Here is a 56,522-nt window from a genome sequence, read left to right on the forward strand (position 1 = left end):
ATCAGCGGGCTCAAATTGAGCGCCAGCAGCACATCGTCCAGCTCACCGCTCATCGCCGCCTGGCTGGCCGCCACCTCGAAGCCTTTGATGGTATAAATCAGCCCCAGCACTTTCTCATCGAAATGCGCGATGCGCGGCGTCGGCGTTGCCCCTTCGCGCCCCAACGTACAGGTCATTTCCACCGCCCAGTCCGCGGGGATGTTATCAATATGGCCATGATGCGGAATGTTAACGTAGTGCTCGGCCTGCTTGTCATTGTAGATGGCGTTAATCACCTCGCAGGCCGCATCGGAATAATATGCGCCGCCGCGCAGCTCCAGCTCTTTCGGCTTCACATTCAGATCCGGATTTTTGTACAGCTCAAACAGCTGTTTTTCCACCTTCTGCACCACCTGGGCACGAGCGCCGCCCTTATAGTACTCACCCATTTCAATCGCCAGCATCTCTTTTGGCTTAAAGTAGTACAGCAGATAGGAGCATGGGATCAGGCGCAGCGAACGGATTAGCCCTTCGCTGAACGGCAAATCAAAGATATTTTTCACCGAGTTGGCGCTCAGGCTGCCGGAGGCGACGCCGTCCAGCAGCTCATCAAAGCGCGACTCGCCGTTCACCAGCACATCGCGGACGAACACCAGGTGATTGAGGCCAAACAGATCGATATGCAGTTCATCTTCCGCGGTCAGCTGCAGCACATCGGTAATAAACATTTTCATACCGATCGGAATATTGCACACGCCGATAAAGCGCTTAAAGTCCGTGTGGCGGTACACCGCTTCGGTGACCATTCCCGCCGGGTTGGTAAAGTTGATGATCCAGGCATCCGGGCAGATCTCCTGTACATCCTTGACGATATCAAAAATGACTGGAATGGTACGCAGGCCCTTAAACAGGCCGCCGGCGCCGTTGGTCTCCTGGCCGAGATAGCCGTGGCTGAGCGGAATACGCTCGTCTTTCTCGCGCGCCTTCAGCTGGCCCACCCGCAGCTGCGTGGTCACGAAGTCGGCGCCTTCCAGCGCCGCGCGGCGGTCCAGCGTTTTGTAGACCTGCATCGGCACGCCGGCTTTTTCGACCATCCGCTGGCACAGCGCGTGGATAATATCGAGCTTCTCCTGGCCTTCCGCCACATCCACCAGCCACAATTCCGTTACCGGCAGTTCATGATAGCGCTTGAGAAACCCTTCCAGTAACTCCGGGGTATAGCTGCTGCCGCCGCCAATAGTGACAACTTTTAATTTCTGGCTCATTATCTTCTCCCTCGTGGCGCCACGAATTGCACGTAGCCCACTCTCCGTATTAATACGGACAGTTAACTTGAATAGGTCCTGACGCGGAATAATCCGCTCCGGGTTAATTAATACTGGTCAGTTTTTTACGATAATTGCTTGGCGTAAATGAGGTCAGTTTCTTGAATGTTTTAATAAACAGACTTGGGCTACTGTACCCCGACTCGTAGGCAATATCGGTCACTGAATAATTGGTAATTTCCAGCTGCTTCTTGGCGAAATTGATGCGAATATCATTAATTATCTGCATCGGCGTTTTACCATAATAGCGTTGGGTCGCCCGGGTTAAATACTCCTGGGTTTTCCCGGAGAGTTCGACCATCTGCTCCAGCGCCCCTTCGCCAAATTTAAGTTTATCGTGCATATCCTCGACGGTATTTTTCAGCCACTGCGGAATAACATCCTGTGCCGGCTCTTCGCGGTAATGCCGTAAACGGTTAATGGTATAAAACGACACCAGTTCAATAAATTCGTCAAATTCAGTTTCGCGAAAATTCAGCGAAGCGATAACCGACTCGATATAGCTGAGAAAGGTACTTTTGACAGCGTAGACCTGCGAGGCCACCAGGCCAAACGGCAACAGCGGCAAATAGTGTTTCTCGAAGAAACGCTTACTGATGCCGACGTTAAGAATGCGCGTCGCGCCAAAGGCGTAAAAACTTTGGTGGTGCGACCCCATCGGGATAAAGACAAAATCCCCGCGCTCCAGCAGCACCCGTTTGCCATTGATCTCCTGATAATAGCGGCCGGTTAAAACGATGGTGTACTCGTAATAATCATGCTGGTGAAGCCCGCTTACGCTTTCCGTTTTGTTATAGATGACCACATGAAAGTTTTTCCCGTTAAACAGCTGCTGTTCCCGCGCGGTACTGATCTCTGTGGTCATCATCTTTGGCTGCCTCATCGTGTTGATGGCCTATTGTACCTTCTCATGCAGCTCAATCAATTCGGCAACCAGCTCACGGGCCAGCATTGAGGTCATCAGATGATCCTGCGCATGAACCAGTACCAGACTGACCTTCATTTTGCCTTCGCCTTCATCGCTTTCAATCAGCTGAGTCTGCACGCGATGCGCTTCGCTCAGCGCCATGCGCGACTGTTCCATCATGTTTTTTGCGGCGGCGAAATCCCCCTGCTTGGCCTGCTTCAGCGCGGCATAGGCCAGGCTACGGGCCTGCCCGGAGTTGATAATCAGCCCCATCACCACCTCTTCGAGGTCGTTTTCAGGGGTCTCTACCGCTTCGATATTATCCAGATCAAACATAGTATTCCCTCGTTTCTCAGACGGTACGGGAAGCCTCCCGTACCGCTCGACATCAGAATTTCAGTGCGTTAGCAATATCTTCTTCGCTCTCTTCCTGCTCGATGGTGCTCTGCGCTTTGTTCGAAATCACCACGAACGGCATGTAGACCAGCGTGGCGACCCCGAGGTTGAACAGCGCGACAAACAGCGCAGCGACGCTGCCGTTACTGTTAAAGAAGGCGCCGAGACCGGTAGGCATGGTCCACGGAGCCAGGTTAGTGACCGGTGGAATAATCCCCATGCTATAGGCCGCCAGGGTAATGGCCGCCAGAATCGGTTGAACCAGCACAAACGGTATGAACATCACCGGATTCATGATGATCGGCAGGCCGAACAGAATCGGTTCGTTAATCTGGAAGATACCTGACGGCAGCGCCAGTTTTGCCACCTGACGATGGTCAGCGCGGCGTGAGGCAATAAAGATGGCGATAATCAGGCCTAAAGTCGCACCGGAACCGCCCAGCAGAATGTAGGAGTCGAGCATCGGCTTGGCCCAGAAGTGGAACTGTTTGCCTGCCTCAATCGCCGCATCGACAGAACCGTACTGGTTGTACAGCGCGATGTTTTCCAGCGCCCACGGGGTCATAATCCCGTTGTCCAGCGCGGTCAAAGCCAGCGAACCGTGGACCCCGAAGAACCACAGCAGGGAGTTGAAAATGACGTAGGCCCAACCCACCACGCTCCCCATCGCCGCCAGCGGCGTCGAAATCGAGTCCATGATGATCTGATGGAAGTTGCTGCCATAGGAGGAGAGGATCCACGAGATAATCCCGAACACCGAGAGGATCAGGAACCCAGGAATCAGCGCCGAGAAGGAGCGGGATACCGATGAAGGCACGCTATCTGGTAAAGTAATCACCCAGTTGCGGCGAATAACGAAAGTAAACAGCTCTGCGACGACCAGACCAATGATCATCCCGGAGATAATATTTTGCCCGCCCAGCCAGTTGGCGCCTACCGCATAGGCCTCACCGACGCTGTACGGCGTCACGGTCATAAATGCCGCCACCGATAATAACCCTGCCGCCAGCGGATCGACCTTACGTTCTTCAGCCAGCGCCATCCCGATAAAGAATGGCGCCATCAACGACATAATGCCTAACGTGCCGTTATAAACATTACCGCCGATGGCTTTAAAGCTATTTAAGGTTTCAATGGTTGAGCCATCCAGGCGAACGCCCATTGAATAGAAGAAAGAACCTTCACCAAAACTCAGAAATACGTTGTTGATTAATACGAACATGGCCCCCGCGAGGGTCAGCGGCATTAATTTAATAAAGCCGTTTTTAATCGCATTGATGTGCGGTTGCTTTCCTATTTTAACAGCAAAAGGAAGGAGTACCTTTTCAAGCGAGTCAATCACTTTACTCATAGCAAATACCCTTTAAAGCCGTAATTGAATAATTACGGCATGATGTATGAAATTACTCTTTGACGGGAAAATAAACTCTCACCCTGTGCTAACCGGCAATATGATAATGCCGCAGCATGTTACCATTTCACCGGAAACCCAAAAGGCTAGCGAGTTTTAAAATTAAATTATTGTGCAGCAGCTTTCTTAATGGCCGCAACGGCCGCTTTCAGGACACCTAAACCATCGACTTTGCCATACAGCACAGAGTCGATCACTTCCACCGGCTTATTTGACAGCAGCCGTTGAATTTCCGGGAGCATATATGCGATTTGCGGGCCTAATAATACGACATCCGCCTGCGGCCCTTTCTCTCCGGCAAGCGTTTCCGGAAAGGCTTCGATGATGACCGGTACTGCATATTTTTCTGCCTGCGCACGCATTTTCGACACCAGCAGTGAAGTAGACATTCCAGCCGAGCAAAACAAGTAAATGTGTTTCTTTTCCATGAGCGCTTCCTCAATGTGTAAGACCTGGCGGCCTCAGCATCGTCTTATGCCTGACAACCGGGTAAGACGTGTCATCATTCGATGAGTATTGTTTATGCGTTGAGTATACGGCATCGTTCAGGCGCTGGATAATTCCTGGCGAGGCAAAATTGTCTCTCATTGACCTCGCGTTTTGACTACCTTCACATTTCACTCAAATAATTCGCGCAATTAAATAAGCGTCTGTGGACATAAAAAAGCCCGACCTGACGTCGGGCTTTCGTAGAGCTCAGTATGATGTGCTACTTGCTGTTACGCGGGTCGGTGTCGTATTCCGCACAGGTCTGATAGCCGGAGTTCATCACGTGGCCAGTATCGTCAAGCGCCACAAAGTAGGTCTCCATTTTACCATCTCGTTGACCCAGGATGTAGGTCTGACAGGTTCCGCGCGCGTGGATCATGGTTACTTCAGAAGCCGGCTTACCCGCGATCTGCAGGACCTGATCCCGCGACATGCCTTTTTTGACATCTTTCACCACCGGCTGTGTAAACTGATCAGCGGTACGATCGTAAGCCGTACAGCCAGCCAGCATGGTTAAAACTGCCGCTGCGCCCAAAAATCCTGCTAAGTTCTTGTTCATATTCCGTCCTCTTTTATTCGGCGTGTTAGTAAGCCTGGAATAAATACCGTTATTTATCAAGCTGAAGGTACAAATGGCCTAAATTTAAGATCTTTCTAATAAAAAAATCCTATGTCATTGATTGCCTTCTTTTGCACCAGTCAAATCTGTGATCCTTGTCGTTTTACCGTCAAAGAGGTAGTTTTAACCCTTAATAGCAGCCAAACAGATTCACTTCCCGGAGGGCGCGATGACGCTACAACAAGAGATTATTCAGGCGCTGGGCGTACAGCCCCAGATTGATGCTGAGGGTGAAATTCGCCGCAGCGTGGATTTTTTAAAGTCGTATTTGCAGACCTACCCTTTTATTAAGTCACTGGTACTCGGGATCAGCGGCGGCCAGGATTCCACTCTGACCGGAAAGCTCTGTCAGCAGGCCATTAATGAACTGCGCGCAGAAACCGGCGATCAAAGTTTGCAGTTTATTGCCGTACGCCTGCCGTATGGTGTCCAGGCGGATGAACAGGACTGCCAGGACGCCATCGCCTTCATCCAGCCGGACCGGGTGCTGACGGTGAATATTAAAGGCGCCGTGCTGGCCAGCGAGCAGGCATTACGTGAAGCAGGCATTGAACTGAGCGACTTCGTTCGCGGCAATGAGAAAGCCCGTGAGCGCATGAAGGCACAGTACAGCATTGCCGGGATGACCAAAGGCGTAGTGGTCGGTACCGACCATGCCGCGGAAGCGGTCACCGGTTTCTTTACCAAGTACGGCGATGGTGGCACCGATATCAACCCGATCTTCCGCCTCAATAAACGCCAGGGCAAGCAGCTGCTGGCGCTGCTTGGCTGCCCGGAGCATCTGTATAAGAAGCTGCCGACCGCCGACCTGGAAGACGATCGTCCATCCCTGCCGGATGAAGTCGCCCTCGGAGTAACCTACGAGAATATTGATGACTATCTGGAAGGCAAAACGCTGGACGAGAAAATCGCCAGCACTATCGAAGGCTGGTATCTGAAAACCGAGCATAAGCGCCGCCCGCCGATTACCGTCTTCGACGACTTCTGGAAAAAATAACTTCTCCCTGCTTTCCCCAACCCCGGCCGCTGCCGGGGTTATTTTTTGCCCTTTTCGCTCCCGGCCCGGCTTGCTATACTGGATAAATAAACAGCACCAGGAGCCTTTGTGGTCAGAAAGCAATCCGCCCCGCGTCTGGAGTTTGAAGCGGCGGCTATCTATGAATATCCCGAACATCTGCGCCCCTGGCTGGAGGCGTTACCCAGGCTGCCGGGCGTCTACCTGTTTCACGGCGAGAGCGAAACCCTCCCACTGTATATCGGCAAAAGCGTGAACATCCGCAGCCGGGTGCTCTCACACCTGCGTACGCCGGATGAAGCGGCGATGCTGCGCCAGGCGCGAAGCATCAGCTGGCAACGAACCGCCGGGGAGCTGGGGGCGCTGCTGCTGGAGGCGCAGCTTATCAAAGAGCGGCAACCGTTATTCAATAAGCGGCTGCGGCGCAATAAACAGCTGTGCTCGTTACAGCTCGACGCGCTCCGCCCGCAGGTGGTGTATGCCCGCGAGGTGGACTTCTCCCGTCAGAATCATCTGTATGGCCTGTTTGCCAACCGCCGGGCGGCGCTGCAGGCGTTAAAAACGCTCGCTGACGAACATCGTCTGTGCTACGGACTGCTGGGACTGGAGGCGCTTAGCCGCGGCCGGGCCTGCTTTCGTTCGGCATTAGGGCGCTGCGCCGGCGCCTGCTGCGGCAAGGAAAGTCTTGCCGCACATCACGAGAGGCTGCAGGCGCAGATGGCCAAAATGCAGGTGGTGTGCTGGCCGTGGCCCGGCCCCGTCGCGCTGGAAGAAACGGGCCCCGATCTCACCCAGTATCACGTCATTCATAACTGGCTGTGGCTGGGCGCGGTGGATACGCTGGCGCAGGCCCAGGCCTTAACGCGCCTGCCGGCCGGCTTTGACCATGATGGCTATAAAATTCTCTGCAAACCGCTATTGAGCGGCCGTTTTACGCTGCATCCGCTGGCGCCATCCGGTTGTTAGCACAAAAAAAACCGCCGATCCTGCCCAATGCCTGTCGGCGTATGTTGGGCAAGACCGGCGGTCTTCATTCCGTGCGCTGAATTACTCAGCAGATGCAGGCATTTTACCTTCCGGCGCTTTGCGGTCTGTCAGATGCTTCTCAAAATTGGCATTGAACTGTTTTTTCTGTTCCGGCGTCAGAATGTTGTAAATCTTGTTCTGGGTCTCGATCCGCGCAAGCGCCATCTCTTTATGCTGCGCTTCCATCTTATCGATTTGCGCTTCCGCCTTCGCTTTATCGAAGGTATCGCTGGCGATCAGCTCATGCATCGCACGGCGTTCGTCAAGGGACGGACGTTTCATGTTGGCGCGCTGGCTTTTCATGATGTCACGGATCTGCTGTTTCTGCGCATCGGTCAGATTCAGCCCTTTAAACATCATATCGTGCTGACCGTGAGGCATACCTTTATGGTGCATCATCGGTTTGCTATCGGTTTGAGTAGTGGTGGTATCCGCAGCGTGAGCCAGGTTAGCCGCACCCAGAGCCAGAGTAGAGGCAACAAACAGAGCAGTAATCTTCTTCATATCGAGTCCTTACTTTAAGTTATTCTTACGGCGCATTGCCGTGTTGACGAGATAAACTTTACGACGTTTATCGTCAATTAGTCAGAGCAAGCGTAAAACAATGAAAGTGTAAAAAACATTTTCTCGCCAATTGTGGAGAAAATAAGGAAATTAAGGAGATAATTGCAACTAAAAATATATAAGATGGTGTTTTATAAAGAAATTATGAGGATTATAAAACGCGAGGGATTAAAAATAAAGCATTTAACCAGGAATAATCTGCAATCAATACTAAAGGCACAAAAAAATAAGGTGCGCGAGGTAGACACCGGCCGGAGAATTAACGCCGCCGCGCGGGCGAGCGGCAGCGATATTTTACGTACGGAGCGACGGTAAGCGCTCCAGCATCAATCCCGCCCGCAGCCCCAGCGCCACCGACGGATTAGGAAACAGGACAAATTCCTCTGCTTTCTCCACCACATAGCGGGTATCGCCATCTTCAGCCAGTAAGGTCCCGGCCTTAAAGGCGGTAAAATTGAGCGTCTGCGCCGACATATGCAGGCGGAAATGTTCACTGCTGCGGGTGATTTGCTGCACCACTTGATAACGCAGCGGACCCGGCCCCTCCTCAACCACCGCCAGATCGCCCACCAGCAAACGCATCAGCGCGCGCTGGGTGGCGGCAAACTGGTGCAGATCGTTATCACCAAACGGCAGCGCTTTCCCCAGTTCCAGCGTGCAGGAGAGCGCGGCGAAACGCGCGCAGCTAAAATGGGTAAACGTTCCCGCGGGCTGGCGGTGGAAAACCAGTGCCTCCAGCCCGGCGGCGCCCAGCCAGCTGAGAAATCCCTCGTTCCATGGCTCCTCCCTTACCGGAAGCACGCCAAAACGGGTGTGATGCGAGCCGCGGATGGCGGTATGCAGATCGAGATGCCAGCGAGTGTCGTCCGCGGCGCGATAAAAGCGCGTCAGCGCCCGCTCCAGCTGACGCGCTCTTATCGTTTCATCGCTGGCGGGAAATGTTTGCCAGCGCCCGCCAAACATCCGGTTCATATCGCTATCCAGATAGCGCTTATTCTCCCGTAACGCCTGCGGGTTGCCAAAAATCACCAGCAGACGCCAGCGCAGAGGGAGCGCCCCGCTAAACAGCTGCTGGAGCAAGAGATGGGTCATTTCTACCGGCGCGGTTTCATTGCCGTGAATGCCTGATGACAGCACTAACGACCGCTCGCAGCGCGCGTGCGGCGTCAGCTGCAGGATGCCGCAATCGAGCCAGTGCCAGCGAAAATGCGCCGTTTCACCGTGAAAATGGTGGGGCAGACGCCCCGCCAGAGTTAATGCCAGAAAGTCGTCCACGACGCCTCCTTGATACCGAAAACCGTAACTAGTGCTGAAACGGATAAACCGAGCCGAGCTGCAGAATTTGCGTCAGCCGGTCGAGGGCCTCACGCCCTTCGTTGAGCAACTGTGGATCCGCCAGATCCGCCTGGGTCAGACGATCGCGATAGTAGCGTTCGACCCAGTCGTTCAGCGTCGCAAACAGCGCGTCGGTCATGAATACCGCTGGATTAACAGCCCGCCGCTCCTCTTCGGTCAGCACCACTCTCAGGCGCAGACAGGCCGGACCGCCGCCGTTGGCCATGCTTTCGCGCAGATCGTAAACCTGCAGTTCATCAATCGGGTTATCTTCCGCCAGCAGCCCGGTCAGATAGCGCCAGACCGCGGCATGCTCTTGCGCCTCCCGGGGCAGAATCAACCGCATCGCGCCATCGGGCTTACTCAACAGCTGGCTGTTAAACAGATAGGTCGCCACCGCCTCTTCTACCGTCACCGCGCTGGCCGGCACGACAACGGGGGTAAACCCCGGCACCCGTTCGGCAAGCTGGCGCAGCAGCTGCGGCTGATCGACAAACGCCTGCTGATGACAAAACAGGACCTGCTGATTGCTCACCGCAATGACATCATTGTGAAATACGCCTTTGTCAATGACCGCCGGATTCTGTCGGGCAAAAATCAGCTGCCGCGGATTCACCTGATTCAGCCGCGCTACCGCCTGGCTGGCTTCCAGCGTCTGTCTGGCCGGGTAGCGCTGCGGTATGCCCTCGCCGCCCTGCTGGCGACCATAAACAAACAGCTGGACGCCCGGTGCGCCATACTCGCCGCCCAGCCGGTTATGGTTTGCCGCCCCTTCGTCGCCAAACAGCGCGACCTGCGGAAGCGCCGGATGGACGGCAAAGCGCTGCTCATCGGGAAAGAGCGCGCGCAGCAACGCTTCGGTGGTTGACGCTTCGCTGGCGCGGTGGAATTTGTCATTCAGATTGGCCACGGTGAGGTGTACCCGGCCGTCCAGCGAGTCGGCGGACGGCGACACCGTCGCCGCGTTGGCCACCCACATTGAGGAAGCAGAGCTGACCGCCGATAGCAGATCCGGGGCCTGCTGCGCCGCCTTTTCGAGGATCTGCGGGTCGCTGCCGCTAAAACCAAGCTGGCGCAACAGCGGCACATTCGGCCGTTCCTGCGGGGGGATCAGCGCCTGCGGATACCCGGCATCCGCCAGCGCCTTCATTTTCTTCAGCCCCTGTTTCGCCGCCAGCTGCGGATTGGAAACCCGGTAGCGATGGCGGATCGATGCTTCGTTGCCAAAAGAGAGCCCGGCGTAGTGGTGGGTCAGGCCGGGCAGACCGTCAAAGTTGACCTCCCAGGCTTTCATCGCGCGGACTCCTGCTGAAAGTCGAGACCCGGGCTCAGCGTTTCCGGCAGCGTCAGTTCCGCCGTCTCCAGGCTGGCCATCGGCCACGCGCAATAATCGGCCGCATACCACGCCCCTGGACGGTGGTTGCCGGATGCCCCGGTTCCGCCAAACGGGGCGGTGCTGGCCGCGCCGGTCAGCGGCTTATTCCAGTTGACGATCCCGGCCCGGGCTTCCAGCAGCAGGCGCTCGAATTTCTCACGCTCGGCGGAGATCAGCCCACATGAAAGCCCGAAGCGGGTGGCATTCGCCCGGGCGATCGCTTCATCAAAATTGTCATAGCGCCAGACGCAGAGCAGCGGCCCAAAGACTTCCTCATCGGCCACTTCTGCCACGTCGCTCATCTCAATGATCCCCGGGGTCAGTAATGAGGTCCCGGCCTGCAGCAGCCGCGGCTCAAGCAGCGTTTTCCCACCGTTGGCCACATGCCGCAGCCAGGCCTGGTGGACTTTTTGCGCCGCCTGCGGGGAGATCAGGCCGCCAAGGAACGGCTGCGGCGAGGCATCCCATCGGCCGGGAATCAATCGCTGTGACACTGTCACTAGTCGTGCAAGAAACGCATCGCCCGCGGCCCCCCGTTTCACCAACAGGCGACGCGCGCAGGTACAGCGCTGGCCGGCGGTGATAAACGCCGACTGAATCGTCAGGTGTACGGCGGCATCAATATTCTGCGGTTCATCGACAATCAGCGGATTATTGCCCCCCATTTCGAGCGCGAGGATCTTCTCCGGCTGTCCGGCAAGCTGGCGATGCAGCTGAAAACCGGTCGCCGAGCTGCCGGTAAACAGCAGCCCGTCGATGTCCGGCTGGGCGCTCAGCGCCTCGCCGGTTTCCCGCCCTCCCTGCAATAAGTTGAGTACCCCCGCCGGGAGTCCCACTTCCGCCCACAGCTTCACCACCGCCTCACCGCTTTGCGGCGTCAGCTCGCTGGGCTTAAACACCAGCGTGTTGCCTGCCAGCAGCGCCGGCACGATATGGCCATTGGGCAGATGACCGGGAAAATTGTAGGGGCCAAATACCGCCAGCACGCCGTGCGGACGATGGCGTAGCGTCGCCGCGCCGTCGCCCATGGCGGTATGCGCTTCGCCGGTGCGGCTATGGTAGGCTTTCACCGAAATAGCGATTTTGTTAATCATCGCGCCGATTTCCGTCGCCGCTTCCCACTGCGGCTTCCCGGTTTCTCCGGCGATGATGGCCGTCAGCTCCGTTTTGTGCGCCTCAAGCAGCGCGGCAAATTTTTCGGCAATCGCCTGGCGCACGCTAAACGGCTGTCTGGCCCACCCCGGAAAAGCCCGACGCGCGGCGCTGACCGCCTGGGCAACCTGTGCGGCATCGGCATCGTTGCCCTGCCACAGCAGCGCCTGGCTAACCGGGTTAGTTTTCGTGCGCGCCGGGCCATGTCCGCTCTGCCAGTCGCCGTTAATCCATAAACTCATGATTTTTTCTCCTCCGGGACCAGACGAACCAGCCGCAGACGGTCGCCGACGTGACATTTCAGGGCGTCCAGTTCGCGGGCGCTTAATAACAAACGATCGGTATCCGGGTCGGCATGGACCAGCGTGGCGCGAAATTGCTGATACTGCTCATTAGCAACCAGACAAAGCGGCCATTCCCCCGGCGCCGGCTGCCCTTCGGCCACCGTCACCAGACGGCTTTTCCGAATCGCCCGCACCCGGTCAATATCGCACTCCAGCGTCGGGCCGCCGTCGAAAATATCGATATAGTTACGATAGCGGAAACCTTCTTTCTCCAGCACCGCGCGGGCCGGCGCCGTTTGCGGATGCACCTCACCAATCACCGCCCGCGCCTCATCAGATAAGAAGTCGATATACAGCGGATGTTTTGGCATCAGTGCGGCAATAAACGCTTTTTGCCCGGTCCCGCACAGATAGTCGGCGCGCGAAAATTCCATCGCAAAGAAACGTTTGCCCAGGCTTTCCCAGAACGGAGAGTAGCCGTGTTCGTCAATCACGCCGCGCATCTCCGCCACCACTTTTTCGTTAAAGCGCTCGCGGAAGGCGGCCATAAACATAAAGCGCGATTTCGACAGCAGATAGCCGTTGCCCTCTTTCCGCCACGCCGGGTCAAGAAACAGCGTACACAGCTCGCTGCTGCCGGTGTGATCGTTACTGAGAAACAGCGTCGGCAGCGCGTTGTAAACGTTCAGCTCTTTCGAGGCGTGGACCTGAGTCCCGACGCGATAGTTATACCAGGGATCGTTCAGCCCTACCGCGACCTCGATGGCGCAAATGCCGACCACCGCGCCGCTGACGCTATCTTCAAGAACAAAGACGTAGCCCTGTTCGCTTTTTGGCAGTTCCCCTCGCCAGGTTTTCTGCGAACGTTCAATCCGCGCCGCCAGCGTCTCTTCATCAGCGGGCAGCGACGTCAGCCCGCCGCCGGTTTCGCCGGCCAGGGCCAGCAGGCCAGCCAGATCCTCTGCTGCAACCGGACGGATCACCATCATGATGACACTCCCGCAAGAAAGTGGCGGCAGGCCAGTTCAAAACGATCCAGCCCGCTCTTCACCTCTTCCTCGCTGACAATCAACGCCGGCGCGAAACGCACCACGTTGGCGCCGGCAATCAAAATCATCACTCCGTCTTCCGCCGCCTGAGTACTGATGGCCTTCGCTTTACCGGCATACTCGTCGTTCAGCACGCAGCCGATCAGCAGCCCCAGGCCGCGGATCTCTTTGAACAGGCCATAGCGGGCGTTAATGGCGCTCAGCCGTTCGCTAAACCACTGATGACGCTGCTTCACGCCATTCAATACCGCCGGCGTATTGACGATAGAGAGCACTTCTCCGGCCACCGCGCTGGCCAGCGGGTTACCGCCGTAGGTGGTGCCATGTGTCCCGACCGTCATCACGCTGGCGCAGCTTTCCGTCGCCAGCAGCGCGCCGATCGGGAAACCGCCGCCCAGCGCTTTCGCCGTCGACAGCACATCCGGCGTGACGCCATAGTGCATATACGCATACAGCTCGCCGGTACGGCCAACCCCGGTCTGGACTTCATCAAAAATCAGCAGCGCATGGTGGGCATCGCACAGTTCACGCAGACCGCGCAGGAAAGCCGGGTCCGCTGGCACCACGCCCCCTTCACCCTGCATGGGCTCAACGATCACCGCGCAGGTGTTGTCATCGATAAGCGCGCGGGCTGATTCGAGATCGTTGTAAACGGCATGTTGGATCTGCGGCGGCAGTGGAGCAAAATCCTGAGAATAGGCCGGCTGGCCGCCCGCGGAGACGGTAAACAACGTCCGACCATGGAAGGCGTTTTTGAACGCGACGATCCCGCTTTTATGGCTACCGAAACGATCGTGGGCGTATTTACGCGCCAGCTTAAGCGCCGCTTCGTTAGCCTCGGCGCCGGAGTTACAGAAGAAGACGCGATCGGCGAAGGTCGCGTCGATCAGCTGTTTCGCCAGACGCAGAACCGGCTCATTGGTATAACCGTTGCCGGTGTGCCAGAATTTCCCGGCTTGTTCCGTCAGCGCGTTAATCAACTGCGGATTGGCGTGCCCCAGGGCATTGACCGCAATGCCGCCGGCAAAATCGATATACTCTTTTCCCTGCTGATCCCACAGGCGTGAACCCTCACCGCGTACCGGAATAAAAGCCGCCGGCGCGTATACCGGCATCATCCATTCATCAAAGTTGCTACGCGTAATTGTCTGAGACATATCGACCTCTTCCGGTAAATAAAAAGTATGAATAATGTTAAAAATTATGGGTTATTACGCTGTAAATGTAGATTGCACGCTTCGTGCCAGCCAGAGGTAAAAATGCATAAACCGAGATTGATCACGAAATATCAACGAGTTACAGACATGATCTATGCAATTCAAATGCATAAATAGTGAATAAATATCTGATAAAGGGGCGATAACAGTGAATAAATCAGAAAGGTTATGCATCGGTAAGATATAATTCTGCATTTGTGATCCCCTACGAAATTTATCGTAGATATTCGCCCTTTTTTGGCGCAGCCTGCGCCAGCGTGGTGCACAATATGTCCACTTGCCCCGCCAATCAGAGCGACAGGCACAATAAAACAGCTTCCGGCAGCCAGCCCGGCGAATTTCTGCTACCATCCCTGCACTATTCACCTTGCACAGTGGCAGCGACTATGAAATTTGTCTCTTTTAATATCAACGGCCTGCGTGCCCGCCCCCACCAGCTGGCCGCCATCGTCGACAAGCACCAGCCCGACGTCATTGGCCTACAGGAAACCAAAGTTCACGACGACATGTTCCCCCTCGAAGAGGTGGCGAAACTCGGTTACAACGTGTTCTACCACGGACAAAAAGGTCACTACGGCGTGGCCCTGCTGACCAAAGAGACGCCGGTTTCCGTGCGTCGCGGTTTTCCCGACGACGGTGAAGAGGCCCAGCGGCGCATCATCATGGCGGAAATTCCGTCCGCCTTCGGCAACGTTACGGTGATCAACGGCTATTTCCCGCAGGGCGAAAGCCGCGACCACGCGACCAAGTTCCCGGCAAAAGCGGCGTTTTATCAGAATCTGCAGCACTATCTCGATACTGAACTCAACAAAGACAATCCGGTATTGATCATGGGCGATATGAATATCAGCCCGACCGATCTGGACATCGGTATTGGCGAAGAGAACCGTAAGCGCTGGCTGCGTACCGGTAAGTGCTCATTCCTGCCGGAAGAGCGTGAATGGATGGAGCGCCTGCTTGGCTGGGGTCTGGTCGACACCTGGCGCCATGCCAACCCGGAAAGCCAGGACCGTTTCTCATGGTTCGACTACCGCTCCAAAGGCTTCGACGATAACCGCGGGCTGCGTATTGACCTGCTGCTGGCAAGCTCGCCGCTGGCGCAGCGCTGTGTCGAAACCGGCATCGATTATGATATTCGCGGCATGGAAAAACCGTCCGATCACGCGCCGGTATGGGCGTCATTTAAACCTTAAAAGTCGTGCAGCGGGCTCTGCCGGGCGCAGAGTCCGTTTTTGTCTGCTGCTCTGCCCTGCATGGAACGATGATCCAGATGCCAAAAAAGCTTGATGTTGTGGCCGCCATTATTGAACAGGACGGCAAAATTCTGCTCGCTCAGCGCCCTGACCACGCCGATCAGCCCGGAATGTGGGAATTTGCCGGCGGCAAAGTGGAGCCAGGCGAAAGTCAGCCGCAGGCGCTAATCCGCGAACTGCAGGAGGAGCTGGGTATCGCCGCCCACGTCGAACGCTATATCGCCAGCCACCAGCGGGAAGTCTCCGGCCGGCCGATCCATCTTCACGCCTGGTGGGTACCGCGCTTTAGCGGCGTTCCCGTCGCGCATTATCATCGCCAGCTGCGCTGGTGTTCCCCGCAACAGGCTCTGACCTTTGACCTCGCACCGGCCGATATTCCGCTGCTACACGCCTTTATCGCCCAACGCGCCGACGACCTTCTCCGCTAAGGCCTCCCCTGCGGCGTCATCGTTTTTAGTTATGACCGCCGGCCGATTATAAATTTTCCTGTCAGGATAATTTTTCCTTGCTGGCCTGATGATTGCCGGTGTTATAGTCGGAAATACGCCCTTTTCAAGGGGCGAATAATAAAAAATATACGCAAAATCATTCAGCTTGCAACAGGCCGGCCGCGGACGCGCTTCCGGGCGGTAAATGAGGCGCGCTGGAAAATGACGCGTATACATGCAACCACAACCATAAGGGGAACTTATATCTATGGATCAGATGTGCACTCTGGAAGATTTTCTCACCCGCGTTCAACAGCGCGATCCTAATCAAACCGAATTTGCTCAGGCCGTCCGCGAGGTGATGACCACCCTGTGGCCCTTCCTTGAGGAAAACCCGCGCTATCGTCAGCTCTCGCTGCTGGAACGTCTGGTTGAACCAGAGCGTGCGATTCAGTTCCGTGTCGTCTGGGTCGATGACCGCAATCAGGTCCAGGTCAACCGCGCCTGGCGCGTGCAGTTCAACTCGGCGATTGGCCCTTACAAAGGCGGCATGCGCTTCCATCCATCGGTTAACCTGTCAATTCTGAAGTTCCTTGGTTTCGAACAGACCTTTAAAAATGCCCTGACCACCCTGCCAATGGGCGGCGGTAAAGGCGGCAGTGATTTCGATCCGAAAGGAAAAAGCGATGGTGAAGTCATGCGCTTCTGCCAGGCGCTGATGACCGAGCTGTATCGTCATTTAGGCCCGGATACCGACGTCCCGGCAGGCGATATTGGCGTTGGCGGCCGTGAAGTCGGCTTTATGGCCGGGATGATGCGTAAGCTCTCCAACAACAGCGCCTGCGTGTTCACCGGTAAAGGGCTCTCCTTCGGCGGCAGCCTGATTCGCCCGGAAGCAACCGGCTACGGTCTGGTTTACTTCACCGATGCGATGCTCAAGCGCCATGGTCTGGGCTTTGAAGGCATGCGGGTCGCGGTTTCCGGCTCCGGTAACGTCGCGCAGTACGCCATCGAAAAAGCGATGGCGCTCGGCGCGCGGGTGATTACCGCGTCCGACTCCAGCGGCACCGTCGTGGATGAAGCCGGTTTTACCCCGGAAAAACTGGCCCGCCTGTGCGCCATTAAGGCCAGCCGCGATGGCCGCGTCGCCGACTATGCCCGCGAGTATGGTTTGACCTATCTGGAAGGCAAACAGCCGTGGTCTGTTCCTGTCGATATCGCCCTGCCTTGCGCCACGCAAAACGAACTGGACGTCGACGCCGCGCGGCTGCTGATTGCTAACGGTGTGAAGGCCGTTGCCGAAGGCGCCAATATGCCGACCACCATCGCAGCAACCGATCTGTTCCTCGAAGCGGGGGTGCTGTTCGCCCCGGGCAAAGCCGCTAACGCCGGCGGCGTGGCGACATCCGGCCTCGAGATGGCGCAAAACGCGGCCCGTATGAGCTGGAAAGCGGAGAAGGTGGACGCCCGTCTGCATCACATTATGCTCGACATTCACCACGCCTGCGTGGAGTACGGCGGCGAAGCGCAGCAGACCAACTACGTGCGCGGCGCCAACATCGCCGGTTTCGTTAAAGTGGCTGACGCCATGCTGGCGCAGGGCGTGATTTAAGACCGCCCTGTCGCTCAGCACGCAGGCGCAAACAACGTATAAGAAACCGGCTGAGCGGTAATGCCTATCGGTTAAGGATCGGTGGACCAGCCGGGGGCTGTTTAAGAATCCGTAATCTCTGTGCGATTACGGATTTTTTTATGCTGTTCAGCCTGGTTCCCGGCACATCTGGCAGGCGAGTCTGAGCCTGACGTCGCCGTTAAGGCGGAATTTCGCTTTAACGGTGGTTTGGGCGAAGCATATATTTGTGGTTGTTCGTTATGTGGAATATTTCACAGCATAAGCGAAGAAAACTGGCGTTCGCCCAAACCACCGTTTACCGGCATCACGCAAGCCCACGATAAGCCATCAATATATGCTGGTCACCTTAAGTAACCAGCATCAGGCTAAGCGGTTTTTTATTACGGATTTTCAGGGGCGGGATCCGCGGCGGGCTTTTTATCTTTCCCTTTGCTTTTGCCTTTCCCTTTACTGAAACTCTTCTTCGCGCCGCCCGGGGCGACGATACCGCGGAACTGACGCACCGGCGTACTCCGCGCTTGCTCAATCAGCTGGTAGAGCGTGCCGACCAGCGGCTGCATAAAGTCCTGATAACGGCACTGCTTCTCGCTAATCTGCGTCAGCACCGACTCCCAGTGGGCCGTCATATCCGGCCGGGCGGCCATCTCAGGCAGGGAGTGGATTAACGCCCGCCCCGCGTCGGAGGAGTGAATATAGCGCCCTTTTTTGACCAGGAAACCGCGCTTAAACAGCAGCTCGATAATCCCGGCGCGGGTGGCTTCCGTTCCCAGACCGTCGGTGGCGCGCAGAATTTTTTTCAGATCTTTATCCTGCACAAAACGGGCGATCCCGGTCATCGCCGACAGCAGCGTAGCATCGGTAAAATAGCGCGGCGGCTGCGTTTGCCGCTCCACCACCTCGCCTTTTTCACACAGCAGCTCATCATCCTTCGCCACGACAGGCAGCGGCGTACCGTCGTTCTCTTCATCGCGCTCTTTATTGCCCAGCAGCGCGCGCCAGCCGGCTTCCGCCAGGAAACGGGCTTTCGCCACAAACTTACCGTTGGCGATATCGAGGTCGATCTGGCATTTGCGGAATACCGCATCCGGGCAGAATTGCATCAGATACTGCCGCGCGATCAGGCCGTAGACCTTTTCTTCGTTATCCGACAGCTTCACCTGACTGCTGCGGGCGGTAGGGATAATCGCGTGGTGAGCATCGACTTTTTTATCATCCCAGCAGCGGTTGCGGATCTCCGGGTTGACGACCGGCTGCGGGAGCAGATCCGCAGCATGCACGCCGATCGCGTTCAGTACCGCATGACGACCGGCGAAATGTTCCTCCGGCAAATAGCGGCTATCCGAACGTGGATAGGTAATCAGCTTATGGGTTTCATACAGTTTCTGGCAGATATCCAGCACATTTTGCGCGCTGAAGCCAAAACGTTTCGCCGCTTCAATCTGCAGCGCCGAGAGGGAAAACGGCAGCGGGGCCGGTTCCGAATCCCGCTTATCGTTATAGGCGGTTACCCGCGCCGGCTGGCCCTCGATCCGCGCCACCACGTGCTCAGCCAGCGGGCGATGCAGCAACCGGCCCTCTTCATCCTGATACGGCTCGCAGGCTTCGCTCGGCTGCCAGGTCGCTACGAAACGCTCATCCTTCGGGGTGACGATATGCGCCTTCACGTCAAAGAAGTCTTTGGCCACGAAGTTCTCGATCTCTTCATCGCGACGCACCACCAGCCCCAGCACCGGCGTCTGCACCCGCCCGACCGACAGCACTCCCTGATAGCCGGCATTGCGGCCCAGCAGGGTATAGGCGCGGGTCATGTTGATCCCGTATAGCCAGTCGGCGCGGGCGCGCGCCAGCGCCGACACGCACAGCGGAATAAACTCGCTGTTGGCGCGCAGACGGGAAATCGCCCGCTCGACCGCCTGCGGATTGAGATCGTTAATCAGGCAACGCTGTACCTGCTGGCGCTTTTCCGGCGCCAGCTGCAGATAGTCGAGCACCTCATCCACCAGCAGCTGCCCTTCTCTGTCCGGGTCGCCCGCGTGGATCACCTCCTGGGCATCGCCAAGCAGGCGCTTGATGACGTTGAGCTGTTTGCTGACCGACGATTTAGGCTGAAGCTGCCACTTTTCCGGCACAATCGGCAGGTCGAGCAGGTTCCAGCGCGCATAGCGCCCGTCATACACGTCCGGCTGGGCCTGCTCCAGCAGATGGCCGATACACCAGGTGACCACCTGCCCATTGCCACACTCAATGTAGCCATCGCCTTTACGATGGGGCTTAGGCAGTACATCGGCAATGGCGCGCCCGAGGCTCGGTTTTTCCGCAATAAACAGCCGCATGTAATCAACGAATCTCGATCATCGGGCGCCCGCCGCGAGCGGTGACCAGCTCGCCAATGGCGGCAAGCGTAATCCCGAACTTGTCGGCCGCCGCTTGCACCTCGGCTTCAGCCTCCGGCGTCACCGCCAGCAGCAGACCGCCGGAGGTTTGCGGATCGCACAGCAGATCGCGCCACTCCGGCGGCATTTCGCCCATCAGATGGCCATAGCTGGCAAAGTTGCGCCCGGTTCCGCCCGGCACCGCACCCGCGGCAATATACTCTTCAACGCCCGGCAGTTTCGGAATCGCCGCGTAGTTCAGCTGAGCCTGTAGCCCGGCGCCGCGGCACACTTCGCTCAGGTGGCCCAGCAGGCCGAACCCGGTCACGTCGGTCATCGCTTTGACGCCGTCGAGAGTGGCGAAGGCCGCGCCGGCGAGGTTCATCTGGCACATGGTTTCCGTCGCCAGCCCCTGGTGTTCCGGTTTAAGCAGCGCTTTTTTCTCTGCGGTGGTCAGCACGCCAATACCTAACGGCTTGGTGAGATACAGTTTGCAGCCCGCCTGAGCGGTGCTGTTTTTCTTGATGCGCTCCGTGGGCACCACGCCGGTGACCGCGAGGCCGAAAATCGGCTCCGGCGCGTCGATCGAGTGGCCGCCCGCCAGCGCGATCCCCGCCTGCTGGCAGGCAAAACGGCCGCCATCAACCACTTCACGGGCAATTTCCGGCGCCAGGGTATTAATCGGCCAGCCGAGAATCGCTATTGCCATAATCGGTTTACCGCCCATCGCGAAAACGTCGCTGATGGCGTTGGTCGCGGCGATGCGGCCAAAGTCGAACGGGCTGTCGACAATCGGCATAAAAAAGTCGGTGGTGCTGATAATGGACGTCCCGTTGCCGAGGTCATAGACCGCGGCATCATCACTTGTCTCATTACCCACCAGCAGCTGCGGATCGATAAACTTCGCCTGATCGCTCTTGAGGATCGTCTCCAGTACTTTAGGGGAAATTTTACAACCGCAACCGGCTCCGTGGCTGTATTGCGTTAAACGAATAGCTTGCTCGCTCATGGACATCTCCTGTCATTGCAATCCCGCTATGGTAGCGCTCAAACGGCGGAGTGGTAAGTGCGACAGTCTGAAATCGCGAATGGTTGCTCATTAAGCAGACAAATAGGCGATTTTGCGATAGACAACAATTTTTTCATCGCCGTTTTCACTTCTACTGAAAGATGACAGCAATGTGACAACGAAAAACGGTTACTCCGGACATATCACACAGTAAGGATATATTGATGAAAAAGCGTGTTCTCGCCCTTTGTCTTGCCAGCCTCTTTTCCGTTAGCGCTTTTGCTCTGGTTCCAGCCGGTAACGATGCCACCACCAAACCCGATCTCTACTATCTGAAAAATGCCCAGGCCATCGACAGCCTGGCGCTGCTCCCGCCGCCGCCGGAAGTGGGCAGCCTCGCCTTTCTAAACGATCAGGCGATGTATGAGAAAGGCCGTCTGCTGCGCGCCACCGAGCGCGGCAAGCTGGCCGCCGAGGATGCGAACCTGAGCGCCGGCGGTGTGGCAAACGCCTTCTCTGGCGCGTTCGGCTCCCCGATCACCGAAAAGGACGCCCCGGCGTTACACAAACTGCTCACCAACATGATTGAAGACGCGGGCGACCTGGCCACCCGTAGCGCGAAAGAGAAGTATATGCGCATTCGTCCATTTGCCTTCTACGGCGTCGCCACCTGTAATACCACAGAACAGGATAAGCTGGCGAAGAACGGCTCCTATCCTTCCGGTCACACCTCTATCGGCTGGGCCACCGCGCTGGTGCTGGCTGAAATCAATCCGCAGCGGCAGAATGAAATTCTCAAGCGCGGGTATGAGCTCGGTGAAAGTCGGGTGATCTGCGGCTACCACTGGCAGAGCGATGTCGACGCCGCGCGGATCGTGGGTTCAGCGGTCGTCGCGACGCTGCACACCAATCCGGCGTTCCAGCAGCAGTTACAGAAAGCCAAAGACGAGTTTGCCAAACGGCAGAAATAGACTGAGAGACGGCCCGGCGGGAAACGCCTGCCGGGCCCTGCTTTCATCAGAAACGAACGACAAACGGCGCGGTGTCCGGCTGGGAAACGGTGGTCGACGCTTTCAGCTGCGGCGTCCCCAGATAGAGAAAACCGACGATTTTATCCTGTTCGCGGCAGGCAAAGCCTTCACGCACCACAGGGCTGTCGGTCAAAGCGCCGCTGCGCCAGATGCCGTTAAAGCCCTGAGCCACCGCCGCCATCTGCATCGCCATCACCGCACATCCGGCCGACATCTCCTGCTCCCACATCGGCACCTTGGGGTGCTCTTCGCAGCGCGCGACGACGGTGATAATCAGCGGCGCGCGGAACGGCGCGCTGCGGGCTTTTTCAATTCCTTTGTCATCCTGCCCGGCCGCTATCGCCCCTTTCTCCAGCAGTCGGCTGAAACGCTCGCGGCCTTCGTCAGCAATAATAAAGAAACGCCAGGGCTGCAGCGTCCCGTGGTCCGGCGCGCGCAGGCCAGCGCGCAGAATGTTTTCCAGTTGTTCACCGACCGGCGCCGGGTCAGCCAGGCGAGAAGCGCTGCGGCGGTTAACCAGTAGCTCGAGAGCATCCATCTGTGTTACTCCTGTGAGGTCATTTTTCATAAAATTAACATGAGCAAGAATTTTGTTACAGCACGATGGCTGATTCCTGCTGACAACCGCCGGTCGTCTCTTTAGGATAGCCAGACGCGGCAACCCACGCGGTTAGCCCATTTTTAATTATGTTAGGGAGAATACATGCGAACTCTTTGGCGGCTGCTCGCCGGATTTTTTAAATGGACATGGCGGGTACTCAATTTCATTCGCCAGCTCGCACTGAACCTGGTTTTCCTGCTGCTGGTGCTGGTTTGCGTCGGCATCTGGGCGCAGTTCAGCAGCAGCACCACCGAACATGCCGCGCGCGGCGCGCTGCTGATGGATATTACCGGCGTGGTGGTCGATAAACCGTCCGCCAGCAGCAAACTCGGCGTCATTGGTCGTCAGCTCTTTGGCGCCAGCTCCGATCGTCTTCAGGAAAACTCGCTGTTTGATATTGTGCAAACCATTCGTCAGGCGAAAGATGACCGGAATATCACCGGTATCGTGCTGGATCTGAAGAATTTTGCCGGCGGCGATCAGCCTTCGATGCAGTATATCGGCAAGGCGCTGCGCGAGTTCCGCGATAGCGGTAAACCGGTGTATGCCATCGGCAGCAGCTACAGCCAGGGGCAGTATTATCTGGCGAGCTTCGCCAATAAAATCTGGCTCTCGCCGCAGGGTGAAGTCGACCTGCACGGTTTCGCCACCAACGGCCTGTATTACAAATCGCTGCTCGATAAGCTGAAGGTCTCTACCCACGTTTTCCGCGTCGGGACCTATAAATCGGCAGTAGAGCCGTTCATCCGCGACGATATGTCACCTGCCGCGCGCGAAGCCGATAGCCGCTGGATCGGAGAGCTGTGGCAGAACTACCTGAATACGATCGCCGCTAACCGTCAGATCACCGCGCAGCAGCTGTTCCCTGGCGCGCAGGGCATCCTCGACGGCCTGCGTAAAGTCGACGGCGATACGGCGAAATACGCGCTGGACAACAAACTGGTTGATGAACTGGGGACCGCCACCGAGGTGGAAAAAGCGCTTACCAAACAGTTCGGCTGGAGCAAAGCGGATAACAACTATCGCGCCATCAGCTATTACGATTACAACGTCAAAACGCCGTCCGAACAGGGTGCCGCCATCGCGGTGATCTTCGCCAACGGCGCGATTATGGATGGGGAAGAAACCCCTGGCAACGTTGGTGGCGACACCACCGCCGCGCAGATCCGCGACGCCCGCCTCGATCCGAAAGTCAAAGCAATCGTCCTGCGCGTCAACAGCCCAGGCGGCAGCGTCAGCGCCTCGGAAGTCATTCGTGAAGAGCTGGCCGCGGCGAAAGACGCCGGTAAACCGGTAGTGGTCTCCATGGGCGGCATGGCGGCTTCCGGTGGTTACTGGATCTCCACCCCGGCCAGTTACATCGTGGCTAACCCGAGCACTCTCACCGGCTCAATCGGGATCTTCGGCGTCATTAACACCGTCGAAAATACCCTCGGCTCGATCGGCGTGCATACCGACGGCGTGGCGACCTCCGCGCTGGCCGATGTCTCAACCACCAAATCGCTGCCGCCCGAAGTGCAACAGCTGATGCAGCTGAGCATCGAAAATGGCTATAAACGCTTTATCACCCTGGTCGCCAATGCGCGCCAGAGTACGCCGGAGAAAATCGACCAGATCGCCCAGGGTCACGTCTGGACGGGTGAAGATGCGAAAGCCAACGGGCTGGTCGATAGCCTTGGCGACTTTGACGACGCCGTGGCGAAAGCGGCGGAACTGGCGAAGCTGAAACAGTGGCATATCAACTACTACCAGGAAGAGCCAACGTTCTTCTCCATGGTGCTTGATAGCCTGACCGGTTCGGTGCGCGCGTCGCTGCCGGCCGCGCTGCAGGCCTACCTGCCGGCGCCGGTTGCCGCTGCCGCCGATACATTGAAAGCCGAAAGCGACAAGCTGGCGGCGTTTAACGACCCGCAAAACCGTTACGCCTTCTGCCTGACCTGCGCCAATATCCGTTAATTGCGCAGCGCAAAGCCCCGGTGACACCGTTTACCATGTCACCGGGGTGAACCCATCCCCTATGCGCCAACGCACGCATAACCCGAAGTATGACGGGTACAGACGCTGTATTTTTTTACCTGTCACTTTATACTGCGCCTGTCTACGTCCAACCTAAGCGATGATATGCAAAAGAAATCGATTTACGTTGCCTACACCGGTGGGACCATCGGTATGCAGCGCTCTGAACACGGCTATATCCCCGTTTCCGGTCACCTGCAGCGCCAGCTGGCGCTGATGCCTGAGTTCCATCGCCCGGAGATGCCGGACTTTACCATTCACGAATATGCGCCGCTGATGGACTCTTCCGACATGACGCCGGAAGACTGGCAGCATATCGCCGACGATATCCGCACCCATTACGACGAGTACGACGGCTTCGTTATCCTGCACGGTACCGACACGATGGCTTTTACCGCCTCGGCGCTGTCGTTCATGCTGGAACATCTGGGTAAACCGGTCATTGTGACAGGGTCACAAATACCGTTAGCCGAACTGCGTTCCGACGGACAAATTAATTTGCTCAATGCGCTGTACGTCGCCGCCAATTATCCGATTAATGAAGTGACGCTGTTCTTCAACAATCGTCTGTATCGCGGGAACCGCACCACCAAAGCCCATGCCGACGGTTTCGATGCCTTTGCCTCGCCCAATCTGGCCCCTTTACTGGAAGCCGGGATCCACATTCGCCGCCTCGGTACCCCGCCGGCGCCGCACGGCAGCGGCGAGCTGATTGTGCACCCCATCACCCCTCAGCCGATTGGCGTGGTGACGATTTATCCCGGGATCTCCGCCGATGTGGTGCGAAACTTCCTGCGCCAGCCGGTAAAAGCGCTGCTCCTCCGCTCCTACGGCGTCGGTAACGCTCCGCAAAACGGCGAGTTTATTCAGGTGCTGGCGGAGGCCAGCCAGCGCGGGATCCTGGTGATTAACCTGACCCAGTGCATGTCCGGGAAGGTTAACATGGGCGGCTACGCCACCGGTAACGCCCTCGCCCAGGCGGGGGTGATTAGCGGGTTTGATATGACCGTTGAGGCCACGCTGACCAAGCTACACTACCTGCTGAGCCAGAATCTGGGCGTCGAGGAGATTCGCGGCCTGATGCAGGAAAACCTGCGTGGTGAACTGACCCCTGACGAGTAAGGAGATCCCGATGAACAATCGCGCACTACTGCTGGTGGATTTACAAAATGATTTCTGCGCGGGCGGCGCCCTCGCCGTCCCGGAGGGCGACAGCACCATCGATATCGCCAACCGGCTGATTGACTGGTGCCTTGCCCGCGACGAAACCGTCGTCGCCAGCCAGGACTGGCACCCGGCAAACCACGGCAGTTTCGCCAGCCAGCATCAGGCGGAACCCTACACGCAGGGTGAGCTGGACGGGCTGGCGCAAACCTTCTGGCCGAATCACTGCGTGCAGAATAGCGAAGGCGCGGCGCTGCATCCGCTGCTTAAGCAGCAGGCGATCGCAGCGGTGTTCCACAAAGGCGAAAATCCGGCGATCGACAGCTACAGCGCTTTTTTCGACAATGGGCACCGGCAGAAAACCCGGCTCGATGACTGGCTGCGGGAGCGTGGGATCCGCGAGCTTATCGTCGTGGGTCTGGCGACCGATTACTGCGTTAAATTTACCGTTCTCGACGCGCTGGACCTCGGCTATGCCGTCAACGTGATTACCGACGGCTGCCGCGGGGTCAACATCCAGCCGCAAGATAGCGCGCACGCCTTTATGGAGATGGCCGCCGCCGGCGCCACGCTGTACACCCTCGACGACTGGCTGGAAACTCAGGCTTAATCTTCGCGCCCGGAGCACCCGCTGCGGGCCTTTTTTCCTCGTCTCGCTTACGCGCATAAATTGAGCTAACTCGCAGATTCCACACATTATTGCTGATAATGTTAACGGGTTGTTTTTTCGCCACGCCCTTGCTGTGGCGTGTTGGCTTTTTTTATGTCAAAGAGGATTACCGATGAAACTTTTGCCTTTGCTGGCAGCATTACCCCTGCTCTGCGCTTCCATGGTCTCCGCCGGTTCATTGCTCTCCGTCGGCTATTTCAACGGCGGCGGTGACGTCACCGCAGGCCCCGGTGGGGATATTGATAAGCTGGACGTGCGCCAGATAACCCATCTCAATTACTCGTTCGGTCTGGTCTACAACAACGAAAAAGACGAAACCAACGACGCCCTGAAAGATCCTGCCCGGCTGCACCAAATTTGGTTATCCGGGAAAGTACAGTCTGACCTGGCGAAAATCCCCGTCTTACGTCAGCAGAATCCGCAGCTGAAGGTCCTGCTATCCGTCGGCGGATGGGGAGCGCGCGGCTTCTCCGGCGCCGCGGCAAGCAAAGAAACCCGCGCGGTGTTTATCCGCTCTGCGCAAGAGATCGTCCATAAGTATGGCCTCGATGGTATCGATCTGGACTGGGAATATCCGGTCAACGGCGCCTGGGGGCTGGTGGAGAGCCAGGCAAGCGATCGCGATAACTTCACCGCCCTGCTCAAAGAGCTACGCGCAGCATTCGGTCAGCATAAGCTGGTGACCATCGCCGTCGGCGCTAACGCCGAAAGCCCTAAAAGCTGGGTGGATGTACAAGCGATCGCCCCGCTACTGGATTACATCAACCTGATGACCTATGACATGGCCTATGGCACCCAGTACTTCAATGCCAATCTCTATGATTCAACACGTTGGCCGACGGTCGCCGCCGCCGACAAATACAGCGTGGATTTTGTGGTCAATAACTATCTGGCCGCCGGCTTAAAAGCGGGCCAGATGAATTTGGGGATCGGTTTCTATGGTCGGGTGCCGAAACGGGCCGTCGAGCCGGGCATTGACTGGAGTCAAGCGGATGCGCAAAAAAATCCCGTCACCCGGCCTTACTTCGGGCCACAGCAGATGGCGCTATTTAACGCTCTGGGATTCGATCTCAGCAAAGATACCTACGTGAAGTACAACGATATTGTCGCCAAATTGCTTAACGACCCGCAAAAGCGCTTTAGCGAACACTGGGATGATGAAGCGAAGGTGCCATGGCTGTCGGTGCAGTCGGCTGATGGCCAGGCGCTGTTTGCGCTGTCATATGAGAATCCGCGTTCCGTGGCGCTTAAAGCCGAATACATCAGGCAAAAAGGTCTGGCGGGGGCGATGTTCTGGGAGTATGGCGCCGATGAGCAAAACCAGCTGGCGACGCAACTGGCCACCTCGCTCGGCATTAAGCACTAACCGATGCTTCCCCCGGCCCGCCGGGGGAAATCCCTGCCGCACAGCGGCGGCTTACTGCAGCTTTAATGTCGCAATCGGCTTCGGGGCGATGCCAAAATCTTCTTTCAACTGCTGTTTGCTCTTCATCACCATCTGGCCGTTGGTGTCGATGGTCATGTGCTGAGCGTCGCTGTTATGCCGCGCCTGATATAACATCACCAGCTGCAGACTGTTCTCTTTCTGTTCTGCGGTTAACGCCACGCCATCCGGCCACTTACCCAGCTCTACCGCCGTCGCCAGACGCTGATACACTTCCGGCGTCATACTGTCGATAATTTGCTCGATTTCCATCGTCCGCTCAACTCCGCTTTGGAATAATTTGCTGAATCGTTTCTTTAACCTTTGATTTGCTCGCCGTTATCCTCATCATTGAAGCTTAATGAGGCCGAATTCACACAAAAGCGTTCCCCCGTAGGCTGCGGGCCGTCAGGAAACACATGACCCAGATGCGCATCGCAGTTTCCGCAGCGAATTTCAGTACGCTGCATACCGTGGGAGTAATCATTCAGATAACGAATGGCCTCCTCGCTGACCGGCTCATAAAAGCTCGGCCAACCGCAGCCGGAATCGTATTTGGTTTGCGAGTGAAACAGCGCCGCGTCGCACACCAGGCAGTGATAGACGCCGTCTCGTTTGTTGTGGAGCAGTCGCCCGGTGAACGGCGGCTCAGTACCGTGATTCTGCGTCACGTAAAACTGCATCTCGCTCAAATTTTTTTTGAGCTCGTCCGGGGTGGGTTTATTCGCCATGTGCTTGCTTCTCACTGTGGAAAGGACAACTTTACCCGTCGATTCTAACAAAACATTAACAATGAAGCGTGGACTTTTGTTCTAAACTTATTCGATGCCAAAAGGCAGCCCAGATAATTGTGATTTGCATCACATTTTTATCTTTAACGACCTTTAAAATTCCGGGCGCGGCCCCAATATGGAATTGGGCTCAAAGGGAGAGTGAGGCAAATCAATCATGCAAAGGTATGCTCAGGATTGATTTGTCGCAATGATTGACACGATTCCGCTTGACGCTGCGTAAGGTTTTTGTAATTTTACAGGCAACCTTTTATTCACTAACAAATAGCTGGTGGAATATATGACTATCAAAGTAGGTATCAACGGTTTTGGCCGTATCGGTCGCATTGTTTTCCGTGCTGCTCAAGAACGTTCTGACATCGAGATCGTTGCAATCAACGACCTGTTAGACGCTGACTACATGGCATACATGCTGAAGTATGACTCCACTCACGGCCGTTTCAACGGTACCGTTGAAGTGAAAGACGGTCATCTGATCGTTAACGGTAAAAAAATCCGTGTTACCGCTGAACGTGATCCGGCTAACCTGAAGTGGAACGAAGCAGGCGTTGACGTGGTTGCAGAAGCAACCGGTCTGTTCCTGACTGACGAAACCGCTCGTAAACACATCACTGCTGGCGCGAAAAAAGTCGTTCTGACTGGCCCGTCTAAAGACAATACTCCGATGTTTGTTAGAGGCGCTAACTTTGACAAATACGAAGGCCAGGACATCGTTTCCAACGCTTCCTGCACCACCAACTGCCTGGCACCGCTGGCTAAAGTTATCAACGACAACTTCGGCATCATCGAAGGTCTGATGACCACTGTACACGCGACCACCGCGACTCAGAAAACCGTTGATGGCCCGTCTCACAAAGACTGGCGCGGCGGCCGCGGCGCAGCGCAGAACATCATCCCGTCCTCTACCGGTGCGGCTAAAGCTGTAGGTAAAGTCCTGCCAGAACTGAATGGCAAACTGACCGGTATGGCGTTCCGCGTTCCGACCCCGAACGTATCCGTTGTTGACCTGACCGTTCGTCTGGAAAAAGCGGCTTCTTATGAAGAAATTAAGAAAGCCATCAAAGCGGCTTCCGAAGGCGCAATGAAAGGCGTTCTGGGCTACACCGAAGACGACGTTGTCTCTACCGATTTCAACGGCGAAGTTTGCACTTCCGTGTTCGATGCTAAAGCCGGTATCGCTCTGAACGACAACTTCGTGAAACTGGTTTCCTGGTACGACAACGAAACGGGTTACTCCAACAAAGTTCTGGACCTGATCGCTCACATCTCCAAATAAGTTGAGATGAGAACCTGATCCATAAAGGCGACTTCGGTCGCCTTTTTTTTATGGCTTAACTCAGTACCTGCACACCAAGGATTGCACCATGATTAACAAAATTTTTGCTCTCCCGGTTATTGAAGATATTTCGCCAGTCCTTTCCCGTCGCCGGCTCGACGATCTCGAACTGATCGTTGTTGACCACCCACAGGTCAAAGCCTCCGTGGCCTTCCAGGGCGCACACCTGCTCTCCTGGAAACCCGCCGGGGAAGAGGAGGTCCTGTGGCTCAGCGGGAATACTCCGTTCAAAACCGGCGTCGCGCTGCGCGGCGGCGTACCGATCTGCTGGCCGTGGTTCGGCCCGTCAGCACAGCAGGGCTTCCCTTCTCACGGTTTCGCCCGTAACCTACCGTGGGCGCTGAAAGGCCACGACGAAGACGACAGCGGCGTGCTGCTGACCTTTGAGCTGCAAAGTAGCGAAGAGACCCGCAAATACTGGCCGCACGAATTCACCCTCTATGCGCGTTTCAAACTGGGTAAAACTTGTGAGATCGAGCTGGAAGCGCACGGCAAATTTACCACCACCTCGGCGCTGCACACCTACTTCAACGTCGGCGATATCGCGGCGGTGAAAGTCAGCGGCCTTGGCGATCGCTATATCGATAAAGTGAACCATGCCGAAGAAGGCGTGTTGAGCGATGGCGTACAAACTTTCCCTGACCGTACCGATCGGGTGTATTTGAATGCCGAAGCCTGCAGCGTCATTCACGACGATGCGCTGAACCGCAATATCGACGTCGTCCATCATCACCACAGCAACGTGGTCGGCTGGAACCCGGGCCCGGCCCTGTCCGTCAGCATGGGCGATATGCCGGATGACGGTTACAAAACCTTCGTTTGCGTCGAAACCTGTTGCGTCACCGAACCGCAGACGGCCAGCGAAGAAAAACCGTCGCGCCTGGCGCAGACTATTCGGGTGGTAAAACGCGGATAACACCGCCCTTCTCGCGCAATGCGGAATGGATCAAAAACAGGGCGAAATCGCCCTGTTTTTTTACTGATGACACATCCGGCATTGGTGCGTTACCAGAAACCCACCAGCTTCATCCACGCGCCGCCCAGCGCCAGCCAGATGAAAATAGACGCTATCGACACCACGAAACTGACGCCCCACCACTGACCCGTGGTGTTATATCCGGAGCCAAACAGAGCCGGCCCCGGGCCCCCCGAGTATTGCGTCAGCCCCATCGACAAGTTAGACGTATAGCCCAGCACCAGGGCGGCGAAAAGCGGCGGTACGCCGACTGACACGGCAACGGCAAGAAACGCCAGATACATCGCGGAAATATGCGCCATCGCCGACGCGAAGAAATAGCGGGTATAGAAATACACGACGACCAGCAGTAAAAAGACCGTTATCCATTCAAAGTGACCGACATAATCGACAATTCGCGCCGATATCCAGCTAATCATGCCATATTTATTCAGCGCGTTGGCCATCATCACCAGCACGGCAAACCAGAACATGGTGTCCCAGGCCGTTTTTTCTTCAATGATATTTTTCCACGACATGATATTGCTGACCAGGAGCACCATCAGTCCAATAAACGCGGAAAGCGTAGCGGGAATGGCAAAGAAAATATCGCCCACGGTCCAGAGCACTATCAGCAGGATAAAATCCAGCGCAAGGATTTTTTCCGCCAGCGACATCGGCCCCATTTTGCGCAGCTCCTCTCTGGCGATCGCCGGAATTTCCGGCGTTTTTTTCAGCTGCGGCGGATAAATCGCATAAATCACCAGCGGCAACAGGATCAAGGAGGCTATCCCGGGTACGATAGCCCCGATAAACCAGGTCGTCCAGGTGATTTCAATGCCCTGGCTGCGCGCCAGTTCGGCGACCAGCGGGTTACCCGCCATCGCGGTTAAAAACATCGTACAGACAATGGCGTCAATCTGCGAAACGCAGATCATTAAAAAGGCGCCGGCTTTTCTGGCCGTCGCGCCAGGTTCTGACTGGTATGCGGTCGCGATGGACTGCGTAATGGGGTACATAATGCCGCCGCCCCTCGCTGACGCAGAGGGGATCCCCGGCCCGAGAACCACGTCCGACAGGGCCAGACCATAGGCCACGCCCAGCATGCTGGAACCACATTTGGCAATAAACCACAGCGCCACCCGCTTCCCCAGCCCGGTCTTGATCACCGCCCGGGAGATAAACATCGCGATACCAATCAACCAGATCGTAGCGTTAGCAAACCCGGATAACGCGGCGACTTTGTCGCTTTTACCCGGCGAGAGAGGCGTCACCCCCAAAAACGCGGAGACGATCAGCGCGATCATCGTCACCGCCCCCATAGGCAGCACCTTAAGGATGATGGCAAAGATGGTCGCGGCAAAAATAGCAAACATTTGCCAGGCGTGGAGGGACAACCCATCAGGGGGCGGAGTAAACCAGATAATCGCGCCGAACAGTATCGTCAGAGCGGCTTTCCAGAGGGGGAAAGCCAGTTTCACTTCCAGAGGCTTGTTAGGTTCAGTCATGTTATTCTCCTTTTTCTTTTATCTTTAGGAGGATAATCACCACTGAACATTGATATTCATCAACGAATCACGCAGATAGCCCGCACAAAATCAGCACCGTTAAACCATGTCTAAGGGCGTTTTACGCCCCGGTGCCGGAAAGGCCTGTTCCATCACCGCTATATCTTTCTCAGCCAGCGCCACGTCGAGCGCGCCCGCGTTCTCTTTAACGTGCGCAATGCTCCCGGCTTTGGGAATCGCCATCACCCCCTGGTGGCTAATTACCCACGCTAACAATAGCTGCGCCACGGTGACGCCCTTTTCCCGCGCCAGGTTGCTGAGGGCCGGATGATGCATTAAACCATCGCGCAGGCGCCCGGCCTGGGCCAGCGGGCAGTAGGCCATCACCGGAACCTGCTGTTGCTGGCACCACGGCAGCAGATCATGTTCGATACCGCGCGACGCGAGGTGATAAAGCACCTGATCGGTGGCGCACTGCCTGCCGCCGGCGACCCGCCACAACGCCTGCATATCGTCGCGGTCGAGATTCGATACCCCCCAGCGGCGAATTTTACCCTGCGCCACCAGCGTCTCCATCGCTTCAACCGTTTCCTCAAGGGGGAAGTCTCCGCGCCAGTGCAGCAGGTACATATCGAGATAATCGGTCTCCAGGCGGCGTAAACTGGCTTCACAGGCGCCGATCATCTTGCGCCCGCCGGCATTCCACGGATAGACTTTGGAGACCAGTACCACCCGGTCACGCAGGCCGCGAATCGCTTCGCCCACCACCTCTTCCGCCCCGCCATTGGCGTACATCTCGGCGGTATCGATGACCGTCAGTCCCAGCTCGACGCCCGCTCGTAGTGCAGCGACCTCCTGCGCCCGCCGGGCCGCGCTTTCGCCCATATACCAGGTGCCCTGCCCGATGGCAGGAACCGCCGCACGATCGCCAAAACGCAATGTTTTTTTCATCATCGACCCTCCCGTTATGCCTCTGCACCACCGTAATGCAAAACAGGGCCTTACGCCCTGTTTTGATGCACAAATATCTTCATATTGGTGCACAATCAGAAGGTGTAGGTGATCCCCGTGGAGATCACGCCGCTCCAGGATTTGTCCACCATCGGGCTGTCGGTGATTTCATCGGACAGACGGGTGTAACGCGCCGCGCCATAGACGCTCCAGTCGCCGAGGAAGCGATAGTTCGCCGACAGTTCCAGATACGGGTTCCAGCTGCTATCCGGGTCGTAGCTGCGCATCCCGCTGCGATTCGACTCATGCTTTGAAACACCGTAGTAGTATTCATTCTGATTATCGCTATTCCACTCTACGCCGATCCCCGGCGTTAAAGTCAGGTTGCCATTGGTATAGCGATACAGCCAGGCCATGTCCCAGGTGATACCGTTGCTGTTATCCAGCGTATCGCCGGCGAGCGTGGTTCGCAGGAAGCCATACTGCGTGTTGTGGACGTAAGACAGCCCGGCCATCATGGTCGATTTACGCCGATCCAGCTTGCGCATCTGCTCGCTGTCGCTGTCGCCCGGCTTGAAGTACAACGGAGACCAGTAGGCGGTAATGGAGAGCTTGTCAGCGTCGTCATTCCACAAATAGTAGCCGCCGCCTAACCCACGGAACCAAAAATTCTCGCTCTCGTAGCTAATCGCAGGGACAGGGTAAATATCAGCATCATATTGTTTATAAGGGTTCTCGACGATACCCACGCCGGCCCCTAACGTGAGCTTCCCTTCAGCGTGCGCAGCCGATACCGAGGCTACAAGACACACACCTAGTGCCAGAGGTTTGATCTTATTCACAATCCATATTCCCGTTTGTCAAATATACGCGAGGGCAGTGTAACGTCGTACACCTCATGCCTCAAATTTTTTACCCGTCATTACATAAAACCATCCAATCTCTCATCAACAGATGACCACAAACTTGCAGCAGGATGACAACCGCATGACGCAACCTGGCAAGACGTGCGAAAAAGCACCTTTTTTCCGGATGAGTTATTGATATGTCATTGAAATTGATTTTTGGCGGCATGCAAGTTTTCTAAATGCATCTACGCTTTAATTTAGAAGAGGTAATTGTGGCGCACGTTATCTATATCGCTCCGCCAACCTGGCATAAGGGTTGCTGGAGATTCGGTGAACGTCGCTCAGCTTACCTCTTCCGGGAGCTCCCACTATTCATATGAACGGCTCTCAACTTGTGCTAAAAACGAAAGGACGGCATGCCATGAATATATTCGATCACTATCGCCAGCGTTATGAAGCTGCCAAGGACGAAGAGTTCACACTGCAGGAGTTTCTTACCATCTGCCGGCAAGATCGCAGTGCTTATGCCAACGCGGCAGAACGGCTGCTGATGGCCATCGGTGAACCAGTCATGGTCGATACAGCCCTGGAGCCAAGGCTGTCCCGTCTCTTTTCAAACCGGGTTGTCGCTCGCTATCCGGCATTTGAAGAGTTTTACGGTATGGAAGATGCTATCGAGCAGATAGTCTCTTACCTGAAACATGCCGCACAGGGCCTGGAAGAGAAGAAACAGATTCTGTATCTGCTGGGCCCGGTGGGCGGCGGCAAATCTTCGCTTGCCGAACGCCTGAAATCGTTGATGCAGCGCGTGCCTATCTACGTCCTGAGCGCTAACGGCGAACGCAGTCCGGTAAACGACCATCCGCTGTGCCTGTTTAACCCGCAGGAAGATGCGCAGATTCTGGAGAAAGAATACGGCGTACCTAACCGCTATCTCGGAACGATTATGTCGCCGTGGGCCGCCAAACGTCTGCATGAATTCGGCGGCGATATCACCAAATTCCGCGTCATCAAAGTCTGGCCGTCGATCCTTGAACAGATTGCCATCGCGAAGACCGAACCCGGTGATGAGAATAACCAGGATATCTCCGCGCTGGTCGGTAAGGTGGATATTCGTAAGCTGGAGCACTATGCCCAGAACGATCCGGACGCCTACGGCTACTCCGGCGCCCTGTGCCGAGCCAACCAGGGGATTATGGAGTTCGTCGAGATGTTTAAAGCGCCGATTAAGGTGCTGCATCCGCTGCTGACCGCGACCCAGGAAGGTAACTATAACGGTACCGAAGGGATTTCCGCCCTGCCGTTCAACGGGATTATTCTCGCGCACTCAAACGAATCCGAGTGGGTGACCTTCCGTAATAACAAAAACAATGAGGCCTTCCTTGACCGTGTCTATATCGTCAAAGTGCCTTATTGCCTGCGCATTTCCGAAGAGATGCGTATCTATGAGAAACTGTTGAACAACAGCGAGCTGGCCCATGCGCCCTGCGCCCCCGGCACCCTCGAGACCCTGTCGCGCTTCTCGATTCTGTCGCGCCTGAAAGAGCCGGAAAACTCGAGCATTTACTCGAAAATGCGCGTCTATGACGGCGAAAGTCTGAAAGATACCGACCCGAAAGCGAAATCCTATCAGGAATATCGCGATTATGCCGGCGTCGATGAAGGGATGAACGGTCTGTCCACCCGCTTCGCCTTTAAGATATTGTCACGCGTATTTAACTTCGACCATGCCGAGGTTGCCGCGAACCCGGTCCATCTGTTCTATGTCCTGGAGCAACAAATCGAGCGCGAACAGTTCCCGCAGGAGCAGTCGGAGCGCTATCTGGAATTCCTCAAAGGCTATCTGATCCCGAAATACGCCGAGTTTATCGGCAAAGAGATCCAGACCGCCTATCTGGAATCCTATTCCGAATATGGGCAGAACATCTTTGACCGCTATGTCACCTATGCGGACTTCTGGATTCAGGATCAGGAATACCGCGATCCGGATACCGGCCAGCTGTTCGACCGCGAGTCGTTGAACGCAGAACTGGAAAAAATTGAGAAGCCCGCCGGGATCAGCAACCCGAAAGACTTCCGTAATGAGATAGTCAACTTCGTGCTGCGCGCCAGAGCCAACAACAACGGACGGAACCCGAACTGGACCAGCTATGAAAAACTGCGCACGGTTATTGAGAAGAAAATGTTCTCCAATACCGAAGAGCTGTTGCCGGTGATTTCGTTCAACGCCAAAACCTCAACCGATGAGCAGAAGAAGCACGACGATTTTGTCGACCGTATGATGGAAAAAGGCTATACCCGTAAGCAGGTCCGTCTGCTGTGCGAATGGTATCTGCGCGTACGTAAATCGTCCTGATGTACAAGCCCGGTAGTGAGACAACTACCGGGCATATAACAACTGCGTATGCCCGTAATCAGTCGATGGCAGGCAGGCGATGAGCAGACTCAGGTCAGCGACCTGGTGGGAAAGCGCCGCTAATGCCCTGCCGCGAATGACGAAAGGCAGAGTTGGCAATGGCAGTACAGGAGGGCATATGACCTGGTTCATAGACCGGCGCCTGAACGGAAAGAATAAAAGCGCGGTGAATCGCCAGCGCTTTTTGCGCCGTTATAAGGCGCAGATTAAACAATCGATCTCCGAGGCGATTAATAAACGTTCGGTGACCGATATCGACAGCGGTGAGTCCGTCTCCATTCCGACGGACGATATCAACGAGCCGATGTTTCACCAGGGTCGCGGCGGGCTGCGCAACCGCGTACACCCCGGAAACGACCACTTTGTGCAAAATGACCGCATCGAACGACCGCAGGGTGGAGGCGGCGGAGGCGGTAGCGGTCAAGGGCAAGCCAGCGCCGATGGCGAAGGCCAGGATGAATTTGTCTTTCAGATCTCCAAAGACGAGTATCTGGATCTGCTGTTCGAAGACCTCGCCCTGCCGAATCTGAAGAAAAACCAGCAGCGGCAGCTTACCGAGTTTAAAACCCACCGGGCAGGCTTCACCGCCAACGGGGTGCCGGCCAATATCAGCGTGGTTCGCTCCCTGCAGAATTCGCTGGCGCGACGCACGGCGATGACCGCCGGCAAGCGACGCGAGCTGCGGGCGCTGGAGGAGGACCTGGACACCATTGCCAAAAGTGAACCGGCACAGCTGCTGGAAGAAGAACGGCTGCGCCAGGAAATTGCCGAACTGCGGGCAAAAATAGACCGGGTGCCGTTTATCGATACCTTCGACCTGCGCTACAAGAATTACGAAAAACGACCTGAACCCTCCAGCCAGGCGGTAATGTTCTGCCTGATGGATGTGTCGGGTTCGATGGACCAGGTCACCAAGGATATGGCCAAACGTTTTTACATCCTGCTGTATCTGTTCCTCAGCCGGACCTATAAAAACGTCGAGGTGGTCTACATTCGCCACCATACGCAGGCCAAAGAGGTCGACGAACACGAGTTTTTCTATTCGCAGGAAACCGGCGGCACCATTGTTTCCAGCGCGCTGAAGCTTATGGATGAAGTCGTGAAAGCGCGTTACGATCCGGCGCAGTGGAATATCTACGCCGCGCAGGCATCGGACGGCGACAACTGGGCGGACGATTCACCGCTGTGTCACGAACTGCTGGCGAAAAATATCCTGCCGGTGGTGCGCTACTACAGCTACATAGAGATAACCCGCCGCGCGCACCAGACCCTGTGGCGCGAATATGAACACCTCCAGGAGACCTTCGAAAACTTCGCCATGCAGCATATCCGCGACCAGGAAGATATCTACCCGGTCTTCCGCGAGCTGTTTCATAAGCAGGGCACGACCGCCAGTAATTAACTTAACGGCCGGCAGATTGCTGTCGGCCGTTTCTTCACCGGCTTAAGGGTTATCACCTATCCTGGCAGACCAGCTCATCGCGCCCAGGCTCTTTTTTCAGCGCGCCGTTCGCAATCTCCGCCATTACCAGATCGACAACCTCCTGGCTCTGGTGAACCTTGCCGCATTTGACCACGATCTGCCGCGCGTTGTCATATCCCGGCGCCCACAGCCGGTTATTCAACTGGACATCTTTGTAGATAGCGATGAGGGGCTTGTTCCACGCCGCCGCCATATGCACCACTGACGTATCCGGCGAGATAATCATATCAGCCCCGGCAATTAACCCCATCGCGTGATGCAGGGTCTTAAAGGGGTTAACGCTGACTCTCTCAGGTAACGGGATGCGGATTTCATCCCGGTGATCCAGCAGAATAATATGCACATCGGGGTAAGATTCGCGTAGCCGGCTGATGATTATCGCCAGTTGCTCCTGCGACAGACTGCGATCCGGATGCCCGGCAAAAATATTAATGACCACCTTGCGCCCCTCGACGCTGGCGAGATACTGAGCGACCTGCCGGGAAACTTCCTGCGGAATATGCAGGTCATATGTCTGCAGATGCCTTTGCTCCAGTTGCAAATAGTCGGCAATAAGGGCAAATGTTTTACTGACGTGCCAGTTTGCGCAATCAAATTCAAAAGACTTTGTATAGTGATTAATCGAGGCCCATTTATTAAAGCCTAACACCGCCTTTGCTTTTATCTGTCGTAACAGCAACATTCTATGTACGGGAATATCGAACAGGGAGGGATCGATAACAATATCGTACTTATTATTCGCCAGCTCATTAATAACCGACTTAGGGACATTGTGCCTAAATTTACGCAGAAAACTGGCGGAATCCACATTCTCAGCTTCATAAATATAGCGAATCCCCGGATGATATCGCATCACCTGGCTGTTCGACTGTGCCAGAAGAAAATCAACGACATACCCCGACTCATAGAGACATTTAACCAGAGCAGAATCCACGACCACGTCGCCTATCGCGCCTTCGTTACGCATCAACAGCACCGTTTTCGCCGAGGACAAATCCGCTGCGCTACGCGTATGTCTATCCCAAAGCGTTTTCGCGATATACACGCGCATAGCATTGCGAACTTTTTTGGTAAAATAGTTACGGCGCCTGTTCAGCTCTCTTATTTTTTTAAACTTCCCTGGGGAACCTTGCACCGCGTGTTTCTCCATCATCATCATCTCGTTACAACCCTCAACGGCCCTACTATTCGTTTTGTTAAGGACTCAATAAAATAAGAAAAGTTCGATTGCTTAATAACATTTTCTTGCTTTCACCACGCCAGCATTTTTTATTGAAGATAAAATGAGTTGATCATGAATTAAATATGGATAACGCCGGCTAAAAAGAGAAATGGACATCGGGTGTCGCGACGATAATTCCTGCGCGGGCGGCGATATTCCCTGACCTCCTCATTCAGCAACAGACCATCGAACCGATCGGCGGCGGCACGCTGAGGTTTTCATCCGCCAGGAAGAGGATTAAGCTTACCGTTTTGCCATCACGGGAAGGACAACATGAACATGCCGGCACGGTCGAACACGCATCAGCAGCTCCTTGAATTACTGGCAGAACAGCAGGCGCGCTATCGGGTTGTGGAGCATGAAGCGGTGGGCCAATGCGAGGCCGTTTCTGAGATTCGCGGAACCGCCCTGGGCCAGGGAGCCAAAGCGCTGGTCTGTAAGGTCAAAGGCAACGGCGTCAACCAGCACGTTCTGGCGATCCTCGCCGCCGATCGGCAGGCCGATTTATCGCGCGTCGCGCGGCATATCGGCGGCAGCAAAGCCTCGCTGGCCAGCCCGGCGGAGGTCGATGCGCTAACCGCCTGCGTTTTTGGCGCCATTCCGCCGTTCAGCTTTCACCCCGCCTTACGGCTAATTGCCGACCCGCTGCTGTTCGACCGCTTCAGTGAAATTGCCTTTAACGCCGGTCTGCTGGAGAAGTCGATCATCATGAATACCGAGGATTATCTGCGCATTGCCCGCCCGGAACTGGTGGTCTTCCGCCGCGAAGACTGACGCCAGCCTGTCGCCCGGCATTATGCAGATGCCAGAAAGAACATTCTGGCGCCAAAAAAAGCCTGTTTACTCACGCTATTACGCGTAAAGTAGACGGGCTTATTATTCTGGCAAGGATCTCCCGACATGTTCGATACGACCCTGTTTATTCTTCTGGGGCTGGCCGCGCTGGGTTTTGTGAGTCATAACACCACCGTGGCAATCTCTATCCTCATATTAATTATCGTCCGCGTCACCCCGCTCAACGTCTTCTTCCCGTGGATTGAAAAACAGGGGCTGACGATCGGCATTATTATTCTGACTATCGGCGTCATGGCCCCCATTGCCAGCGGTACGCTGCCGCCCTCAACGTTGCTCCACTCTTTTGTCAACTGGAAGTCGCTGCTGGCGATTGCCATTGGCGTATTTGTCTCCTGGCTCGGCGGCCGCGGCGTGGCGCTGATGGGGTCGCAGCCGCAGCTGGTCGCCGGGCTGCTGGTCGGCACGGTGCTGGGCGTGGCGCTGTTTCGCGGCGTGCCGGTCGGCCCGCTGATTGCCGCCGGGATCATCTCGCTGTTTATCGGGAAGTCGTAGTCAGGCTCGCCAGATAGCGCCCCGGGGTCTGCCCCAGCCCCTTTTTAAACATGGTGATAAAAGCGGTGGTGGAGTCATATCCCAGGCTTTGCGCGGTTTGCTGCACCGTTTGCCCGCGAATCAGCATTTGCAGCGCGAGGATCAGCTGCAGCTGGTGCCGCCAGCGACGAAAGCTCAGGCCGGTCTCGCGAACCACCAGCCGCGCCAGATTGCGTTCGCTCATCGCGAACTCCGCCGCCCATTGCCCCAGCGTCTGCCATCGGGCCGGATCGACCGCCATCACATCCGCCATCTGGCGAATCTTAGGATGACCGGAAACCGGTAGCTGCAGATGCTCCTGCGGCTGCTGCGGCAGTTCATCAAACAGCACCTGCACCAGCCTTTGCGTCGCCGGCTGGTCGAACAGCGCCCCGTTACGCCCGGCAAGCGTCAGAATCAGCTCGCGCACCAGCGGAGAAATCTTTAACGTGCAGCAGTGCGGCGGCATCGGCGCCGCGCCGGGTTCAATAAACAAAAAGCTGATTTGCGCTCCCGGCGTCGCGCGGTTGCTGTGGGGCACCCGCCCCGGAACCCACACCGCATATTGTGGCGGCACCATCCACATGGCGTTTTCCACCTCACAGGTCAATGCGCCATGCAACGCGAGGATCAGCTGCCCTTTGCGGTGCTGATGCTGGGGGATAAACTGCTCGTCCTCCACCACCTGAATGCGAAAAGCGAGGGCCGCTTCGTGGCCGCTGTCCGGGTCATAGCCATCCAGACCAAGTCCAATCATCACATTGTCCGATTTTAGCGATAATCTGTCATTTTAGCTTGATTTAAACAGCCGGTAAACGCGCTATTGTAGCCCTCCTGTTCACTCGTCAGAGATCGCTATGAGTTCTGTTCTGCCTTCTGCCGGCCGCCGTAATCTGCTGTTGATTGCCGGAATTTTATTAATTGCCACCACCCTGCGGGTGACCTTTACCGGCGCCGCCCCGCTGCTGGATGCGATTCGCGCGGAGTACGGCCTCACCACCGCGCAAACCGGGATGTTAACCACCCTACCACTGCTGGCCTTTGGCCTGGTCTCCCCGCTGGCGGCAGGCGTCGCCCGCCGTTTGGGCATCGAACGGAGCCTGCTGTTAGCATTGGTGCTGATTTGCCTGGGGATTGGATTACGTTCCCTGCCGTCCACCGCTCTGCTTTTTATCGGCACCGCCATCATCGGCTGCGGCATCGCATTAGGTAACGTGCTGTTGCCGGGCTTAATCAAGCGTGATTTCGCGCAACATGTCGCCAAAATGACCGGCGCGTACTCGCTCACCATGGGCGGCGCGGCCGCACTGGGGTCGGCAATGGTCGTCCCCCTGGCGCTCGCCGGTTTTGGCTGGCGCGGCGCGCTCTTTATGCTGATGGCCTTCCCGTTGCTGGCGCTGCTGTTCTGGCTACCGCAGGCGCGTAAGCAGGCCACCGCACCGCTCACCGGTTCCGGCGCGATGCACAATCGTGGGATCTGGCGTTCGGCGCTGGCCTGGCAGGTGACGTTGTTCCTCGGCATCAACTCGCTGGTCTATTATGTGGTTGTCGGCTGGCTGCCGGCGATCCTGCAGAGCCTCGGCTACAGTGAAGCGCAGGCCGGCTCCCTGCATGGCTTACTCCAGCTGGCGACCGCCGCCCCGGGTATCGCGATCCCGCTGATTCTCCACCGGCTGAAGGATCAGCGCGGCATCGCGATCCTGGTGGCCCTGATGTGCGCAGTCAGCGCCGGAGGTTTGTGGTTCTGGCCCGGCCAGGCGGTGCTGTGGACGCTGATCTTCGGTTTCGGTTCAGGGGCGACGATGATTCTGGGGCTGACCTTTATTGGCCTGCGCGCCAGCTCCGCGCACCAGGCGGCAGCGCTGTCTGGCATGGCGCAAACGGTCGGTTACCTGCTGGCCGCCTGCGGGCCGCCGGTGATGGGGAAAATTCATGACGCCAACGGCGACTGGCATATCCCCCTGATTGCCGTCGCGTTAATTTCCGTCGCGATGGCCGTGTGTGGCGCCCTCGCCGGGCGCAGCCGGGAGATTAACGGGTAACGCGTTGCCATTCCCCGTCGGCCGCCACGCGGCTGACGGCTTCACCTCCCCGACCAGCACCGCGTCCGGGGAGGTGAAGCCGTCCGGGAACGGCCTTAAGCCATGCTGAGGTTATTGAGCCGCGGTATGTAAAAACGCCTGTACCAGCGGCGATGGGCGCCCTTCCAGCGCGTTGCGTTCATGCTGGAACAATGTCGCCACAAAGAACGGATGGGTGACCAGTTCCACCGCCCGAATCTCCCCCTCTTCATCCCAGCCGGTCACCCGCAGGTCGCCCTGCTCCAGCTCACGGGCAAAGTCGTCAGCAATGCCGTAGTTACAGTGGTAACCCTCTTCGATTTTATCGCGGCCGTAGGCCCGGGCAATCAGGGTATTCGCGCGCAGTTCAATCGTATCCGACTTTTCAACCAGCGAGCAGCTTAACGGCGCAATGATCATGCGCCCTTCGGTGTCGGTTTCCGCATGCGCCGCATCTTCCCAGCCCATCACGTTACGCGCATATTCGATAATCGCGTGCTGAAAGCCCCCGCAGGTACCGAGGAAAGGGACGCTATTTTCGCGGGCATGACGAATGGCGATAAACGCGCCCTCGGCGTTCTTGTACGGGCTGGCGGGAACCAGCCAAATCGCGTCGTAATCGGCAACGGCGTCGGCATGATGAATATCGCTGGTTGCCAGCCAGTCATAGCGAACGGGCAGTTCCAGCACGGCGGCGGCATCATCGATAGCAAGGGGAATCGCTTTATGTGCAATCACGTCGGGATGGTAGTCGCCAACCAGGGCAATACGCAGGGGGGTGTTCATAGCAGGGTCCTTATGTCAGGGCGTTTTTCGGTCAACACAAGGAGCCTCAGATTAGCGATCTCCTGCGCGGAACACAATCCTTATTTTATCTCGTAACTGTCCGACGCATCGCCATATTTGGTTGCTTTCGGTTCGGGCAATTTACCTTGAGAGGCGCTATTGTATAGCGCAGAGGAGATATCGTGGACGGAATGATGAAGAGCAAGATTCTGGTCAGCGCCTGCCTGATGGGTTTTCAGGTGCGCTATAACGGTAGTGATAAAGCACAGCTCGCCGAAACGCTGGCCCGCTGGCAGCGCGACAACCGGCTGGTGATTCACTGCCCGGAACTGGCCGCCGGTTTGCCGGTTCCCCGACTCCCGGCAGAAATTCTCAACGCCCAGGGAGCGGATGTGATGCGGGATCGCGGGCGCATCGTCGAAAGCAACGGCCATGACGTTACCGCCCACTATCAGCTGGCCGCCTGGCTGGCATTGCGGGCCGCTCAGGAAGCCGGCTGTGCAGCCGCATTGTTGACCGACGGCAGCCCCACCTGCGGCAGCCAGTTTATCTATGATGGCACCTTCAGCGGGCAGAGAAAGCCGGGTTCCGGCGTTGCCGCCGCTCTGCTGCGCGAGCACGGCATTACGGTTTTTTCCGACCGGCAAATACCCCAGCTGCTTGCCTGGATGGCACAAAAGGAGAACAGCGATGATTCAGTGTAAACGCGTTTACGATCCGCCAGAAACCAGCGATGGCTATCGTGTGCTGGTCGACCGGCTCTGGCCGCGAGGCATCAAAAAAGAGGCGCTGCGCTACGATGAATGGTGTAAATCACTCACCCCTTCGTCGGCGCTGCGTAAAGCGCTGCACGGTGAGGCCATCGATTTTACCCACTTCACTCAACAGTACCGCGAGGAGCTCGATGCCCATCGCGACGAAGGGCTGCGCCTCGCCGCGCTGGCTCGCCAGCAGCCGTTAACCTTGCTGTATGCCGCGAAAGATACCCGGCAAAATCACGCGCGGGTGCTGGCAAACTGGCTGGAAAATCTCGCCTGATCGCGGGGCGATTACGACTTCGCGGGATGGTCGCGCCGCCATAACTCCCATTCGTCGAGCGTTTCACCGCCGGGCAGTTTGCAATCTGAGCGTACGCCCTGCGGGGTCTGTACCGGGATCAGGTTCCCCCCCTGCTGGGTACAGTAAACCGAAGCCGGGTTAGCCATACCGATGGACTGCGGCGGAGGCGGCGCATCCTGTTGTTGCGCGCACCCCGCCAGGGCCAGCGGCAGCATAATGGTCATCCACTTCATATTGACTCCTTCTTTGCACAGAGCACTCATTCGCCCTGATTCTTCATGGTTTCTCCATTTTAACTACACTTTTGCCCCTTAGAGTAGCGCTTGTTCTCAGGCTGACCAGAGAACAGATCATTCCATAATCAATGAGTTTTCCCCGCCGCCCCCGGCGGGGCTTTTTTTTCCTTCCCCTTACCGCTGTTCCCGCAGCCCATGATCTAACCTTCGTTGCATCTGCGATTGTTCTTCGCAGTAAATCGCAGCCTATCGGCTGGCGCTAACGCCCGATGATGGGAATTGTACGTTCATATTGACTCAGATGCGGGAATATCCAGTATGATAGCCAGGTTATCCTTCAGGCGGCCTCTATGCTGGCGGCGGATTTTCCACGCTATTCCGGGCCCGCGTTGCGCAAGCCAGGCCGCGGGAACCCGCATTTTCTCAGCGCAAATCAGGCTTGATGCGCCTGAAGGGGTCGGTGTTTAACAGACGTAACTTTGAGTTTCAGGGGCAATATAATGAGAGTGGGTATTCTTTTTCCGGTGGTTATCTTTATCGTCGCCGTTGTTTTTCTCGGTTGGTTTTTTGTCAGCGGTTATGCGGCTCCGGGCGGCGCGTAATGAAAAAAAGCACCATGCTGATGATTATCATCGCCATCATCGCCCTCGCTGGCGTTCAGTTCGGCTGGTGGTAATCGTTGCGACACTTTTTTTCACTCGTGCAATATTGCAGAGTTGTCTTATCCACTCAATAAGTTAGCGCGATACACTCACTTCCTCAGCCGATTCCGCAAGCCCATTGCCAGCGGACGGCAGGCAACCGGAGAAGTGAGAAATGAAAAAACCGATCGTGTTATCGTTGATTCTTGCGCTATGCACGCTGTTATCGGGATGCATTGTTGATCATGGTTATCACCACAGGCACCACCACCATCATTATGACGGTCGAGGCTGGTGATCGCAGAGTGGAACAAGGCGAACGTGAGTTCGCCTTGTTTTATTTAGTCCTGGCGGTCAGAACCTAAAAAGAAGAAGCCTAGCGGAATAGAAAATAGCAGGGTAAACACGATGCTGTAAACGGTCACCATCGCCCCTTGCAGGAAGAACATTGACGTACTCCATTCTGAGTACGGCATATTGTATTCACTGACGACGCCACCGAACGTCGCGCGTCCGACCACGGTGAGCGCGATGGCAAACACAATCCCTATTGCCAGGAAGAATTTCTTACTGTTTTTATTGCTGGTAAGTTTTTGCAGAATCATCCGGGTTCCCTTTTCTCTGACCGATAATCGGCTGTATATGTAACATCAATGCAATAAAAATTGAAGGTTTTTTGTTACAATACAGAGGTTAACACTGCCGGGCCGGTATGAATACCGGCCGCGCCATTACGATTGCAGGGTAGCCAGACGGGCGGCAAAACCGACAAAGACCAGACCAATCAGGCTGTTGCCAATTTTCGCCAGTTTCTTTTTCGTTTTCACATAGCGGGTGACGAAGGAGCCGGAGAGAATTAAAAAACTCATATACATGAAGCTAATCACTTCCAGCGTCAGCGCAAGGATAAAGAACGCCACTCCCGGCGTTCTGGCGTTAACGTCGATGAACTGGACGAAAAACGAGACATAGAAAAGAATCGCTTTGGGGTTGGTCAGGCTCATGGTCAGCGAGCGTTTCAGAATCGCGCTCCCCGGTTCCGCGCCGGCATCGGCCTGCCCTTCCCGCTGGGTCAGCACCGCATAAAGCATCTTACCACCGAGCCACAGCAGATAAATCGCCCCCAGATAGCGAACGATATTAAACAGCACCGGCGTGGTCTTAATCAGGGTTGCGACACCGGCAAAAGCCAGCAGCATCAGCACCGCATCACCGATAAACACCCCGGCCGCCGCCAAATACCCCTTTTTAACCCCGTGAGCAATGCCGGTTTTGAGGACAAAAAAGGTATTGGGGCCCGGAACCAGAATGATAAAAATCGCCCCGACCAGATAGGTCAGATAATTCAATACACCAAACTCAGCGAACACACTGCACTCCTTCGCGTTCAACAAAAAACATGATCGCGCTCACGTTAACGCAACTGTCGTGATTTTGAAAGCGCTTACCGTGCTTGTTGACTTAGTAGAGTGAAGCTTCACCCAGCGGCCGGGTTTTGAAACGACGATGGACCCACAGGTACTGCTCCGGCGCGCGCAAAATCTCTTTTTCGATGACTTTGTTGATATAGCTGGCCGCATCCTGTTTATCCTCACCTGGATAATCATTCAGCACATCGCTGATATGCAAGGTGTAACCTTTTCTGTCCATTTTGCGCACCATGCTGATACTCAGCATCTTCGCCCCGGAGAGTCGGGACAGCACATAGGTACCGTTAGTGGTTGCCGCCTGAGGGACCGAGAAAAACGGCGCAAAAACGCTGCCTTTAGGACCGTAGTCCTGATCCGGGGCAAACCATACCGCTTCCCCTGCTTTCAGCGCATGCACCAGGCCGGATAAATTACGGCGATCGATCATCGCTTTATTCGAACGCAGGCGCCCGCGGGTTTGCACCCATTCCATCAGCGGACTGTTATGCGGCCGATAGGTCGCCATCATCGGACGGCATAACCCCATGGTACGGCCGCCAAGCTCCAGCGACATAAAGTGCACGCCTACGACCATCACGCCTTGTTCGGCGCAAAGCGCTTTGCTCAGGTTGTCGAAGCCTTCAACGTTAAACCATTTCTTGACCCGTTCGTCGCTCCAGAACCAGGCCATCCCGGTCTCAATAAGCCCCATTCCCAGCGACATGAAGTTTTGCTCGATCATCTTTTCACGCGCCTGCAGCGCCATGTCGGGAAAACAGAGTTCGAGGTTGCGACGGGCAATATGCTCCCGGCGCTTAAGGAAACGACGTGACGCCTTGCCCGCGCTGGTACCAATGATATGCAACAGCGGGTAGGGTAATTGCACGATTAACCACAGGATTGAGAGGCCGAACCAGGTTCCCCAGTTGCGAGGGTGCAGAAGACTTTTATTAAAAGCGCAAGACATGATTATTCCTGTAAACGTCTGGAAATGAGGTAGCGCTTAAGGAAAAAACGAAGTCCCTTCATCAGTCGTTAGGCGGTACGTATAGCAAGTATGACAATAGTAATCCGGTGAAATTCACTCCGGCAAGTAAAAAACAACTTCAACCGAAAAAAACACAATACCCGCACACTTGTAACAAAATGTAAAATAAAGCTCAGTCGTTTATTACAAATATTTACGAGTATAACCGTTCTCAAGCTAATCATTCAGCAGATGAGCACACAGATGACAAAATAGCCGCTCGGTTAGCCATCACGATGCCGGCGCAGCCCCCTTCACTGCTGGCGTTGCCGGCATCATCGCGCGTTTTCCCTGAATCAGGTAATAATACCGTTGCCCGGAATATATTGGCCTCTGACTGATTGCCGGGAGGGTCAATGGGAATATCCCTTAACCGCTTTTCATAAGAAAAACTAATTATCAATATCGCGTATGAATTAAGAATTACCTTATTTTACTTTACTGACATTAAATGACGCTCAGATGAATTCACGCTCTTCCATGCATTTATTTCAGACGATCGCTTCCAGCCGTCGCATCTTTAACTGAACAACAGGCGATAAAATTCAGACGCCGCTTTTGACTTTGAAAAAAACGCATCATCGCCAAAAATCGCGGGCGATTCTCACGTTTCAACAGGCCATTACAGACAATTTTTAGCGCCTGTTTAACGCCTTCATCTTTGATAAGCCCCCGCGGCGACATCAGTGACATCGGCCCGTGATGACAGCGAAAGGTCGTGAAGCCGCCGCGGGCGAACAGCCCCTGCCAGCCTTCCCGACTCAGGGGGCTAACGTGAGATTTCACTACGCCCTGCAACGTCATTCTGGCGTCTTCTTCCAGCATATTCTCGGTATACATAATATCGTGGGTCAGCAACCGACCGCCGGGTTTAAGGACCCGATAATATTCCGCCACCAGCTTTTCTTTGGCTTTATCGGCATACATCGTCAGCATCGCCTCATTAATCACCACATCGAATGTGTTATCGGCAAACGGTAAACGGCTGGCGTTGGCTTCCATCACGATGACCTTATTATCCACCCCTTCCCTGACAATGTTTTGTCGGGCTTTCGCCAATGCCTCTTTATCCATATCGATGGCATACACGCAGCAGGCAAAACGTTTCACCAACGCAACCGAGGTGGTCCCCATATTACAGGCTACCTCCAGTACCTTACCGTCAGATGACAGACTGGCCTGCTGAAACAGCCACTCCGTTGCTTCTATTCCGCCCGGGCGTAAGCGGGTTTTGCCCAGGCTGGCCAAAAAGGTATGGCCGGCTTTGTCACTCGCATTCATCGTCACCTCCCAAAAAGATGCATTATAAATACATCATTATGATTGATGAGGGAATGGTGAGAATGAATTTTATTTGCATTGACGCCCGGTACTGGAGATTTCCGCCTGCACAGGTGAAAAAGATCGCAATGTAATTAAAATAGTTAACAATTACTTATAGTCACTATTGCGTTTTCCTCTGCTGCCGGCGGTGGGTTTCAATTGTAATGAGAACCATTCTCATATTAACATATCCCCTATTGTCCACCTGTTCCGAACCCGGTTATGTCCCAGCCTACCGCCACCGCCGCCCCGTTGACGCTTGCGTCGCTTTATCACGCCCACCATGGTTGGCTGAAGAACTGGCTGACCCGCAAGCTGCAATCCTCCTTCGATGCCGACGATGTCGCCCAGGATACCTTTCTGCGGGTGATGGGCGGTGAATCCTTAATCACCATCCGCGATCCTAAATCTTTTCTCTGTACCATCGCCAAACGGGTGATGATCGATCTGTTTCGCCGCAACGCGCTGGAGCGCGCCTGGCTGGAGATGATCGCTCAACTGCCGGAAGAGCTGGCCCCCTCCCCCGAGCTGCAGCAAAGCCAGCTCGAAACGTTGCAACAGATAGACGCCATGCTGGATGGTCTGAGCAGGAAAGCCCGCGAGGCCTTTTTGCTTTCTCAGCTTGAAGGTCTGACCTATGCCGAGATCGCCGGACGGCTGGCGGTATCGGTCAGTTCGGTGAAAAAGTACGTGGCGAAAGCGACCGAGCATTGTCTGCTTTTTCGCCTGGAGCATGGACTATGAGCGGCGCGACATTAAGTGAATCCCGTCGTCAGGCGCTGCGTTCCGCTTCGCACTGGTATGCGGTATTAAGCGATGGCCGCGCCAACCCGCAGCAGGAAGCGCGCTGGCAGCAGTGGTATGAGCAGGACCACGATAATCAATGGGCGTGGCAACAGGTGGAAAACCTGCGCCAGCAGATGGGGCAGCTCCCCGGCGGTCTCGCCAGCCGGACTCTCAACGACAGCCGCCTCGCGCGCCGTCAGGTGCTGAAAGGGTTGCTGTTGCTGGTTGCCGCCGGCGGCGGCTGGCAGCTGTGGCGCAGCGAGCTGGCGGAAGGGCTACGCGCGGATTACCGTGCGGCAAAAGGGATGGTTCTGCGCCGCACGCTCGAAGATGGCACCCAGCTCACGCTCAATACCGACAGCGCAGCCGACGTTCTTTTCGACGCGCGGCAGCGCCTGGTGCGCCTGCGCTACGGCGAAATCGCCATCACCACCGCCCGGGACAGCCGTCAGCGGCCGTTTCGCGTCCAGACTCGCGACGGGCTGCTCACCGCGCTGGGGACGGAGTTTAGCGTCCGCCAGTTTACCGATGAGACGCGCCTGACGGTACAACAGCATGCCGTTGAGGTGCGACTGGCGAACGGGCAGCGCAAAATTATCCACGCCGGCGAAAGCCAGTGGTTTAGCCGCGACCTCTTCTCCCGCCTCCTGCCGCTTAACAGCGGCGAGGAGAGCTGGGCGCAGGGCGTGCTCAGTTTCCGCGACCAACCCTTACACGAGGCGATCGCCACCTTGTCCCGCTATCGTCCCGGCGTTTTGCGCTGCGATCCCGCCGTCGCCGGTTTACGGCTGAGCGGCACTTTCCCGCTGGGCAATACCGACGCGATACTGCACATTATCGCGCAGACGCTGCCGGTAAAACTGCAGTTCACGACCCGCTATTGGGTCACCGTTATTCCCGCCTGAGAAAAAAACAGAAAAAATTCTCATTCTCCATTATCCCTTTTTCCCTGCTCGTTCGACTTGATAGATGAAGACAACCAAAAACGATCATGGAGAACACATGACAGCTTTTCGCATTTTACGCAAACCGATGCCTCTGGTAATGGCAATCCGTTTCGGCCTGCTGCCGCTCGTGGGACTGACCGTCGCGCCGGCGTTTGCCGCCGCACAGTTTGACATTGCCGCCGGGGATTTAGACACCGCACTTAACCAATATGCCATCCGCAGCGGGATCTCGCTGTCGGCGGACGCCAGCCTGACACGCGGTAAACACAGCGACGGTCTGCACGGCAGTTATGATGTCGAAGCGGGTCTGCAAACGCTGCTCAGCGGCAGCGGCCTGCAGCTCAAATCGCTGGGCAATAACGCCTGGACGCTGGAACCCGCTGCGGTCAATAGTGAATCGACGCTGACGGTGGTCGGCGACTGGCTCGGCGATGCGCGGGAAAATGATGTCTTTGAACACGCCGGCGCCCGCGATGTTATCCGCCGTGAAGATTTCGCCAAAACCGGCGCCACCACCATGCGCGAAGTGCTGAACCGCATTCCTGGCGTCAATGCGCCGGAAAACACCGGTACCGGTAGCCACGACCTGGCGATGAACTTCGGTATTCGCGGCCTTAACCCCCGCCTCGCCAGCCGCTCCACGGTATTGATGGACGGCATTCCGGTACCTTTCGCGCCTTACGGCCAGCCTCAGCTGTCGCTGGCTCCGGTGTCGCTCGGGAATATGGATGCGGTGGACGTCGTCCGCGGTGCCGGCGCTGTGCGCTACGGGCCGCAAAGCGTAGGCGGCGTCGTCAACTTCGTCACCCGCGCCATTCCGCAGGATTTTGCTATCGCCGGCGGTGTGGAGGGTCAGCTCAGCCCGACCTCTTCACAAAACAATCCCAAAGAGACCCACAACCTGATGTTCGGCGGGACGGCCGATAATGGTCTGGGCGCCGCCCTGCTCTATTCCGGCACCCGCGGCAGCGACTGGCGTGAGCACAGCGCCACGCGTATTGATGACCTGATGCTGAAAAGCAAATATGCGCCGAACGAGGTGCATACCTTTAACAGCCTGCTGCAATACTACGATGGCGAAGCCGATATGCCCGGCGGCCTCTCCCGCGCCGACTATCATGCCGACCGCTGGCAGTCCACCCGGCCAAACGATCGTTTCTGGGGACGTCGCCAGCTCGCCAGCCTCGGCTACCAGTTCCAGCCGGACGCGCAGCATAAGTTCAACATTCAGGGCTTCTATACCCATACCCTACGCAGCGGCTATCTGGATCAGGGGAAAAACACCACGCTTTCCCCGCGTGAATACTGGGTCCGCGGAGTTGAGCCGCGCTACAGCCAGAGCTTTATGATCGGCCCATCCGCGCATGAAGTCGGCGTCGGCTATCGCTACGTCAATGAATCCACGCACGAGATGCGCTACTACGCCACTACCGCCAGCGGCGAGCTGCCGAGCACCGCCAGCCCTTACGATCGCGATACCCGTTCCGGTACCGAGGCGCACGCCTGGTATATCGACGACCGCATTGATATTGGCAACTGGACGATCGTCCCGGGCATGCGTTTCGAGCACATCGAGTCATACCAGAACGACAGTCTGAAAGGCACTCACCAGCAGGTCAGCTATAACGCTCCGCTGCCGGCGCTGAACGTACTTTATCACCTCACTGACAGCTGGAATCTTTATGCCAATACCGAAGGATCGTTCGGCACCGTACAGTACAGCCAGATTGGCAAGGCTGTGCAAAGCGGCAATGTGGAGCCGGAAAAAGCCCGCACCTGGGAAGTCGGCACCCGCTACGACAACGGCGCGCTGAGCGCGGAAATGGGGCTGTTTCTGATTAACTTTAATAATCAGTACGACTCCAACCAGACTAACGATACCGTCACCGCACGCGGCAAAACCCGCCACAGCGGGCTGGAAGCGCAAACCCGCTACGATCTCGGCGATCTTAATCCACGGCTGGAAAACCTGTCGGTCTATGCCAGCTATGCCTACGTGAATGCTGAAATTCGCGAGAAAGGCGATACCTACGGCAATCAGGTTCCATTCTCACCGAAGCATAAAGGGACCCTGGGAGTGGACTATAAGCCAGGCAGCTGGACGTTCAACCTCAATAGCGACTTCCAGTCCAGCCAGTTCGCTGACAACGCCAACACCGTGAAAGAGAGTGCGGACGGCAGTAACGGGCGTATTCCCGGATATATGCTGTGGGGGGCGCGCGTGGCTTACGATTTCGGGCCGCAGATGGCCAATCTCAACCTCGCATTCGGCGTGAAGAATATTTTCGACCATGAGTATTACACCCGCTCATATGACGATAACAACAAAGGCATTTATGCCGGTCAGCCGCGCACCTTGTATCTGCAGGGTTCGATGAAGTTCTGACGGTGTTCTGTCGCCGCCCCGCCCCTGGGGCGGCGAGGATAGCTGGCGTTTTTAATCGTCTTTTGCCGGAGTGAGTATGTTGACCTGTTTACGTCTCCTTTTGACCGGTTTGCTGGTGTGCAGCTTGCCGGCGTTTGCCGTCACCGTTAAGGATGAACACGGCGTATTTTCCCTTGATAAGGTACCGCAGCGTATCGTGGTGCTGGAACTCTCCTTTGCCGACGCGCTGGCGGCGGTCGACGTCTCTCCCGTTGGGATTGCCGACGATAGCGATCCCACGCGTATTTTGCCGGAGGTCCGCGCGCACCTGAAACCGTGGCAGTCCGTCGGTACCCGCGCTCAGCCCTCCCTGGAAGCCATCAGCGCTCTGCATCCCGATGTGATCATCGCCGACAGCAGCCGACACCGGGGAATTTACGCCACCCTGCGGCAAATCGCGCCGGTCCTGCTGCTGAAATCGCGCAACGAAACCTATACCGGGAATCTGGCTTCGGCGGCCATTATCGGCCAGGTCGTGGGTCGCGAAGCGCAGATGCAGGAGCGCCTGGCGCGGCACCACCAGCGGATGGCCGATTTCGCCCGCCGCCTTCCCGCCGGGGCGGAGGTCGTTTTTGGTACCTCCCGCGAACAGCAGTTCAACCTGCATTCCCGCGAAACCTATACCGGCAGCGTCCTCAGCGCGCTGGGGCTGAAGGTCCCGGCCGCCATCGGCGGCGCGCCGATGGCGGCCATCAATCTTGAGCAGTTGCTGGCTATCAACCCACGGTGGCTGCTTGTCGCGCATTACCGTACGGAAAGTATCGTGCGCAAATGGCAGCAGGACCCGCTATGGCAGATGCTGCAGGCGCAGCAACAACATCAGGTGGCCGCCGTTGACAGTAACAGCTGGGCGCGGATGCGCGGCATTTTTGCCGCCGAACGCATTGCTGGCGATCTGGTCAACCTCGTTCACCATCAGGCGGTCGACGTAACGCCATGAAGCCTTCGCATTCCACGGCGTGGATCTGGGGCCTGCCGCTGCTGACGCTGGCGGGCCTGTTCTGGTGGAGTCTGTTTTGTTATTCAGCGATAGCGATTTCACCGCTGGAGGCCCTGCAGGCTCTGTTCGCCCCTGCAAAGCCGTCCCTTGCGCAGGCGCTGGTGCTTAATCTTCGGCTGCCGCGTAGCCTGGTGGCGCTGCTGCTTGGCGCGAGCCTGGCGTTCTCCGGGACGCTGCTGCAGACCCTGACCCATAACCCGCTGGCCTCACCGTCACTGCTCGGGATTAATAGCGGCGCGGCGCTGGCGATGGCGTTAACCAGCGCCCTGAGTCCGGCACCGCTGGCGGGCTATTCGCTGGCCTTAATCGCCGCCTGCGGCGGCGGCATCAGCTGGCTGCTGGTGATGACCGCAGGCGGCGGCTGGCGTCATGAGCAGGATCGCAACCGGCTGATTCTTGCCGGTATCGCCCTTTCCGCTCTGTGTATGGCGTTGACCCGGCTCACGCTGCTGCTCGCAGAAGATCAGGCCTTCGGGATTTTGTTCTGGCTGGCGGGAGGCGTTTCTCACGTGCGCTGGCCGGAATTCTGGCAGCTTTTCCCCCTTGCGCTGCTGATTATCCCCGCGGTGTTGGTTTTCGCCCACGCGCTGAATTTACTCAACGTCAGCGATACGGCGGCCCATTCGCTCGGAGTGAACCTGCCGCGCCTGCGGCTACTTATCCATCTCGCGGTGCTGCTGTTGACCGGGGCCTGCGTCAGCGTGGCCGGTCCGGTCGCATTTATCGGCCTGCTGATGCCGCATCTCGCCCGCCTGTGGGTGGGCCACGATCGCCGACGCTTACTTCCGATGAGCGCGCTATTGGGGGCGGCCGGTATGCAGCTGGCCGATATTCTCGCCCGGGCGCTGGCCTGGCCTGGAGAGCTGCCGGCGGGTGCGGTGCTGGCGCTGGTTGGCGCCCCCTGCTTTGTCTGGCTGGTCAGGAGGAGCGGATGAAAACGCGGTTCTGTCTCCTGCTGCTGGCGCTGCTCATTCTAACCGGGTTGTCACTGCGGATGGGGGCGATTGCCCTGCCCTGGCGCGCATTGTTCGACGGCTGGCGCGCCGATAGCGAATTCCATTATGTCCTGATGCAATATCGCCTGCCGCGGGTGGTGCTGGCGGTGATTGTCGGCGCCGCGTTAGCCGTCTCCGGGGTGCTGATTCAGGGCATTGTCCGCAACCCGCTGGCGTCGCCGGATATTCTTGGCGTCAATCACGCCGCCAGCCTGGCGTCGGTCACCACCCTCTATTTTCTGCCGACATTATCGCCCATCTGGCTGCCGGCTCTGGCCTTCGTCGGCGGAATGGCGGCGATGCTGGCGCTGGTCGCGCTGGCAGGTTTCTCCCGACCAATGCGCCTGGCGTTAAGCGGGGTGGCGCTGTCGGCATGCTGGGCCAGCATCACCGACTATCTCCTGCTGTCGCAGCCGCAGGAGATCAACAACGCGCTGCTGTGGCTGACCGGCAGTCTGTGGGCCAGAGACGGTTCATTCGTCATCATCGCTCTGCCGATTCTGGCGATTTTGCTGCCGTTGAGCCTCGTTCTGAGTCGCGATCTTGATCTGCTGGCGCTGGGCAACGACCGTGCCGGAACGCTTGGCGTCAATATCATACGCCTCAACGTTTATGGCCTGCTCCTGGCGGTCGCCCTGGCTTCGGTGGGCGTCGCGGTATGCGGCCCGATCGCCTTTATCAGCCTGGTGGTGCCTCATCTCATGCGGCGTTTGACGGGCGCAAGCCATCGCTATCTGCTGCCATATTCAGCGCTGATGGGTGGGCTGGTACTGCTGCTGGCGGATCTGCTGGCGCGAACGCTGCATCCCCCGATGGAACTGCCGGCGGGCGTATTAACCGCGATTATCGGCGCCCCGTGGTTTATCTGGTTACTTGTGAGAATGCGTTGAATGGAACTAAAAACGGAAGATCTGACCGCCGGCTACGGCGCAAAACGGATTATCGAAGGACTCAGCCTGACGCTTCCCGCGGGAAAAGTCACCGCCCTGCTGGGGCCAAACGGCTGCGGTAAATCCACGCTGCTAAAATGTTTCTCACGGCTGCTGACGCCGACGGCGGGGAAAATATGGCTGGACGATCGCCCGCTCTCCGTCTTAAGCCCTCGTCAATTGGCCCGCCACCTGGCGCTGCTGCCTCAGCAACATCTGACGCCAGAAGGGATCACCGTGCGCGAACTGGTCGGGTATGGCCTCAGCCCGTGGCTCCCGCT

At 56.6% G+C, this 56,522-nt stretch carries 56 protein-coding genes (2 of these 56 only partly in view); 28 read left to right on the forward strand and 28 right to left on the reverse strand.

What is annotated here, in order from left to right:
• The 6 genes from ACI2JR_RS01810 to osmE form a co-directional block, all read right to left on the reverse strand.
• Positions 1 to 1,244 carry the 5' portion of a 6-phospho-beta-glucosidase gene (locus ACI2JR_RS01810; protein ID WP_462477693.1) on the reverse strand. The gene continues 103 nt to the left of window position 1, outside the view, so only the first 1,244 of its 1,347 coding nucleotides appear in the window; the start codon lies at positions 1,242 to 1,244; the stop codon falls past the left edge of the window.
• A gap of 103 nt (positions 1,245 to 1,347) precedes the next feature.
• Positions 1,348 to 2,187: a transcriptional regulator ChbR gene (chbR, locus tag ACI2JR_RS01815; RefSeq protein ID WP_279387978.1), complete on the reverse strand. Its 840-nt coding sequence runs from the start codon at positions 2,185 to 2,187 to the stop codon at positions 1,348 to 1,350.
• 12 nt (positions 2,188 to 2,199) lie between these two features.
• A complete protein-coding gene (chbA, locus tag ACI2JR_RS01820; RefSeq protein WP_132726567.1) occupies positions 2,200 to 2,547 on the reverse strand; it encodes a PTS N,N'-diacetylchitobiose transporter subunit IIA in 348 nt (115 codons plus the stop codon).
• A gap of 52 nt (positions 2,548 to 2,599) precedes the next feature.
• Positions 2,600 to 3,958 carry a PTS N,N'-diacetylchitobiose transporter subunit IIC gene (gene chbC, locus ACI2JR_RS01825; RefSeq protein WP_132726570.1) on the reverse strand — a complete coding sequence of 453 codons (1,359 nt, stop codon included), beginning with the start codon at positions 3,956 to 3,958 and terminating at the stop codon, positions 2,600 to 2,602.
• Between the two features lie 167 nt (positions 3,959 to 4,125).
• Positions 4,126 to 4,446 (reverse strand): PTS N,N'-diacetylchitobiose transporter subunit IIB, encoded by a 321-nt coding sequence (gene chbB / locus ACI2JR_RS01830; protein ID WP_132726573.1) that lies wholly within the window; start codon positions 4,444 to 4,446, stop codon positions 4,126 to 4,128.
• Between the two features lie 281 nt (positions 4,447 to 4,727).
• Positions 4,728 to 5,066 (reverse strand): osmotically-inducible lipoprotein OsmE, encoded by a 339-nt coding sequence (osmE, locus tag ACI2JR_RS01835; protein ID WP_132726575.1) that lies wholly within the window; start codon positions 5,064 to 5,066, stop codon positions 4,728 to 4,730.
• A 229-nt stretch (positions 5,067 to 5,295) separates the two neighbouring features.
• Between osmE and nadE the strand changes: the two genes are divergently transcribed.
• Together nadE and cho are read left to right on the forward strand one after the other, a co-directional pair.
• Positions 5,296 to 6,123, forward strand: a complete 828-nt coding sequence (gene nadE / locus ACI2JR_RS01840) for an ammonia-dependent NAD(+) synthetase (RefSeq protein ID WP_132726578.1) — start codon at positions 5,296 to 5,298, stop codon at positions 6,121 to 6,123.
• A 108-nt stretch (positions 6,124 to 6,231) separates the two neighbouring features.
• Positions 6,232 to 7,107: an excinuclease Cho gene (cho, locus tag ACI2JR_RS01845; protein ID WP_462477694.1), complete on the forward strand. Its 876-nt coding sequence runs from the start codon at positions 6,232 to 6,234 to the stop codon at positions 7,105 to 7,107.
• Positions 7,108 to 7,188: 81 nt separating this feature from the next.
• On the opposite strand, the gene spy is transcribed toward cho, so the two are convergent.
• From spy to ACI2JR_RS01875, 6 genes are all read right to left on the reverse strand, one after another.
• A complete protein-coding gene (gene spy, locus ACI2JR_RS01850; RefSeq protein WP_132726583.1) occupies positions 7,189 to 7,671 on the reverse strand; it encodes an ATP-independent periplasmic protein-refolding chaperone Spy in 483 nt (160 codons plus the stop codon).
• Between the two features lie 354 nt (positions 7,672 to 8,025).
• The gene (gene astE / locus ACI2JR_RS01855; RefSeq protein ID WP_132726586.1) at positions 8,026 to 9,006 is read right to left on the reverse strand and encodes a succinylglutamate desuccinylase; all 981 of its coding nucleotides are present in this window, start codon (positions 9,004 to 9,006) and stop codon (positions 8,026 to 8,028) included.
• A gap of 28 nt (positions 9,007 to 9,034) precedes the next feature.
• Positions 9,035 to 10,360 (reverse strand): N-succinylarginine dihydrolase, encoded by a 1,326-nt coding sequence (astB, locus tag ACI2JR_RS01860; protein ID WP_462477695.1) that lies wholly within the window; start codon positions 10,358 to 10,360, stop codon positions 9,035 to 9,037.
• Entirely contained in the window at positions 10,357 to 11,835 is a 1,479-nt protein-coding gene (astD, locus tag ACI2JR_RS01865; RefSeq protein ID WP_462477696.1) for a succinylglutamate-semialdehyde dehydrogenase, read from the reverse strand. Before astD ends, astB begins: the two co-directional genes overlap by 4 nt.
• Entirely contained in the window at positions 11,832 to 12,866 is a 1,035-nt protein-coding gene (gene astA, locus ACI2JR_RS01870; protein ID WP_462477697.1) for an arginine N-succinyltransferase, read from the reverse strand. The genes astD and astA overlap by 4 nt, the downstream gene beginning before the upstream one ends.
• Positions 12,863 to 14,083: a succinylornithine/acetylornithine transaminase gene (locus ACI2JR_RS01875; RefSeq protein WP_132726598.1), complete on the reverse strand. Its 1,221-nt coding sequence runs from the start codon at positions 14,081 to 14,083 to the stop codon at positions 12,863 to 12,865. Before ACI2JR_RS01875 ends, astA begins: the two co-directional genes overlap by 4 nt.
• Positions 14,084 to 14,529: 446 nt before the next feature.
• Between ACI2JR_RS01875 and xthA the strand changes: the two genes are divergently transcribed.
• The 3 genes from xthA to gdhA all read left to right on the forward strand — a co-directional run bounded on the left by xthA (position 14,530) and on the right by gdhA (position 17,436).
• Entirely contained in the window at positions 14,530 to 15,336 is an 807-nt protein-coding gene (gene xthA, locus ACI2JR_RS01880; protein ID WP_462477698.1) for an exodeoxyribonuclease III, read from the forward strand.
• Between the two features lie 77 nt (positions 15,337 to 15,413).
• A complete protein-coding gene (locus tag ACI2JR_RS01885) occupies positions 15,414 to 15,824 on the forward strand; it encodes a pyrimidine (deoxy)nucleoside triphosphate diphosphatase (protein WP_132726603.1) in 411 nt (136 codons plus the stop codon).
• 268 nt (positions 15,825 to 16,092) lie between these two features.
• Positions 16,093 to 17,436, forward strand: coding sequence for an NADP-specific glutamate dehydrogenase (gdhA, locus tag ACI2JR_RS01890; protein WP_462477699.1), 1,344 nt, complete (start codon positions 16,093 to 16,095; stop codon positions 17,434 to 17,436).
• A 401-nt stretch (positions 17,437 to 17,837) separates the two neighbouring features.
• Here the strand turns inward: gdhA and ACI2JR_RS01895 are convergent, their stop codons facing one another.
• On the reverse strand, positions 17,838 to 19,790 hold the full coding sequence (locus tag ACI2JR_RS01895) for a DNA topoisomerase III (protein WP_462477700.1): 1,953 nt from the start codon (positions 19,788 to 19,790) through the stop codon (positions 17,838 to 17,840).
• A gap of 4 nt (positions 19,791 to 19,794) precedes the next feature.
• On the reverse strand, positions 19,795 to 20,838 hold the full coding sequence (selD, locus tag ACI2JR_RS01900) for a selenide, water dikinase SelD (protein WP_132726612.1): 1,044 nt from the start codon (positions 20,836 to 20,838) through the stop codon (positions 19,795 to 19,797).
• Positions 20,839 to 21,062: 224 nt separating this feature from the next.
• Here selD and phoC point away from each other — a divergent pair, with 224 nt between their 5' ends.
• On the forward strand, positions 21,063 to 21,809 hold the full coding sequence (phoC, locus tag ACI2JR_RS01905) for an acid phosphatase PhoC (RefSeq protein ID WP_132726615.1): 747 nt from the start codon (positions 21,063 to 21,065) through the stop codon (positions 21,807 to 21,809).
• Positions 21,810 to 21,855: 46 nt separating this feature from the next.
• Here phoC and ACI2JR_RS01910 read toward each other — a convergent pair whose 3' ends face one another.
• A complete protein-coding gene (locus ACI2JR_RS01910) occupies positions 21,856 to 22,407 on the reverse strand; it encodes an NAD(P)H nitroreductase (protein ID WP_132726617.1) in 552 nt (183 codons plus the stop codon).
• 165 nt (positions 22,408 to 22,572) lie between these two features.
• Here ACI2JR_RS01910 and sppA point away from each other — a divergent pair, with 165 nt between their 5' ends.
• The 4 genes from sppA to ACI2JR_RS01930 all read left to right on the forward strand — a co-directional run bounded on the left by sppA (position 22,573) and on the right by ACI2JR_RS01930 (position 27,686).
• Positions 22,573 to 24,426, forward strand: a complete 1,854-nt coding sequence (gene sppA, locus ACI2JR_RS01915; RefSeq protein WP_462477701.1) for a signal peptide peptidase SppA — start codon at positions 22,573 to 22,575, stop codon at positions 24,424 to 24,426.
• A 165-nt stretch (positions 24,427 to 24,591) separates the two neighbouring features.
• On the forward strand, positions 24,592 to 25,608 hold the full coding sequence (gene ansA, locus ACI2JR_RS01920; protein WP_462477702.1) for an asparaginase: 1,017 nt from the start codon (positions 24,592 to 24,594) through the stop codon (positions 25,606 to 25,608).
• A gap of 10 nt (positions 25,609 to 25,618) precedes the next feature.
• Positions 25,619 to 26,260: a bifunctional nicotinamidase/pyrazinamidase gene (pncA, locus tag ACI2JR_RS01925; protein ID WP_462477703.1), complete on the forward strand. Its 642-nt coding sequence runs from the start codon at positions 25,619 to 25,621 to the stop codon at positions 26,258 to 26,260.
• 172 nt (positions 26,261 to 26,432) lie between these two features.
• Positions 26,433 to 27,686 carry a glycoside hydrolase family 18 protein gene (locus ACI2JR_RS01930; RefSeq protein ID WP_462477704.1) on the forward strand — a complete coding sequence of 418 codons (1,254 nt, stop codon included), beginning with the start codon at positions 26,433 to 26,435 and terminating at the stop codon, positions 27,684 to 27,686.
• A gap of 51 nt (positions 27,687 to 27,737) precedes the next feature.
• Here the strand turns inward: ACI2JR_RS01930 and ACI2JR_RS01935 are convergent, their stop codons facing one another.
• Positions 27,738 to 28,016 (reverse strand): YeaC family protein, encoded by a 279-nt coding sequence (locus ACI2JR_RS01935; RefSeq protein WP_132726631.1) that lies wholly within the window; start codon positions 28,014 to 28,016, stop codon positions 27,738 to 27,740.
• A gap of 44 nt (positions 28,017 to 28,060) precedes the next feature.
• Entirely contained in the window at positions 28,061 to 28,474 is a 414-nt protein-coding gene (gene msrB / locus ACI2JR_RS01940) for a peptide-methionine (R)-S-oxide reductase MsrB (RefSeq protein ID WP_132726634.1), read from the reverse strand.
• Between the two features lie 340 nt (positions 28,475 to 28,814).
• Between msrB and gapA the strand changes: the two genes are divergently transcribed.
• Positions 28,815 to 29,810, forward strand: coding sequence for a glyceraldehyde-3-phosphate dehydrogenase (gene gapA, locus ACI2JR_RS01945; RefSeq protein WP_132726637.1), 996 nt, complete (start codon positions 28,815 to 28,817; stop codon positions 29,808 to 29,810).
• Between the two features lie 88 nt (positions 29,811 to 29,898).
• Positions 29,899 to 30,786, forward strand: a complete 888-nt coding sequence (locus ACI2JR_RS01950; RefSeq protein ID WP_462477705.1) for a D-hexose-6-phosphate mutarotase — start codon at positions 29,899 to 29,901, stop codon at positions 30,784 to 30,786.
• An 89-nt stretch (positions 30,787 to 30,875) separates the two neighbouring features.
• Here ACI2JR_RS01950 and ACI2JR_RS01955 read toward each other — a convergent pair whose 3' ends face one another.
• The 3 genes from ACI2JR_RS01955 to ACI2JR_RS01965 form a co-directional block, all read right to left on the reverse strand.
• On the reverse strand, positions 30,876 to 32,333 hold the full coding sequence (locus tag ACI2JR_RS01955) for a DASS family sodium-coupled anion symporter (RefSeq protein WP_132726642.1): 1,458 nt from the start codon (positions 32,331 to 32,333) through the stop codon (positions 30,876 to 30,878).
• 99 nt (positions 32,334 to 32,432) lie between these two features.
• On the reverse strand, positions 32,433 to 33,287 hold the full coding sequence (locus tag ACI2JR_RS01960) for an aldo/keto reductase (RefSeq protein ID WP_462477706.1): 855 nt from the start codon (positions 33,285 to 33,287) through the stop codon (positions 32,433 to 32,435).
• 92 nt (positions 33,288 to 33,379) lie between these two features.
• Positions 33,380 to 34,126 (reverse strand): MipA/OmpV family protein, encoded by a 747-nt coding sequence (locus tag ACI2JR_RS01965; RefSeq protein ID WP_132726647.1) that lies wholly within the window; start codon positions 34,124 to 34,126, stop codon positions 33,380 to 33,382.
• Positions 34,127 to 34,553: 427 nt separating this feature from the next.
• Here ACI2JR_RS01965 and yeaG point away from each other — a divergent pair, with 427 nt between their 5' ends.
• Both yeaG and ACI2JR_RS01975 read left to right on the forward strand, forming a co-directional pair.
• Positions 34,554 to 36,488 (forward strand): protein kinase YeaG, encoded by a 1,935-nt coding sequence (yeaG, locus tag ACI2JR_RS01970; protein WP_132726650.1) that lies wholly within the window; start codon positions 34,554 to 34,556, stop codon positions 36,486 to 36,488.
• A 178-nt stretch (positions 36,489 to 36,666) separates the two neighbouring features.
• Entirely contained in the window at positions 36,667 to 37,950 is a 1,284-nt protein-coding gene (locus ACI2JR_RS01975) for a YeaH/YhbH family protein (RefSeq protein WP_132726653.1), read from the forward strand.
• A 52-nt stretch (positions 37,951 to 38,002) separates the two neighbouring features.
• Here the strand turns inward: ACI2JR_RS01975 and ACI2JR_RS01980 are convergent, their stop codons facing one another.
• Positions 38,003 to 39,184 (reverse strand): glycosyltransferase family 9 protein, encoded by a 1,182-nt coding sequence (locus tag ACI2JR_RS01980; protein WP_132726656.1) that lies wholly within the window; start codon positions 39,182 to 39,184, stop codon positions 38,003 to 38,005.
• A gap of 342 nt (positions 39,185 to 39,526) precedes the next feature.
• On the opposite strand from ACI2JR_RS01980, the gene ACI2JR_RS01985 reads away from it, so the two are divergent.
• Positions 39,527 to 40,027 (forward strand): YbaK/prolyl-tRNA synthetase associated domain-containing protein, encoded by a 501-nt coding sequence (locus ACI2JR_RS01985; RefSeq protein WP_132726659.1) that lies wholly within the window; start codon positions 39,527 to 39,529, stop codon positions 40,025 to 40,027.
• Between the two features lie 126 nt (positions 40,028 to 40,153).
• The gene (locus tag ACI2JR_RS01990; RefSeq protein WP_132726662.1) at positions 40,154 to 40,600 is read left to right on the forward strand and encodes a DUF441 domain-containing protein; all 447 of its coding nucleotides are present in this window, start codon (positions 40,154 to 40,156) and stop codon (positions 40,598 to 40,600) included.
• On the opposite strand, the gene ACI2JR_RS01995 is transcribed toward ACI2JR_RS01990, so the two are convergent.
• Entirely contained in the window at positions 40,584 to 41,378 is a 795-nt protein-coding gene (locus ACI2JR_RS01995) for an AraC family transcriptional regulator (RefSeq protein ID WP_462477707.1), read from the reverse strand. The two genes, ACI2JR_RS01990 and ACI2JR_RS01995, sit on opposite strands and share 17 nt — an antisense overlap.
• A gap of 97 nt (positions 41,379 to 41,475) precedes the next feature.
• Between ACI2JR_RS01995 and ACI2JR_RS02000 the strand changes: the two genes are divergently transcribed.
• Positions 41,476 to 42,660 (forward strand): CynX/NimT family MFS transporter, encoded by a 1,185-nt coding sequence (locus tag ACI2JR_RS02000; RefSeq protein WP_132726667.1) that lies wholly within the window; start codon positions 41,476 to 41,478, stop codon positions 42,658 to 42,660.
• A 111-nt stretch (positions 42,661 to 42,771) separates the two neighbouring features.
• Here the strand turns inward: ACI2JR_RS02000 and ACI2JR_RS02005 are convergent, their stop codons facing one another.
• A complete protein-coding gene (locus tag ACI2JR_RS02005; RefSeq protein WP_132726670.1) occupies positions 42,772 to 43,464 on the reverse strand; it encodes a CTP synthase C-terminal region-related (seleno)protein in 693 nt (230 codons plus the stop codon).
• A gap of 194 nt (positions 43,465 to 43,658) precedes the next feature.
• On the opposite strand from ACI2JR_RS02005, the gene ACI2JR_RS02010 reads away from it, so the two are divergent.
• Both ACI2JR_RS02010 and ACI2JR_RS02015 read left to right on the forward strand, forming a co-directional pair.
• Complete coding sequence (locus ACI2JR_RS02010; protein WP_462477737.1) at positions 43,659 to 44,168, forward strand: DUF523 domain-containing protein; 510 nt, start codon at positions 43,659 to 43,661, stop codon at positions 44,166 to 44,168.
• Positions 44,155 to 44,502, forward strand: coding sequence for a DUF488 domain-containing protein (locus ACI2JR_RS02015; protein ID WP_132726672.1), 348 nt, complete (start codon positions 44,155 to 44,157; stop codon positions 44,500 to 44,502). Before ACI2JR_RS02010 ends, ACI2JR_RS02015 begins: the two co-directional genes overlap by 14 nt.
• 11 nt (positions 44,503 to 44,513) lie before the next feature.
• Here ACI2JR_RS02015 and ACI2JR_RS02020 read toward each other — a convergent pair whose 3' ends face one another.
• On the reverse strand, positions 44,514 to 44,756 hold the full coding sequence (locus ACI2JR_RS02020) for a DUF333 domain-containing protein (protein WP_462477708.1): 243 nt from the start codon (positions 44,754 to 44,756) through the stop codon (positions 44,514 to 44,516).
• Between the two features lie 503 nt (positions 44,757 to 45,259).
• On the opposite strand from ACI2JR_RS02020, the gene ACI2JR_RS02025 reads away from it, so the two are divergent.
• Positions 45,260 to 45,361: a YoaK family small membrane protein gene (locus ACI2JR_RS02025; RefSeq protein WP_132726677.1), complete on the forward strand. Its 102-nt coding sequence runs from the start codon at positions 45,260 to 45,262 to the stop codon at positions 45,359 to 45,361.
• Between the two features lie 214 nt (positions 45,362 to 45,575).
• Entirely contained in the window at positions 45,576 to 45,698 is a 123-nt protein-coding gene (locus tag ACI2JR_RS02030; protein WP_132726680.1) for a hypothetical protein, read from the forward strand.
• A gap of 43 nt (positions 45,699 to 45,741) precedes the next feature.
• Here the strand turns inward: ACI2JR_RS02030 and ACI2JR_RS02035 are convergent, their stop codons facing one another.
• From ACI2JR_RS02035 to ACI2JR_RS02050, 4 genes are all read right to left on the reverse strand, one after another.
• A complete protein-coding gene (locus ACI2JR_RS02035) occupies positions 45,742 to 46,005 on the reverse strand; it encodes a DUF2534 family protein (RefSeq protein ID WP_132726682.1) in 264 nt (87 codons plus the stop codon).
• A gap of 126 nt (positions 46,006 to 46,131) precedes the next feature.
• Positions 46,132 to 46,770, reverse strand: coding sequence for a leucine efflux protein LeuE (leuE, locus tag ACI2JR_RS02040; RefSeq protein ID WP_462477709.1), 639 nt, complete (start codon positions 46,768 to 46,770; stop codon positions 46,132 to 46,134).
• 91 nt (positions 46,771 to 46,861) lie between these two features.
• The gene (lpxP, locus tag ACI2JR_RS02045; protein WP_132726687.1) at positions 46,862 to 47,776 is read right to left on the reverse strand and encodes a kdo(2)-lipid IV(A) palmitoleoyltransferase; all 915 of its coding nucleotides are present in this window, start codon (positions 47,774 to 47,776) and stop codon (positions 46,862 to 46,864) included.
• Positions 47,777 to 48,322: 546 nt separating this feature from the next.
• The gene (locus ACI2JR_RS02050) at positions 48,323 to 49,117 is read right to left on the reverse strand and encodes a class I SAM-dependent methyltransferase (RefSeq protein WP_132726690.1); all 795 of its coding nucleotides are present in this window, start codon (positions 49,115 to 49,117) and stop codon (positions 48,323 to 48,325) included.
• Between the two features lie 264 nt (positions 49,118 to 49,381).
• Between ACI2JR_RS02050 and fecI the strand changes: the two genes are divergently transcribed.
• The 7 genes from fecI to fecE form a co-directional block, all read left to right on the forward strand.
• Positions 49,382 to 49,903 carry a ferric citrate uptake sigma factor FecI gene (gene fecI, locus ACI2JR_RS02055; protein WP_132726692.1) on the forward strand — a complete coding sequence of 174 codons (522 nt, stop codon included), beginning with the start codon at positions 49,382 to 49,384 and terminating at the stop codon, positions 49,901 to 49,903.
• The gene (gene fecR, locus ACI2JR_RS02060) at positions 49,900 to 50,850 is read left to right on the forward strand and encodes a ferric citrate uptake sigma factor regulator FecR (RefSeq protein ID WP_462477710.1); all 951 of its coding nucleotides are present in this window, start codon (positions 49,900 to 49,902) and stop codon (positions 50,848 to 50,850) included. The genes fecI and fecR overlap by 4 nt, the downstream gene beginning before the upstream one ends.
• Positions 50,851 to 50,947: 97 nt before the next feature.
• On the forward strand, positions 50,948 to 53,278 hold the full coding sequence (fecA, locus tag ACI2JR_RS02065; RefSeq protein WP_462477711.1) for a TonB-dependent Fe(3+) dicitrate receptor FecA: 2,331 nt from the start codon (positions 50,948 to 50,950) through the stop codon (positions 53,276 to 53,278).
• A gap of 76 nt (positions 53,279 to 53,354) precedes the next feature.
• Entirely contained in the window at positions 53,355 to 54,257 is a 903-nt protein-coding gene (locus ACI2JR_RS02070) for a Fe(3+) dicitrate ABC transporter substrate-binding protein (RefSeq protein ID WP_132726700.1), read from the forward strand.
• Positions 54,254 to 55,252: an iron-dicitrate ABC transporter permease FecC gene (gene fecC, locus ACI2JR_RS02075; RefSeq protein WP_462477712.1), complete on the forward strand. Its 999-nt coding sequence runs from the start codon at positions 54,254 to 54,256 to the stop codon at positions 55,250 to 55,252. The genes ACI2JR_RS02070 and fecC overlap by 4 nt, the downstream gene beginning before the upstream one ends.
• A complete protein-coding gene (gene fecD / locus ACI2JR_RS02080) occupies positions 55,249 to 56,202 on the forward strand; it encodes a Fe(3+) dicitrate ABC transporter permease subunit FecD (protein WP_462477713.1) in 954 nt (317 codons plus the stop codon). Before fecC ends, fecD begins: the two co-directional genes overlap by 4 nt.
• On the forward strand, positions 56,203 to 56,522 hold the beginning of the coding sequence (gene fecE / locus ACI2JR_RS02085; RefSeq protein WP_462477714.1) for a Fe(3+) dicitrate ABC transporter ATP-binding protein FecE. Its footprint extends 448 nt past the window's final position; only the first 320 of its 768 coding nucleotides appear in the window; it begins with the start codon at positions 56,203 to 56,205; its stop codon lies off the right edge, out of view.

Source organism: Klebsiella sp. NPDC088457, from assembly GCF_044900465.1.
Classification (GTDB): domain Bacteria; phylum Pseudomonadota; class Gammaproteobacteria; order Enterobacterales; family Enterobacteriaceae; genus Klebsiella.

Coding starts and splice junctions, on each gene's coding strand:
- fecC (WP_462477712.1), top strand. CDS start 54,254: ATGAAGCCTTCGCATTCCACGGCGTGGATCTGGGGCCTGCCGCTGCTG.
- ACI2JR_RS02020 (WP_462477708.1), bottom strand. CDS start 44,756: ATGAAGTGGATGACCATTATGCTGCCGCTGGCCCTGGCGGGGTGCGCG.
- yeaG (WP_132726650.1), top strand. CDS start 34,554: ATGAATATATTCGATCACTATCGCCAGCGTTATGAAGCTGCCAAGGAC.
- astB (WP_462477695.1), bottom strand. CDS start 10,360: ATGAAAGCCTGGGAGGTCAACTTTGACGGTCTGCCCGGCCTGACCCAC.
- ACI2JR_RS02030 (WP_132726680.1), top strand. CDS start 45,576: ATGAAAAAACCGATCGTGTTATCGTTGATTCTTGCGCTATGCACGCTG.
- sppA (WP_462477701.1), top strand. CDS start 22,573: ATGCGAACTCTTTGGCGGCTGCTCGCCGGATTTTTTAAATGGACATGG.
- fecI (WP_132726692.1), top strand. CDS start 49,382: ATGTCCCAGCCTACCGCCACCGCCGCCCCGTTGACGCTTGCGTCGCTT.
- ACI2JR_RS01935 (WP_132726631.1), bottom strand. CDS start 28,016: ATGGAAATCGAGCAAATTATCGACAGTATGACGCCGGAAGTGTATCAG.
- ACI2JR_RS02035 (WP_132726682.1), bottom strand. CDS start 46,005: ATGATTCTGCAAAAACTTACCAGCAATAAAAACAGTAAGAAATTCTTC.
- ansA (WP_462477702.1), top strand. CDS start 24,592: ATGCAAAAGAAATCGATTTACGTTGCCTACACCGGTGGGACCATCGGT.
- pncA (WP_462477703.1), top strand. CDS start 25,619: ATGAACAATCGCGCACTACTGCTGGTGGATTTACAAAATGATTTCTGC.
- ACI2JR_RS01930 (WP_462477704.1), top strand. CDS start 26,433: ATGAAACTTTTGCCTTTGCTGGCAGCATTACCCCTGCTCTGCGCTTCC.
- chbR (WP_279387978.1), bottom strand. CDS start 2,187: ATGAGGCAGCCAAAGATGATGACCACAGAGATCAGTACCGCGCGGGAA.
- xthA (WP_462477698.1), top strand. CDS start 14,530: ATGAAATTTGTCTCTTTTAATATCAACGGCCTGCGTGCCCGCCCCCAC.
- ACI2JR_RS01875 (WP_132726598.1), bottom strand. CDS start 14,083: ATGTCTCAGACAATTACGCGTAGCAACTTTGATGAATGGATGATGCCG.
- selD (WP_132726612.1), bottom strand. CDS start 20,838: ATGAGCGAGCAAGCTATTCGTTTAACGCAATACAGCCACGGAGCCGGT.
- ACI2JR_RS02050 (WP_132726690.1), bottom strand. CDS start 49,117: ATGAATGCGAGTGACAAAGCCGGCCATACCTTTTTGGCCAGCCTGGGC.
- osmE (WP_132726575.1), bottom strand. CDS start 5,066: ATGAACAAGAACTTAGCAGGATTTTTGGGCGCAGCGGCAGTTTTAACC.
- msrB (WP_132726634.1), bottom strand. CDS start 28,474: ATGGCGAATAAACCCACCCCGGACGAGCTCAAAAAAAATTTGAGCGAG.
- ACI2JR_RS02000 (WP_132726667.1), top strand. CDS start 41,476: ATGAGTTCTGTTCTGCCTTCTGCCGGCCGCCGTAATCTGCTGTTGATT.
- phoC (WP_132726615.1), top strand. CDS start 21,063: ATGAAAAAGCGTGTTCTCGCCCTTTGTCTTGCCAGCCTCTTTTCCGTT.
- astA (WP_462477697.1), bottom strand. CDS start 12,866: ATGATGGTGATCCGTCCGGTTGCAGCAGAGGATCTGGCTGGCCTGCTG.
- ACI2JR_RS01895 (WP_462477700.1), bottom strand. CDS start 19,790: ATGCGGCTGTTTATTGCGGAAAAACCGAGCCTCGGGCGCGCCATTGCC.
- ACI2JR_RS01910 (WP_132726617.1), bottom strand. CDS start 22,407: ATGGATGCTCTCGAGCTACTGGTTAACCGCCGCAGCGCTTCTCGCCTG.
- ACI2JR_RS02010 (WP_462477737.1), top strand. CDS start 43,659: ATGAAGAGCAAGATTCTGGTCAGCGCCTGCCTGATGGGTTTTCAGGTG.
- astD (WP_462477696.1), bottom strand. CDS start 11,835: ATGAGTTTATGGATTAACGGCGACTGGCAGAGCGGACATGGCCCGGCG.
- ACI2JR_RS01975 (WP_132726653.1), top strand. CDS start 36,667: ATGACCTGGTTCATAGACCGGCGCCTGAACGGAAAGAATAAAAGCGCG.
- ACI2JR_RS01985 (WP_132726659.1), top strand. CDS start 39,527: ATGAACATGCCGGCACGGTCGAACACGCATCAGCAGCTCCTTGAATTA.
- ACI2JR_RS02025 (WP_132726677.1), top strand. CDS start 45,260: ATGAGAGTGGGTATTCTTTTTCCGGTGGTTATCTTTATCGTCGCCGTT.
- ACI2JR_RS01980 (WP_132726656.1), bottom strand. CDS start 39,184: ATGATGGAGAAACACGCGGTGCAAGGTTCCCCAGGGAAGTTTAAAAAA.
- ACI2JR_RS02005 (WP_132726670.1), bottom strand. CDS start 43,464: ATGAACACCCCCCTGCGTATTGCCCTGGTTGGCGACTACCATCCCGAC.
- chbA (WP_132726567.1), bottom strand. CDS start 2,547: ATGTTTGATCTGGATAATATCGAAGCGGTAGAGACCCCTGAAAACGAC.
- ACI2JR_RS01885 (WP_132726603.1), top strand. CDS start 15,414: ATGCCAAAAAAGCTTGATGTTGTGGCCGCCATTATTGAACAGGACGGC.
- chbB (WP_132726573.1), bottom strand. CDS start 4,446: ATGGAAAAGAAACACATTTACTTGTTTTGCTCGGCTGGAATGTCTACT.
- ACI2JR_RS01950 (WP_462477705.1), top strand. CDS start 29,899: ATGATTAACAAAATTTTTGCTCTCCCGGTTATTGAAGATATTTCGCCA.
- fecA (WP_462477711.1), top strand. CDS start 50,948: ATGACAGCTTTTCGCATTTTACGCAAACCGATGCCTCTGGTAATGGCA.
- spy (WP_132726583.1), bottom strand. CDS start 7,671: ATGAAGAAGATTACTGCTCTGTTTGTTGCCTCTACTCTGGCTCTGGGT.
- gapA (WP_132726637.1), top strand. CDS start 28,815: ATGACTATCAAAGTAGGTATCAACGGTTTTGGCCGTATCGGTCGCATT.
- ACI2JR_RS02015 (WP_132726672.1), top strand. CDS start 44,155: ATGATTCAGTGTAAACGCGTTTACGATCCGCCAGAAACCAGCGATGGC.
- chbC (WP_132726570.1), bottom strand. CDS start 3,958: ATGAGTAAAGTGATTGACTCGCTTGAAAAGGTACTCCTTCCTTTTGCT.
- fecD (WP_462477713.1), top strand. CDS start 55,249: ATGAAAACGCGGTTCTGTCTCCTGCTGCTGGCGCTGCTCATTCTAACC.
- ACI2JR_RS01960 (WP_462477706.1), bottom strand. CDS start 33,287: ATGATGAAAAAAACATTGCGTTTTGGCGATCGTGCGGCGGTTCCTGCC.
- ACI2JR_RS02070 (WP_132726700.1), top strand. CDS start 53,355: ATGTTGACCTGTTTACGTCTCCTTTTGACCGGTTTGCTGGTGTGCAGC.
- nadE (WP_132726578.1), top strand. CDS start 5,296: ATGACGCTACAACAAGAGATTATTCAGGCGCTGGGCGTACAGCCCCAG.
- ACI2JR_RS01990 (WP_132726662.1), top strand. CDS start 40,154: ATGTTCGATACGACCCTGTTTATTCTTCTGGGGCTGGCCGCGCTGGGT.
- gdhA (WP_462477699.1), top strand. CDS start 16,093: ATGGATCAGATGTGCACTCTGGAAGATTTTCTCACCCGCGTTCAACAG.
- ACI2JR_RS01955 (WP_132726642.1), bottom strand. CDS start 32,333: ATGACTGAACCTAACAAGCCTCTGGAAGTGAAACTGGCTTTCCCCCTC.
- lpxP (WP_132726687.1), bottom strand. CDS start 47,776: ATGTCTTGCGCTTTTAATAAAAGTCTTCTGCACCCTCGCAACTGGGGA.
- fecR (WP_462477710.1), top strand. CDS start 49,900: ATGAGCGGCGCGACATTAAGTGAATCCCGTCGTCAGGCGCTGCGTTCC.